Below are 54477 nucleotides of genomic sequence, written 5' to 3' on the forward strand. Positions count from 1 at the left end.
CGCGCCGCGTTCGAGCGGCTCCCGATCGTCGCGGACGGGACGGTCGTCGTCGACCTCCGCGAGGTCACCTTCCTCGACTCCTCGGGGCTGGGGGCGATCATCGGGCTCTACCACCGCGCCGACGCGAGCCGGGCACGGTTGCAGCTGGTCTGCGGCGAGGTGACCCTGCGCCTCGTCCAGCTGATGCACCTCGACCAGGTCATGGACGTCGTCAGCGAGCCTGGAGACGCGTCCGCGGACACGCAGCCGTCGGCTCTCGGCTGATCCTCGGCCAGATTCTCAGGACGCGAGGGTGAGATGCACGCACACGCGCGTACGCGTGGGGCGGCTCTCGATGACCAGCTGGTCGCTGAGCCGCTGGGCGATCCAGAGCCCGCGCCCGGACGTGGCCTCGCTGCCGGTCGCGCGGACCTGGGGCACCGAGCCCGTGCCGTCCGCGTCCTCCACCGTGAAGACGATGGAGTCGGAGGTCTCGTCGATGAGCAGGACCCCGCGCCCACCCCCGTGGACGATGCTGTTGACCGCCACCTCGTGCACGGCGAGCACCGCGTTGTCCGCCCGGTCGGGGATGCGCTCGCCCGCGATCGTGCGCACCACCTCTCGCACGTGGCGCAGGTCATCCGGACCGAACTCGACCCTGCCGAGCTCCCTCCCTGCGGCGACCGATGGACCTGTCACCCCTGCATGCTCCCACTTATGCGCCATCCGTGGGCGATATGACGCCCCGGCTGTAAAGATGACCCCATGAACGCGCCGTGGCAGAGCCCCGAGGCGAGCCGGTCCGCGGTCCCGCCCCGGTTGGCCGCCCTCGCACGCATCGCAGCCGAGGTCGCCGCGGCCACGACCGTGGAGCAGCTCACCGAGACCATCACCGAAGAGGCGTCGAAGGTGATGGGGGCATCGCGCGCCGTGCTTGCCGTCCGCGAGGGATCGGACCGTCTCCGCACCATCGCCACCCACGGCCTCAGCGCCTCCGAGGCTCGGCAGTGGGCCAACCTCGGGATCGAGGAGCGGTCACCCCTCACCGATGCCGTCCGGACCGGCAAGGTCGTCACCGTGGCCAGCCGCGCGAACCTGCTGGAGAAGTACCCGGACCTCGACGACGGCACCGAGCGCTCGTCCGTGACCCTGCCCCTCATCTCGAGGACCGACGGCTCGGCCATCGGGGCCCTGGGCTTCCGCTTCGACGGACGTGTCGGTCCGGTCGACCCCGAGCTGCTGTGGGTGCTGGGCGTCCTCAGCGACATGTGCGCCCAGACGATGCTGCGCCTGCGGGCGGAGGCCCTGAGCGCTGACCGTGCTGCGCAGCTCGAGTTCCTCGCCTATGCCTCACAGGCTCTCGCGGCCTCGCTCGACTACCGCGAGACCCTGCGGCAGGTCGCCTCGCTGGCCGTCCCGGCCCACGCCGACTGGTGCTCCGTGCAGATGGTCGACGACGGCGTCCTGCGCACGCTCGCGGTGGCCCACGTCGACCCGAACAAGGTGCAGCTCGCCCGGGAGCTCGAGACCCGCTGGCCACCCGACCCCGACCGCCCGGGGGGCGCGGCCCAGGTCGCCCGGACCGGTCAGAGCATGCTCGTCGAGGCGGTCACCGAGGAGATGCTCGTCGCGGCGGCGCAGGACGAGGAGCACCTTCGGGTGGCGCGCGAGCTGGGGCTGCGGAGCGCCATGTCGGTCCCGCTCATCGCCAAGGAGCGGGTGCTCGGGGTCCTCACCTTCGTCTCGGCCGAGTCCGGCCGTCGCTACACCGCCGAGGACGTCGCCTTCGCGGAGGACCTCGCCAGACGAGCCGGCCTCGCCATCGACAACGCCGACCTCTACTCCCAGACCCGACGGGTCGCGTCGGTGCTCCAGTCGACCCTCCTGCCGCAGGACCTCCCCGAGCTGCCCGGCTGGCAGGTCGGCACCGTCTACCGTCAGGCGGGACGCACCGACGTGGGCGGCGACTACTACGACGTCAGCGGCCTCGACGACGGCAGGGTCATCGCCGTCCTCGGCGACGTCATGGGCAGGGGAGTGGACGCCGCGGTCTCCGGCTCGCTCATGCGCTCCGCCGCCCGCGTGCTCTCGACCCAGGACCCCGAACCGGACTCCCTGGCCCGAGCCATGGACCGGTTCATGGCCATCGAGCCTCCGACGCAGATGGCCTCCGCCGTCTACGCCCTCTTCAACCCGCAGGAGGACGTCGTCGAGCTCGTCGTCGCCGGACACCCGCCGCCGCTGCTCGTCCGAGGGGGAGAGACGCGTTTCATCACCGAGGACGGCTCGCCCGTGCACGGGCTCGGGGCGGTGCCCCGGACCGCCGTGCGGAGTCCCTTCGGGCCGGGCGACGTGCTGCTCCTCTACACCGACGGCCTCGTCGAGCGTCGCGGCGAGTCCATCGACCTCGGGCTCAAACGCCTGCAGGTCGCCGCCGAGGAGCTGCTCACCACCGTCGACGACGAGACAGATCTCGACGACGTGCTGGACGAGCTGTCCGAGGCGGTCTCCGACCCGGACCGTCAGGACGACGTCGCCGTGCTGGCCTTCCGCCGCACCGTCTGAGGCAACGCGGAGGATGCCGTCCCCGGAGGCGCCGGGGGCGCCGAGGCGGCGGACGGCATACGGCCCCTATGCTGGTGCGCGGATGAGTCGGCCAGACGGTCGCGTCAGGGCCTTGGTCCTGCCGAGGAACGTCCGGGCTCCACAGGGCAGGGTGGTGGCCAACAGCCACCCGGGGTGACCCGCGGGACAGTGCCACAGAAAACAGACCGCCGGCCGCTTCGGCAGCCGGTAAGGGTGAAACGGTGGTGTAAGAGACCACCAGCGCTCCAGGTGACTGGAGCGGCTCGGTAAACCCCACCCGGAGCAAGTCCAGACAGCGTGTGCACGACGCCCTCGGGCGTCGAGGAGACCGGCCCGGTCGAGCGCGCGGGTAGGACGCTAGAGCCGGTCAGCAATGGCCGGCCCAGATGGATGGCCGTCGCCGCGCCACCGGTAACGGGGACGCGGAACAGAACCCGGCGTATCGGCCGACTCATCCACTTTTAGGCCTCTGACCTGCGGTGATGTGTTTCGGGACCGCCGTTGGTCTGCATATAGTCCGCAAAATTTCCGAGGACTCCGTCGACCGCGGCCCTCGTGCGCTCGTCGTCGTCGGGCCAAGGTGGCTGTAGGTGTCGAGCGTCTCGCTCGCGCGCTCGCGCAGCGGCTCCTCTAGGACGGCGAAGACGTCGTAGACGTCCCGGCGAAGCTCGCCGCCCGGGTCCGGCTGTTCGACACCGGCCACAACCACAAGACCGATGCCCATGACGCGCACTCGAACGCGATGGTGGCCGTGCGCGCCCAAGGGTTGCGGGTGCTGCGCCCCGACGGCGAGCTCGAGGCGTTGCGGATGCTGGTCGACCGGCGTGAATCGCTCAGTGGGCGGCAAGTCCAAACCGTCGACCGGCTCCAGGCGCTGCTGGGGGAACTGCTTCCGGGACAAGCGAAGAAGGACATCACTCCTGGCCAGGCCAAGCGGATGCTCGCGTCAGTCCGCCCGCGCGACATCGCGGGCAGGACCGGCGCCGGAACGTGGCCGAGGAGCTCCCCCTGCTTAGCGAGCTGGTCGCGGTCGAGGCCAAGATGAAGAAGGCCAACGCCGAGCTCAAGGCGATCGTCCTCGCCCGCGGCTCACACCTGATGGACCTGCACGGCGTGGGCCCGCTCGTCGTGGCGCGGGTGTTGGCTGACGTCGGGGAGGTGTCCCGTCAAACGACCTCTGGAGGCGATCCGCTGTTCGAAGCGCAGCATCTCCGACGCCATCTATCGCCAACTTCTCGCCGACGCCGCATCCACCCACGCCAAGGTCGTCGAGGGAGACGCGGGTCCGGGAGGGCACTACGGGGCGTCTCAGTTATCCAGCGCGGCCGGCTCTAACCCGCTCACCAGCGCTTCGGATCAGCCACTTCCCGGACCCGCATCAACGACGGTACGCCGCACTGCCACCACGCGAAAGACCCAACTCATGCGCCTTCCGGGCCAGTTTGTGAGGCTTCCGGCTGGCGACCCATGCGTCCTCTGTGCCAGGCAACTTGAGGGACTCCGGGTCCGTCTGCGCGACCGGGCCGATCGTGCGTTGTAGCCACACACTCGATCCGTGGGGATCGCGTCCCTCGCGGCCCTCGGCCCGCTGGCGTACGCTTCATGGAAAGTAGCCCCGGACCCGGCCGCTGACGACGCATCGAAAGTGGTCGAATGCCAAACCGGGACCATCTCGAGAGCCACGAGGCTCCCTTCGTGCCAACCGTGAGCCTGAGTTGGCTGGAAGGAAGCTCAGGCACGTCAGCGGGGGGGGGACGCCCTCATCCGAGATGGACGCCGTGGCGTCGTGCCGCGGCGGCGTCATGGAGATGGGCCGCCCGGTTGAGCCGTGGAACCAACCCGACCCCGATCGGTTGGTGATTCACACCGGGCAGCGGCAGGCACTGTGGGAGCGGCTGGTCTTGGGCGTCTTCATTGCCGTGCCATTGCCCTCGTCTGCGCGCTGCCGGTCGCATGGATGTTCGGCTGGGTGACGTGGCTGGACATCGCGCTAGCGACGGGAATGTATGTGGTCTGCATGCACGGAGTGACCATCGGGTACCACCGCTGCTTCACGCACGGCTCGTTCAAGCCGACCCGGTCGCTGAAAATCGCGCTGGCGATCGCCGGCAGCTTGGCCATCGAGGGCGCCGTCAACACGATGAGGGCAGTTCGGGACTCCCCGTGAACGACCTGAGCATGGGCATCCCAGGGGTGGGCCACATCCGTCCGGGCGCGCACGTGTGCGCGCTCTACTCGGGACCCGACGAGCGAGACCGCCTGCTGGTGCCGTTCATGCAGGAGGGTCTGCGCCACGGCGACCAATGTGTGTACCTCATCGACGACCTCGCGCCCGTGACCACGGGGGGACGGGCGTGCGAGCCGAGGGGTCCTCGCGCCGATCGCCGACCGGAGCCCGTCGGCCGGTACCCAGCCCCCGACGTCTACCTCCGGGCCGGGCACTTCTCCGTCGAGCGGATGATCTCCGCTCTCGTCGCCGGCCCCGCCGCGTCCGGCCATGACGACATCCCCCTGCTCCGCGCCGCGGGGGAGATGTCCCGGGCGTCACCTGAGCCCGGCGCGATGGAGTTGTCCGTCTACGAGTCAGCCGTCGCCCAGATCCTCGTGGAGCTGCCCACCCTGTTCCTGTGCCTGTACGACCTGCAGCGACTCGAGGTGGGCATGGTCGTCAGCGTCCTCAGGATCCACTCCAAGGTGCTGGTTGACGGGGCGGTGCTCCACAACCCCAGTTGCCTGGAGTCGACCGATGACGCAGAGCTCAGGGCCGACGCCGGCCCGCCTTATCCCTTGGCCAGAATTCGCACCGACGTGGACGCGGAGGACCGATGGCTGTCCCTCACCGGCGCCGAGGTTCGAGTTGCTGAGCTCGTGGCGAGCGGCATGACGAACCGCGCGACGGCCGAGGAACTGATCGTGTCACCGCACACCGTGGACGCGCACCTCAAGCACATGTACGTGAAACTCGGCATCCACTCCCGGGTCGAGCTCACCGTCCTCGCACTTCAGCACGCCAGGCCGACCGCCTGAGGCGGGGCACCTGGCCGAAACGGCCACGGCTGGCAGTTCTACCTGTTCACGGGATGCCCCGGACCTTGCACGACGAAAGCATTGCTGGGTCCGGCAATCCAGCGAACGGAGCGCGTCATGGGTAGGGCTGTAGGTATCGACCTGGGAACCACGAACTCGGTGATCGCGGCGATGGAAGGTAGCCAGCCGGCGGTCGTCCCCAACACGGAGGGAAACCGAACCACTCCGTCGGTCGTCGCGTTCCTCGAGAGCGGGGAACGGCTGGTGGGCCAGATGGCCCGGCGACAGGCCATCCTGAATCCCAAGGGCACGATCTACTCGGCCAAGCGCTTCGTCGGCCGGAAGCACGACGAGGTGGAGAGCGAGATCCACACGGTCTCCTACGACGTCGTGGCCGGACCGGACGGGGCGGTCCGGTTCTCGGTGCACGGCAAGCTCTACGCGCCCGAGGAGATCTCCGCGCAGATCCTGCGCAAGCTGGCGGACGACGCCGGCAAGGCGCTCGGCGAGCGGGTCACCGAAGCTGTCATCACGGTGCCCGCGCACTTCAACGACGCGCAGCGTCAGGCCACCAAGGATGCGGGCAAGATCGCCGGGCTCGAGGTGCTCCGCATCATCAACGAGCCCACCGCCGCGGCACTCGCGTACGGGATGGACAAACTCGAGAACGAGACCATCCTCGTCTTCGACCTCGGCGGAGGCACCTTCGACGTGAGCATCCTGACCGTCGGTGAAGGCGTCGTCGAGGTGCGTTCCACCGCAGGCGACACCCACTTGGGAGGGGACGACTTCGACCGGCGCATCGTGGACTACCTCGCGGACGAGTTCAAGAAGGAGAACGGCATTGACCTGCGGCAGGACCCGCAAGCCCTTCAGCGCCTGTTCGAGGCCGGCGAGAAGGCCAAGGTCGAGCTGTCGTCCGTCACCCAGACAGGCGTGAACCTTCCGTTCGTGACCGCGGACGCCTCCGGCCCCAAGCATCTCAACGTCAACTTGATGCGCTCCACGTTCGATCAGCTCACTGCGGACCTCGTGGAACGTTGCATGGGTCCGGTCAAGCAGGCCATAGGTGACGCGAAGGTCACTGCGGACGACATCGACGAGGTCATTCTCGTCGGGGGTTCCACGCGCATCCCCGCGGTGCAGAACCTGGTCCGCCGGATGACGGGTGGCCAGGAGCCCAACATGACCGTCAACCCGGACGAGGTCGTCGCACTCGGCGCGGCCGTCCAGGCGGCGATCATCAAGGGCGATGTCAAGGACGTCCTGCTCCTGGACGTCACTCCGCTCTCGCTGGGACTGGAGACGCAGGGCGGGGTGATGACGAGAGTCATCGAGCGCAACACCACGATCCCGGCGCGTCGCACCGAGGTCTTCAGCACAGCCGCGGACAACCAGGAGGCGGTGGACGTGGTGGTTCTCCAAGGCGAGCGGGAGCGGGCCAGCGACAACCGGGTGCTCGCGCGGTTCCGGCTGGAGAACATCCGTCCGGCGCCTCGAGGGGAGCCTCAGGTCGAGGTCACCTTTGACATCGACGCCAACGGCATTCTGCACGTCTCCGCCAAGGACAAGGACACCGGCGCCGAGCAGCAGGTCACCATCAGCGAGACCTCGACCCTGAGCCAGGAGGAGGTCGGGCGGATGGTCGCGGACGCCGAGGCACACCGCAGCGAGGATGCTCAGTTGCGTGAGCTCGTCGACGCGCGCAACGAGCTCGACTCCGTGACCTACCAGGTGCAACGTGAGCTCGAGCAGGGCGCGGGAGCGGTTGCCGAGCACGAGCGTGCCCGGGCGGAGATGTTGATCAACGACGCGCGCACGGCCCTCGACGAGCAGGCACCGATCGACCGTCTCCGGTCCCTCACGGGGGAGCTGCACCAGATGGCCCAGGCCCTGAGCGCGTCCGCCCGGAGCCAAGCCGGCTCCGGCTCCACCGGTGAGTCGCCCGGCTCCGGCCCGGCTGGTGCGGGGGACGACTCGGACGACGTGATCGACGCAGAGTTCACGACGCACTGAGGTCAGCGTGATGTCCGAACAGGAGAACCCCGACCCTGGTCCCGCCGACGAGGGCGTTGTGGACAGCGCCGCCGAGACCGCCAAGCAGATCGCCGAGCTCGAGGACTCGTGGCGCCGTACCGCAGCGGAGCTGGACAACTTCCGCAAGCGGTGCGCCAAGGACGTGATCCGCGCCCGGGAGCAGGAGCGGGCGGCGGTGGCCACCCGCTGGTTGCCGGTCCTGGACAACCTCGAGCGTGCGCTCGAGCACGCCGCCTCGAACCCCGACCAGATCGTGGAGGGCGTGCGCGCCGTGCACCAGCAGGCGCTCGCGATCCTCACAGACCTCGGCTATCCCCGGAGGGACGACGAGACCGGCAAGGTCTTCGACCCCGCCAAGCACGAAGCCGTCAGCACCGTCGCCGATGAGGACCTGGTTCCTGGCACGGTCGCGCACGTCGTCCGGCCCGGCTACGGGCCGGACGACGAGATCCTGCGACCGGCCTCGGTCGTAGTGGCGACCAGGGGCGAGTGATGGCGCGGGACTTCTACGAGGTCCTCGGCGTCCCCCGCGATGCCGACCAGTCGGAGATCCAACGGGCCTATCGCAAGCGCGCCCGCACGCTCCACCCCGACGTCAACAAAGAGCTTCGCGCGGAGGAAGCGTTCAAGGAGCTCTCCGAGGCGTACGACGTGCTCTCCGACCCCGACCAGCGCAAGCGATACGACGCGTTCGGGGAGGACTTCCGGCGCGTCGGTGCCGAGGTCGACCCGGACGCCTACAGTCGGGCCCGGGCCCATGCGGGGGCCGGCGCCGGCGGCGGGCGGCCGAGAGGCTGGGGCGGGGGCGGCGGTCCCTCCGACGGCTTCCGGTACTCGGGCTCCGGGGACGTGGACCTGGAGGACCTGCTCGGCGGCATCTTCGGTGGTCGCGGCGGCGGCCGCGGCGGATGGGGACCGGTCTCCGGCTCCGACCACGAGACCGAGATGGAGGTGACCGTCGAGGAGGCGTACAACGGGACCGAGCGCACCCTGTCGATCAATGGTCCCGACGGTCCGCGCACCATCGACGTGAACATTCCCGCAGGCGTCGTGGACGGTCAGCGGATCCGTCTGCGCGGCCAAGGGGGCCAGGGATCCGGCGGAGGCGAGACAGGCGACCTGTACCTCATCGTCCGCATCGCACCCCATCCTCGTTACCGACTCGACGGCCGAGACCTGCACGTCCTGCTGCCCCTGGCCCCTTGGGAGGCCGCACTTGGTGCTTCGGTGGACATCGACACCCCCGGCGGCTCCGCCACGGTCAACGTTCCCGCGGGCACCTCCAGCCATCGTCGGCTGCGGCTGAAGGGCCGCGGGCTGCCGAACAGGCGGGGCAAGCCGGGGGACTTGTACGCCGAGGCTCAGATCAAGGTGCCCAGGTCGCCCTCGGCGGACGAACGAGAGCTGCTGGAGCAGCTCGGCAAGGTATCGACCTTCAACCCGAGGAGTGCACGATGACCGAGACGACCACCGGGACGCCGACCGGGACGAGATGGCCGCTGGCCCGCCCCTATCGCCTGAGCCTGGACAGCTACGCCCGGATCACCGGGGTGCATCCCGAGCTGGTCCGCCGGCTGGTCACGCTCGGGCTGCTCGAGATCACCCGGGACGCCGGGGGCCAGCTCTTCTTCGACCCCTCACAGGTCCGGGAGATGGCCACGATCCAGCGGCTGCATCTGCGGCTGAACGTCAGCTATTCGTCGCTCGGCCTGGTGATGGACCTGCTCCGCCGGATCTCTGAGCTGGAGAGATCACAACGCCGCTCGCTGTCAGACAGGGGAGTTCGATGGACCTGAATCGACTGACGCAGAAGTCGCAGGAAGCACTGCACGACGCACAGACCAAGGCACTCCGATACGGTCAGCAGGAGGTGGACGGCGAGCACCTGTTGCTGGCATTGCTCGAGCAGAGCGATGGGTTGGTTCCGCCGCTGCTGGCTCGGGCTGGTGCGGACGTGGACAGGCTGCGTGAGGACCTGGGGGCCGAGCTCGAGAAGCGCCCGCGCGTCACCGGCTCCGGCGCCGAAGCCGGGAAGGTGTACGTCACTCAGAGGCTGAACCGCGTCCTCGAGGCCGCCGAGAAGGAAGCCGGGAGGCTCAAGGACGAGTACGTGTCCGTCGAGCACCTGGTGGTGGCCCTCCTCGAGGAGGGATCCGGCTCGGCAGCCGGCCGGATCCTCGCGCAACACGGCGTAACGCGCGACTCGTTCCTGAAGACCCTGACCGCGGTGAGGGGCTCCCAGCGGGTCACGTCTGCCACACCGGAGGGCACCTACGAGGCACTCGCCAAGTACGGTCGTGACCTCGTCGCGGATGCGGCCGCCGGCCGGCTGGAGCCGGTGATCGGCCGGGACACGGAGATCCGTCGCACTGTCCAGATCCTGTCCCGCAAGAGCAAGAACAACCCGGTGCTGATCGGCGAGCCCGGGGTGGGCAAGACCGCGATCGTCGAGGGCCTGGCGCAGCGGATCCACAACGGAGACGTGCCCGAGGGACTGCGCGACAAGACCGTCTTCGCGCTGGACATGGGCTCCCTCGTCGCCGGTGCCAAGTACCGCGGCGAGTTCGAGGAACGGCTCAAGGCCGTCCTCAACGAGGTCCTGGCCGCCGAGGGCAAGATCCTGCTGTTCGTCGACGAGCTGCACACCGTGGTCGGGGCCGGCGCGTCCGAGGGAGCGATGGACGCCGGCCAGATGCTGAAACCCATGCTGGCCCGCGGCGAGCTGCACATGATCGGGGCCACGACGCTCGACGAGTACCGCACCCACATCGAGAAGGACGCTGCTCTCGAGCGCCGATTCCAGCCAGTCGTGATCGACGAGCCGAGTGTCGAGGACGCACTGTCGATCCTCCGAGGACTACGCGAGCGCTTCGAGGTCTTCCACGGCGTGAAGATCCAGGACGGCGCCCTGGTCGTCGCGGTCACCCTGAGCCACCGCTACATCTCCGACCGGTTCCTGCCCGACAAGGCCATCGACCTGGTCGACGAGGCCTGCGCGATGCTGCGCACAGAGATCGACTCGATGCCCGCGGAGCTCGACGAGCTCACCCGCCGGGTCACCCGCCTGGAGATCGAGGAGGCTGCAGTGGCCCAGGAGACGGATCGGGCCAGCCAGCATCGTCTCGAGGAGCTGCGCAAGGAGCTGGCTGATCTGAAGGCCGAGGCGGATGCCATGCGGGCCCAGTGGGAGGCCGAGCGTCAGGCGCTCCGCGAGGTCCAGGCGCTTCGGCAGGAGATCGAGCAGGTTCGCCTGGACAGCGAACGCGCCGAGCGGGAGTACGACCTGAACCGCGCCGCGAGCCTGCGCCACGGCAAGCTGCCCGAGCTCGAGCGACGGCTCGCCGCCGCCGAGGCAAGGCTCGAGTCCAAGCAGGCCGGGAGGCGTCTGCTCCGTGAGGTCGTCACGGCCGAGGAGATCTCCGCCGTCGTGGCGCGGTGGACGGGCATTCCGGTGAGCCGGCTCCAGGAGGGTGAGCGGGAGAAGGTCCTGCGCCTCGACGAGGTGCTCCACGAGCGAGTGATCGGCCAGGACGAAGCGGTGCAGCTGGTGACCGACGCAGTCGTGCGGGCGCGTTCCGGCATCAAGAACCCGAGCCGCCCGATCGGCTCCTTCGTCTTCCTCGGCCCGACCGGCGTGGGCAAGACAGAGCTCGCCAAGGCACTCGCGGGAGCCCTCTTCGACAGCGAGGAGAACATGATTCGCATCGACATGAGCGAGTACCAGGAGCGGCACACCGTGAGCCGGCTCGTGGGCGCCCCACCCGGATACGTCGGGTTCGAGGAAGGCGGCCAGCTGACCGAGGCGGTTCGGCGCAAGCACTACTCGGTGATCCTGCTCGACGAGATCGAGAAGGCCCACGTCGACGTCTTCAACATCCTGCTCCAGGTGCTGGACGACGGACGCCTCACCGACTCCCACGGTCGCACGGTCGACTTCCGCAACACCGTCATCATCATGACTTCCAACATCGGGTCGGAGTACCTGCTTGAGGGGGTCACGCCGGACGGCGAGGTGAAGCCGGAGGCCCGCGCCATGGTCATGAGCTCCCTGCGATCCCACTTCCGGCCGGAGTTCCTGAACCGGATCGACGAGATCGTGGTGTTCAAGCCGCTGACGTTCACCGAGATCACGCGCATCGTCGACCTCCAGCTCGACGAGCTGCGGGCGCGCCTGGCGGAACAGCGGATCACGCTCGAAGCCACGGAACAGGCCGAGCGCTTCATGGCGGAGCAGGGCTTCGATCCGGCATACGGCGCTCGTCCCCTGCGGCGGTTCATCTCACGCGAGGTCGAGACCCGCGTGGCCCGGGCGCTGCTGCGTGGTGACCTGCCCGAGGACTCGACCATCGTGGTCGACGTCGTCGACGGGGAGCTCGCCGTCGTGCCGAAGCCTCCTGACAAGCAGACGAAGGCAGTGGCATGAGCGCAACAGTGAAGAGCCCGAGCAAGGTCGTCATGTGCCCGAACTGCGGCACGAAGAACCGAGTGCCCGCCGCCGCCGCAGGGGCGCCCCGCTGCGGAAGCTGCCACAAGCCACTGCCATGGGTGGTCGACACGTCCGATGCCGATTTCACGGGCGTGGCGGACGAGTCGACCATCCCGGTGCTCGTCGACCTGTGGGCGCCGTGGTGCGGTCCCTGTCGCATGGTCAGCCCGGCGCTCGAGCAGCTGGCGACGGAGCTCGCGGGCACGATGAAGCTGGTCAAGGTCAACGCCGACGAGGCGCCGGAGCTCAGCCGCCGCTTCGAGGTCCAGGCGATCCCGACGCTCGTCCTCATGCACCACGGAAAGGTGGTCGACAAGCAGGTCGGCGCCGCTCCCGCCCCCGCCCTGCGGTCGTGGCTCAGCAAGCACCTGCCCAAGGAAGAGGCAGAGTCCCCGCGGGCGAGCGCCCCGTCGACCACGGACGACCCGCAATGACCACCTTCCCCGGTCGGTTGGTCCGAGATCCCCACCTGGCCCTGGTCCGGCCGGTGGGGCCGCCCGCTACGCCAGGCTGTGAGGAATGCCTACGCCTGGGCACACCTTGGGTTCATCTGCGGCAGTGCCTCACCTGCGGTGAGGTCTGCTGCTGCGACTCCTCCCCGGGGCGCCACGCCCGCGCTCACGCGGCCACGACGGGCCACGTGATCGTGCGTTCGATCGAGCCGGGGGAGAACTGGAGGTGGTGCTATGTCGACGAGCAGTATGTCTGATCCCGGGCTGACGGACCTGCCCGAGACCCCCGACACCGTCGGCGCCTATCCCCGGCTCACCGACGAGCACATCTTGCTGCTTTGGCGGTACGGCGACCGGAGACGGCTGACCAAGGGCTCCACGCTGTTCTGCGAGGGGGACCGCGACTGCGGCCTGTTCGTCGTGCTGGACGGCCGGGTCCGGGTTGTCCAGGAGGATGGCCCTGAGGGAGCGTTGCGCGTCATAGCCGTCCACGGGCCTCGTCGCTTCGTGGGCGATCTGTCGATGCTGACCGGTCAGGCGGTCTATGTCACGGCCCTCGCCCAGACCGATGTCGAGGTCCTGGAGGTTCCTTACGGCCGCCTCAAGGAGGCGGTTACTCAGGATCAGGCGCTGGGGGACCTCATCCTGCGGGCCTTCATCCTCCGACGCAACATCCACGCCGACCTCGGCGCGGGCCTGCGGATTGTCGGCTCCCGCTTCTCAGCCGACACCCGCCTGCTGAGGGACTTCGCGAGCCGCAACCGGGTCCCGTACCGCTGGGAGGACCTGGAGGAGGATGCCGCGGCAGAGGACACCCTGCGGGCGTTCGGCATCGCGCCCGACCAGACCCCCGTCGTGATCTGGAAGGGGCAGACGGTCCTGCGCAACCCCAGCATCACCGAGCTCGCCGAGCTGCTCGGCCTGCGGGAGGATGCGACGCCCCGCCATGCTCACGACGTGCTGGTGGTCGGCGCCGGACCGGCAGGGCTCGCCGCTGCGGTGGCCACGGCCTCCGAAGGGCTGTCCACGGTCGTGCTCGACGCGATCGCGACGGGCGGACAGGCTGGGACGTCGTCCCAGATCGAGAACTACCTCGGCTTCCCGGCGGGTATCTCGGGCGCCGAGCTCGCAGACCGAGCGGTGGTCCAAGCCCGCAAGTTCGGCGCCACCTTCACGATTCCGGGCGAGGCGCAGTCGCTCGACCGCGTCGACGGCCACTTCGTCGTGCGACTGACCGATGGAACACAGGTGGAGGCGCACACGGTGGTGCTCGCGACCGGCGTCCGCTACCGCCGCCTCGAGGTGGCCGGCATGGACCGGCTCGAGGGCCCCAGCGTCTACTACGCCGCGACGGAGTTCGAGGCACGTCTTTGCGGCGGCGATCCGGTCACGGTCGTCGGCGGCGGGAACTCCGCCGGGCAGGCCGCCTTGTTCCTGGCCCGGAGCGCCGCTGCCGTCAACCTCGTGATTCGCCACGACGACCTGAACCGAGACATGTCCCGCTACCTCGCAGAGCGGATAACTTCAGCCCCTCGCGTACGCGTGTGGCGCAACTGCGAGGTCTGCGAGCTGCTGGGAGACCTTGCCCTCGACGAGGTCGTCCTCCACGACCTGACGACGGACGAGCGCAAGCCCCTCAGCTCTACGGCTCTTTTCGTGCTGATCGGGTCCGTGCCACACACCCGGTGGCTCAAGGGGGCGATCTCGCTCGATGACAAGGGGTTCGTGGTGACCGGTACCGGCGTGGGAGGCACTCCCATGTTCGAGACCGAGAGCGCGGGTGTCTTTGCGGTCGGGGACGTGCGCAGCAACTCGGTCAAGCGAGTGGCATCCGCCGTCGGTGACGGGGCGATCGTGGCGCGTTTGGTCTATGAGTTTCTCGTGAGGGCTGGCAGAAGGTGAGGGCGTTGGAGTCGGACCGACGGGTCAGACGGACTCTCACCGAAGGCCCCTGGTGGCGGTGGCGGAGCGGCCCCAGCGCAGGACGACACGCTCGCCAGCCCCGCCCCGACGAAGCAGAGGCGCCGTCAGGACTCCCGGTCCCGGCGGCGCCTCACCCTGCCTCTTGACAAGCAGCAACTACATGTCAGCTCCGCTCGCGTGCGAGCCTGTCGCGGCGCTGCTCCTCGCGCTTCGAGTACGCGGCCGCGCGGATTGCTTCGTCCGACTCCAGCCCGCTGCCGAGGGCACCTCCGACGGTCGCTGCCGACGCGACGAACCAGGCCAGTAGGAACAGGTCGCGGTAGCCGAGTGATGCGTTGACGGAGGAGCCCATGACGGCCAGATCGATGACGAACAGCGCCCAGAGCAGGTTCACGATGTAGAGCGCCAGGTAGCAGATGAGGACCCCAGTGGTCAGGGTCACCAGCGTTGAGGTGTTGTAGAGACGGGATCTCTCCTTTGCCTCGGCGGAGTTGTCGTTGGGGCGGTCCCACAGCTCCCCGTCGATCACGAGCCAGCCAACGACGAGCGCGACGGAGGAGATCGTCGCGACCGTGAGGTGCCACCACGACAAGGAGTGGGCCAGTTGCCAAATCGTCGGGTCGACCGTGGCGATGGCCCCGGTCGCAAGTGCCGCGACGAGCGCGGACTTGAGCCCCGGCACGAGGAGCCACGGACGGTTGGCCAGGACCATGCCCGTCAGCAACTTCCACCGGCCCCTGCGGCGCGGAAGTGGCACGCGGTGCCCGTCCCCCGAAGAGGCGTCGGCCATGCCGCTGACGAGCGCGCGCACTGCGTGACGGGTACGGGCTTGCATACTGAGCCCGCCGAGGGCGGGTAGCGACAGCACGGCAGTGCGACGCTGCGGGTCGGTCGCGACCAGCAGATACCGGCCGTCGTCGTCGCGAAGCGGAAGCTCGGTCAAGCCGACGACGAGGTCCCAGGCGTACCGGCGAGCCTGGTCCTGAAGCCGCGCCACCGCGGTGTCGAGATCCTCGGAACCCATGGTGAAGGGCTCGCTCACGACCTCGATGTCCCAGGTGTCGCGATCCTCGCCACCGGGCGAGTCGAGATCGCTCATCCGGCGCGCGATCTCGGTTGGCGAGGCCGGGTCGGCCACGAGGCCGACCTTGACTACCTTCATCCGGTCAGGCTACTCACGCGTTCACAACAAGGGGACCGACCACCAGGGGAGCGTGCTATCGATGCGTCGCCACCCCATGGCCCATGCCTGTCGAGAGGTTGTCTGGACCGTCGAGCTATCTGTGCCCGTCTGCACCTCGCGGTGCCGTGACCCTCAACGGCATGACTGGATCTTCGTCCGACGAGCGGCTACTTGAAGGTGACCATTGCCGTTCCTCTCCACCTAGCGCTACCGTGCGGAACGGCGGGTGTCCCACGAAGCAGGCGGAGAGAAGGTGTCTGCGCGAAGGGTGCGCACCTGTTCCCGGACGTCGGAATCCTGCCGGCTTGCTGCCGACCGGCCGCAGCCGTGCGATCGCGCAGGCTAAGGAGCCCGACCCATGCTGACCAAAGCTCTCCTCGTGCGTCTCGAGGCCCTGCCGGGCAAAGAGACTGAACTCGCAGACTTCCTCACCGGCGCTCGGTCCATCGTGATGGAAGAGCCAGGAACCATCGCCTGGTTCGCCGTCCAGTTCGGGCCGTCGACCTTCGGCGTCTACGACGTGTTCCCTGACGACGAGGCCCGAGACGCGCACCTCGCCGGCGGTGTGGGCCGGGCACTCGGGCCAAACACCGGCGTGCTCTTCTCCGAGCCGCAGATCGAAAAGATTGACATACTCGCCGACAAAGTCCCGACCTGAGCCGCACCCCCCGGGTGCTGCGTAACACGGTATGCGCGGTGACGGGATCCGAATGGGGCATCGAGGCTGCCGGAGGCCAGCAGATCGTCACGGCGATCAGCTGCCCGATCCTGGGCAGCTGATGATTGGCGGCTCCTAGGGTGTCCTGCGGGATAGCGGCGGCGCCCGGGGGCGCTGACCGCCCCGCCAGGACCCTTGCGTGCCCGTCCTCGGGTCGGGTACGTCCCGTCCGAGGACAGGGACGTCACGCCGTAGGTGAGCGGCTCGCGCAGCACTGCACCGAGGCTGCCCGTGAGATGCCCGTTCGTTCTGGCCAACGGAGCGGAGGTCAGTGGACCTTGCCCGCAAGGCGCCGATGATGCCCCCGCCGAGCGCGTCCGCCACGTGCGGGATGTGCGCGTGCACGGCGCCTCGTAGCCGGCCAGAGCCGGGGGAGGGTGTTGGCCGGGGCGAGAAAGTCGGGATGTCATTGACCGTTGGCATACCAACGGTTATTGGCGCTGGAGAACGCGGCAGTGTTGCCCGCCTTGGCGGCTCGCAGGATCTCGACGGCGGGGGCGACGGCGACGGCGATGTCGTCGTGGAGCAGCGCCGTGAGTGTGTTGTCGGGCGGCGTCCCTGAAGAGAGGCTTGCTGAACGAAGAGCAGGCGGCTCGCAGCGCCTGGCCAGTCGGCTCGCCGGTGGGGTTGTCGCCTTGCCCGACAGGCAGGCGCACACTGGTTCGATGGCGCCAGCGCAGCGGCCCGGCCGGCGGACCAACCTGGCACTCATGGTGCTCCTTGTTGGCTCCTTCGCCACAGGTTGCATCGCGTTCGGAGTTGGGCAGCCGCCCGAGGCCCGAGTCGTCACCGTGGCCCACGGGGTCCTGGGCTTGGGGCTTGTCCTCTTGGCGCCGTGGAAGACCGTGATCGTCGGGCGGGGTCTGCGGCGGCGACGCGGCCACGCGGTGGCGATCGCGTTCGCCGTGGTCGTCGTCGTCAGCCTGCTCGCCGGCATCGCTCACGCGACCGTCGGGCCCCTTCGGCTCGGCGACTTCACCGTGCTCACGGTGCATGTCGCTGCTGCGGTCGTCGCCGTGCCTTTGGCTCTGAGTCACGTGGCCCGCCGTCGGCAGCGGCGTCTGTCGACCGATCTCTCCCGCAGGGTGGTGCTGCGGGCTGCCGGACTGGGAGCCGTGGCGGCGCTGGCATACGCGACGCAGGACGCCGTCACGGCCATCACCGGGCTGCCGGGCGCGGTGCGTCGCGCCACGGGTTCCTACGAGCTCGGATCAGGGCGACCCGCGGAGATGCCGGTCACCCAGTGGTTCACCGACGGCGTGCCTCGTGTCGACCGAGGGGCGTACCTGCTGAAGGTGCGCACATCCGACGGGCGGGCGTGGTCCCTCACGTCCGGCCAGCTCGCGGCGATGGGGAGCGTGATCGAATCAGCGGTGCTTGACTGCACCGGCGGCTGGTGGGCCGAACAGACCTGGCGCGGAGTGCGACTCGACACCTTGGTCGGGACGCCGCGACAGGGCTCCATCACCGTGCACTCAGTCACCGGCTACACCAGGCGCTTCCCGCCCGGTGAGGCGAGCACCCTGCTGCTGGCCACCCACGCCGGTGACTCGCCGCTCTCCGCCGGCCATGGTGGGCCGGTCAGGTTGGTTGCCCCAGGGCGCCGCGGCTTCTGGTGGGTCAAGTGGGTCGACGAGGTTCGCGTGGAGGCCGTCCCGTCGTGGGTGCAGCCGCCCTTCCCCCTCCAGTGAGCCGCCGCCCACTGATGGGTGGGCGAGCCTTTTCTCGACTCCGAGGTCTTCGCCCGGATGAGCGTCGGTCCACGCCGAACCTGCTACTGATCGGCCGGCTTCAGCACCGACTGCTCGGGCGAGGAGGTGGCCTTGGGCGTCGGCCAACGGGCCGGGAGAACTAGGCGGCCGCGTTCTCGAGAGGCCTCTGACCTGCGGTGATGTGTGTGGTGCCACCGTTGGTCCGCACATAGTCCGCAAACTTCCGAGGACTCCGTCGACCGCGGCCGTCATGCGCTCGTCGACGTCGGGCAAGAGGTGGTGTAAGTGTCGACGCGACGGGGCTGCCCACCGACTCCTGGGTTCTTCTGGTGTCGCGTAGGGCGCCTGGGATCAGCGCATTGTGGGACGAAGCGGGCGGGGCTCTGTTAGGTTCCGATGATGGTCGACGTCGGTGATGTGATTGAGAACCCGGTCACCGGGGAGCGCATCACGTTCGTGCGGACGAGCGAACAGACCGGCGGTGCGCTCGCCGAGCTGGACCTCGAGCTGAGCCCCACCGCGTTCTTGGCGGCCGAGCACATTCATCGCTCCCAGGAGGAGAAGTTCCAGGTCCTCGAAGGCCGCATCCTGCTGCGATGCCGGGGCGAGGAGTCGATGTGCGGCCCGGGTGAGACCGTGGTCGTGCCTCGGGACGGCCTCCACGCGAACCTCGTCGACCCACGTCGTGGGTGCAGCCGCCCTTCCCCCTCCAGTGAGCCGCCGCCCACTGATGGGTGGGCGAGCCTTTTCTCGACTCCGAGGTCTTCGCCCGGATGAGCGTCGGTCCACGCCGAACCTGCTACTGATCGGCCGGCTTCAGCACCGACTGCTCGGGCGAGGAGGTGGCCTTGGGCGTCGGCCAACGGGCCGGGAGAACTAGGCGGCCGCGTTCTCGAGAGGCCTCTGACCTGCGGTGATGTGTGTGGTGCCACCGTTGGTCCGCACATAGTCCGCAAACTTCCGAGGACTCCGTCGACCGCGGCCGTCATGCGCTCGTCGACGTCGGGCAAGAGGTGGTGTAAGTGTCGACGCGACGGGGCTGCCCACCGACTCCTGGGTTCTTCTGGTGTCGCGTAGGGCGCCTGGGATCAGCGCATTGTGGGACGAAGCGGGCGGGGCTCTGTTAGGTTCCGATGATGGTCGACGTCGGTGATGTGATTGAGAACCCGGTCACCGGGGAGCGCATCACGTTCGTGCGGACGAGCGAACAGACCGGCGGTGCGCTCGCCGAGCTGGACCTCGAGCTGAGCCCCACCGCGTTCTTGGCGGCCGAGCACATTCATCGCTCCCAGGAGGAGAAGTTCCAGGTCCTCGAAGGCCGCATCCTGCTGCGATGCCGGGGCGAGGAGTCGATGTGCGGCCCGGGTGAGACCGTGGTCGTGCCTGCCGGCAACCCGCACGCGTGGGCTCCGCACGGTGGCGCTGCCGCCAGAGTGCGCATCACCTTCACGCCGGGTGCCGGCATCGAGCAGTTCTTCGACGAGTTCTTCCGTCTCGCCCGCGAAGGTCGCGTGAACTCCAAGGGCATGCCCTCGCTGCCGGTAACGGCCCGCCTCGGTCTCGCTCACGACATGTACCTGGCGGGGCCGCCCGTGCCCCTGCAACGTGCTGCCTTCCGGGTGTTGGCCACGACCGACCGACTGCTCCACCGCTCTGACACCTAGGGCCGGCTCGCAGCAGGTAGACGCGCTCGTCAAGGCCCTGACGGTCTCGCTCGTACGAAGCAGCAATGGCCCCCGCGCCTTCAGTCCCGCGAAACCCAGCCGCCTCATGGAGGCGTTGAGCCGGACGGTCGTCCTCGCTGGGGTGCCCAGATACGGATCTGTTTCGCCACGTCGTGGGCGAGCGGCACGTCGCTGTCGGAGTAGACGAGGACTCGACCGAAGACCAGGACCGAGTTGCGTGGTGAGGAGATTCGCGTCGTCCCGCTGGGCAGCCGTCCTGCCCATCTTGGTCCGGTGATGAGGTAGTCGCCCGCTTGGTTGCCAGTGGTGCGGGTGCCGACGTAGGCGAAGTTCGTGTTCGTGAACGGATCGGTGAGCTGGACGCTGTAGTAGCGGTCTCCCGCGGCCGGCACGTGCAGCAGCTGAGGCCCCTTTCGCAGATCCAGCCAGCCGGCGCTCATGAGCGTGTCCCGGTTCACGCCCGTCGTGGCCAACGTGGAACCCCCGATGGCCCCGACAGGGTCAGCGAAGGACCGCTCGGACTGCACGTACAGCGTGTTCACCGGGACAGGGCCGTCGCCGAATCCCTTGGCGAGGATGGCCCTCTTGAACACGGACAGCAGCACACGCGGCCAGAAGTACAGGGCAAGGAACCATGCCGTGACCATGACCGACCCGAAGACGATGAGGTGTTCGAGCTTCATGGCGGGGTCACAGCCTCGGTGACAGGTGGCACGGCATACCTGCCGTCGAGGATGACCCTGCCGGGGAGGTAGACCCGGAGCCAGAGGGTGAACCTGCCCGAGGGCGCGGGGAGCCAGTTGGACTCATGGCCCACGGGAGCGGTGGTCTGGATGTGGACGTCCACCGACCCGTCTGCGTTCGGCGCAAGCCCCGACCGGTCGCTCACGCTGTATCGGCGAAGCGGGTTGGGGACGAAGCGGTTGCTGGCGTCGCCCATCGTCAGCGACCAGAACGCCTCGTTGGGTGGCAGCCCCTCCGCCGGGAAGTGCATGACGTAGCTCCGTTGACCGCTCAGCAGCCGGCCCGCCGCGTCGACGTGCGATCTCCAGTACGTCGCCTCGTCCGGCACGTTGACCGGTCCGGGGAACATCCACGTGCACGCGGCGCGGGTCAGGAAGCCGTTGCCGGGGACGCCGCAGCCGGGCAGGGTCACCCAGCCGTTCACCTTGATGGCTCTGACCCTGGAGAGGACCTCGACGGTGACGACTGCCAGACCCACGCCTACCAGTGCGCCCTGCACGACATCGGTACGAGCAGGCCGGTCCGGACCGGTCACCAGCCTGAGGATGGCATAGACACAAACGGCCCCGACGAGCGAAGCCAAGAGCGCGGACCGTCGCCTGGTCACGCCGCCGGCCCCACCGGGAGCGTCAGGGCGTACCACGAGGGGAGCTCGGGAGGCAGCTCGCTCAGGGCGTGCTTCTCCTCCGGCGCCCCTGACCCCGTCAGCCACCGGCACCTCTCTCGCCGTGCTTCGCTCGAGTACCCGACACTGCGCACGGCCCCACTCTGCTCCTGGCTGTGGTGAAACGTCCCGCAACGCCGGTATCTGCAGGCTTGACGTTGTTCGACTGGCGGCGGATGGACGGGGGATTCCGGGAGTTCGCCCTCGTCCGCCGCTGTGCGTTGGCGAAGGGCTCACGTCTCCAGGAGCAGCTGGAACTCGAGTTCGTGGTCGATCCGCACGCCGGCGGCGTCGCGCACGGGGATCGTCGGTTTGAGCTGCCTCGACATTCGCAGGGCGTACCGATGCAGCGCGCACCGATCCATGCCCAAGCGCTGGTGGAAGGCGATGGCGGCGATGTTGTTGTTCGTGGTCACGAGCCACACCCGTCGGCACCCTGTAGCTCGCGCCTGGGCGAAGCAGCGCTCCATCAGCACCCGCCCGATGCCACGCCGCCGCGCGCTGGTGCTGATGGCGACGACCTCATAGGCGCGCTCCTGGACCTGGACCTGGACCAGTACCAGCCCGACGCGCCGACCATCGACAGTGGCCAGCTCAATCCGGCTCGTGGTGCCGGTCTCTCTGAGCAGGTTGGAGACGTGGACGCTGAGCGCCTGCTCCCCAGGCGGCCGGCCGGTGCCCCTCTGGCTCTGAAGGCCGTCGGGGGAAGGCTGACTCGGCCCCTGGGAGGCCGGCCGCTGCGGAACTGCTGGTCATGCGCGTCGCACCGTCGATTGTCGGGGCCAGCCGCACTTGAGGTTTGCCGTGCTGGATCTCGTCGAGGTCGTAGCTCGCGCAGAGGTAGTCGAGCAGTTCGATGGTGCTGGAGAACTCGCGCGTCGGACCGTCGGGCGTTCGTACGCGGTAGATGTGTGCGCCGAGAGCCGCTGCCGCACCGTCGCTGGTGGCATAGCCCACTTCCACACGGACTCCGTCGGACAGGGTCCTCAGCCCCAGCCACATCACCATGAGGATCCCGCTCGGAGTGAAGACCTCACCGGACACGCGCCGTCAACGTCAGGACCGCTGCCAGCGCGGGCCGACACGGGGTGGGCTTCGCCATGGCGCGGTTGGGCAGCGCACTCGGCTGAAAGGGAGGCAGTGGGCATTCGCGACTCCGTCGGTTCCCGGAGCGATGAGCGGATCACGTCTGGCCGCTCAGGCGTTTGTCCACACCTGCTAACAGGATAGGCATGGTTCGCGAACCGGACAATGGGTGCGGAGACCTCGTCCGAGATGAGGTGGTGCCCGGGGATCTGCGGATGTCCGCTGCGGGTCTCATCTCGGCCGCATGACCTGTGGGCCCAGAACGGCTGACGCGTGGGGCGCGGTGTCAGGAGACTGCGCGAGCGGCCTGTTCGATGATCTTGGTGACGGCTGCGGGGTGGGACACCATGACGTCGTGTGCCGAGACGACCGTGGTGACGTGGGCGCCGGCGCGCGCGGCCATGGCCTGCTGGGCTGCTGGGGGGATGGCGTTGTCGGCCGTGGTCACCAGGTCCCAGCTCGGGATGGTCTTCCATGCGGGCTCTCCGGACGGCTCGAAGTTCGCCGTCGCCGTGAGCGGGCGCTGGGTCCGGGCCATGGCGTCGGCACGCTGCGCTGAGACATCCGCGGCAAAGACCTGCCGGAACTTCTCGAGGGAGATGTAGATGTCGACGTCCTGCCCGTCGGGCGCTGCGGGGTTGGCGACGGGGCGCACGACGGTCGTGTCCGGGCCGAGCAGTGATCCGGGGAAGCGGACCGGGTCGGCGGCCGTGGCGATGCTCTCGCCGGCGTCGGGGACGAACGCGCCGACGTACACCAGGGCGCGTACGTTCGACACGCCTCGGGCGGCGTTGGTGATGACGGCGCCGCCGTAGGAGTGGCCGACGAGCACGATGGGCCCCGGGACGGTCTGCAGGAACGAGCGGACGTAGTTGGCGTCGGCGGTGAGGCCGCGCAGCGGGTTGGCGACGGCGACGACGGGGTAGCCGTCGTCGGTGAGCTGCCCGACGGTCTGGCTCCAGCCGCTGGAGTCGGCGAACGCCCCGTGGACGAGGACGACGGTCGGCCTGGTGCTGCCGGCGCCGGTGCCGCGCGTCGTACCCGCGTCGGTGGCGGACGGGCGCCCGATGGCGTCCCACCCGGTACCGGTGGCCGCCCGGTCCGTTCGGGCCGCCGCGCTGGCGACCCCGGCCGCGCGTGAGGAGCTCTGGGCCACGCCCGCCAGCAGCGCCGCCAGCAGCAGCACCAGTGTCAGGATCGTCTGTCTGCGCCGCCTCGGCTCGTCGGTCGGCAGCACGGTCGATGGTCGCGTCATGGTGTCCTCCAAAGGGTGTCGGGCGGGTCGGGTCGCCCGCTGGCAGCGAACGTAGGCCCGGGTCGGACGCGACGGCTTGAGTCATCTGACTGCGGAGCGGCGCAACGTCGTACCTATGGCGAATTGCCCTGCCCGCATGAGTGATCCGGTCGCCCACCTCGGCGACATCGGGAGCTCGGGGCAGTCAGGTGACCCAAGCGCCCGTCGTCGTCCCCTGCCTAACGTCGGGACGAGCGGCCAGGAGCGGGCACACCAGAAGCCGGCACGGGGTCTGGCCGCTGCACGACACAAGCCACGACCATCAGGAGGTCATCGTGAGTCTCGTCTCGCGGGACAGTCGAAGAAGAGTCGCACGCTGGCTGGACCACCGGCGCACAACCTCAGCAGGCACGTCGAACACACGCCATCGGGTGGTGGTCATCGGATCCGGATTCGGAGGACTCACGGCCACTCGGGCGATGGACCACGACGGCGTGTCCGTCACGCTCATCGACCGGACGCCTCACCACCTCTTCCAGCCACTGCTCTACCAGGTGGCGACCGGGATCCTCTCGGAGGGAGAGATCACACCCCCGACGCGAGAGGTGCTGCGACGCCAGCAGAACGCGCGAGTCATTCTCGGCGAGGTCACCGACGTCGACCTCGACGCCCGGCTGGTCACCTCCCGCAGCGGAGAGCAGACGACAGTGACGCCCTGGGACAGCCTCGTCATGGCGGCCGGGTCGACGCACTCCTACTTCGGCAGCCCGCAGTTCGCCGAGTACGCGCCGGGGATGAAGTCGATCGACGACGCGCTGGCCATCCGCGGTGCCATCTACGGCGCGTTCGAGACGGCCGAGCTCCTCGAAGATCCAGCCGAGCGTATGCCGTGGCTGACCTTCGTCGTCGTGGGCGCCGGGCCCACAGGGGTGGAGATGGCCGGCCAGCTCATCGAGCTCTCCCGTCGCAGCCTCCACCTCAACTTCCGCAGCTTCGACCCGGCGAGTGCCCGGGTCGTGCTCATCGAGGCCGGACCGAAGGTCCTGTCCACGTTCGGGCCGACCCTGTCACGGCGGACCCTTGGCGACCTCGAACGTCTGGGGGTGGAGGTCCGGCTCAACACGCCCGTCGTGGATGTCGACGAGCTGGGCGTGACCGTGCGCAGCGCCACTGGCACCGAACGTATCGAGGCGAGGACCAAGGTCTGGGCCGCGGGGGTGCGGGCCTCACCGCTCGGAGGCCTCCTGGCCGAGGCGACCGGCACTCCGCGCAACCGTGCGGGTCAGCTCGACGTGCTGGCCGACTGCACCCTGCGCGGACATCCGGAGGTCTTCGTCATCGGCGACATGATGCATCTACCCGTCCCCGCGGTGGCGCAGGTCGCCATCCAGTCAGGGCGTTTCGCCGCCCGGCAGATCATCGCCAAGGTCGAGGGACGTCCCACCGAGCCCGCCTTCCGCTACCGGGACAAGGGCAACCTCGCGACCATCTCGCGCTTCCGCGCAGTGGCGAGCATCGGGCCGCTGCGCCTGTCCGGGACGCTCGCCTGGCTCCTCTGGCTCAGCGTGCACCTGCTCTATCTCGTCTGCTTCAAGAACCGCCTGCTCGTCCTCTTCCACTGGGGCATCAGCTTCCTCGGACGGGGCCGCCAGGAACGCACCGCGCCTGCGGCGACGCGAGCGACCACACCAGCCCAACCGGCACTCCTGCGAAAGGCAGCATCATGAGCGTCAAGCCCAACCCTGTCGTCTTCATCCACGGACTGTGGCTCCACGCCACGTCCTGGAACCCGTGGGTCGAGCACTTCCAGCGCGCCGGCTACGAGGCCTCGGCTCCCGGCTGGCCCGGCGTTCCCGACACCGTCCTCGAGGCGCGCGCCCACCCCGAGACGATCGCCGACCACGGCATCGACGACGTGATCGAGCACTACACCGCGGCCCTCGCATCCCTCCCGGCCGCGCCCATCCTCGTCGGTCACTCCTTCGGCGGCATGATCGCCGAGAAGCTCCTCGGGCTGGACCTGGCAGCAGCGGCGGTGGCGATCGACGCGGCCCAGATCAAGGGTGTGCTTCCGCTTCCGCTGTCTGCGCTGCACTCCACCCTGCCCGTGTTCCGGAACCCCGCCAACAAGCACCGCGCGGTCTCGCTGACGCCCGAGCAGTTCCGGTACGGGTTCGGCAACGCCGTCACACCGGGGGAGTCGGACCAGCTCCACGACCAGTGGGCGATCCCCGCACCCGGCCGGCCCCTGTTCGAGGCCGCCGCCGCCAACTTCTCCCTCCACTCGCCCGCGGCGGTCAACACCCACAATGACCACCGGGGGCCGCTGCTGCTCGTCATGGGGGGCCAGGACCGCACTGTTCCCGAGGCGATCACCACGGCGACCCTCAAGCAGTACCGCCACTCCAGCGCGGTGACCGAGCTGCTCGAGTTCGAGGACCGCGGCCACTCCCTGACCATCGACCACGGCTGGACCGAGGTCGCGGATGCCGTCCTGGTCTGGCTCGACAAGCACGGCCTCTGACAAACGCCCACCCCACCGACCACCACCCCCGAAAGGCAGCCCCGCCATGAACCGAGTACCGGACTCCGAGCTCACCCTCGTGCCTGGAGGCACGCTCATCACCGCGACCGCCGAGGAGGGCCGAGCGCTCGCCCTTGCCATCGCGCGGCACACCATCCACAACATCCAACCCGACCTCGACGTCCTCGTCGCCGGTCGCCCGCAGTACGCGACGGACCCCCAAGCCCTGATGCGCGCGGGACACGTCGTCGCCGTCGAGTTCGCGACCATCGCGGCAGCCAACAACTACTGGCGGGCGTGAGCACGCCGGTCGGACCGGTCCGGCCAGGGCGAGGAGGACGCCATGCTCTCCCTCACCTCGGCCGCGCTGGTCGCGGCAGTGGCAGTGCTGGTGCCGGTCGCCGCGCGGCTGTGCCGGGTGACCGTGCCCGAGTCCGTCCTCGAGATCGTCATCGGGATCGTGGTGGGTCCACAGGTGCTGGGATGGGCTCGGACGGACCCGGCGGTGCAGGTCCTGTCCATCATCGGGCTTGGCTTCGTCCTGCTCCTCGCAGGCCTCGACATCGACCTTGGCAGGCTGCCGCGACGACTTCTTGCCGTCACGGTGACCGGCTGGGCGGCCTCGTTCATCCTGGCCCTCGGTGTCGGATTCGCCCTGGCCGCAGTGGGTCTCGTCCGTTCGCCGGTCTTTGTGGCGGTCGTCCTGTCCGCGACCAGCCTCGGTATCCTCCTTCCGGTCCTGGCCGATGCCGGCGAGGCGGACTCGGACTTCGGGCAGCTCATCGTGACCGGCGCATCGGTGGCCGAACTGGCACCCATCGTCCTGCTGTCGCTGCTCTTCTCGGAGTCCGAGCACGACGTCGGCTCCCGAGCGGCGATGCTGGTCCTCTTCGTCGTCTTCGCGCTGGCCGCTCTGGTTGCCCTGCTCGGCATCGAGCGGTGGAAGCGCCTGAGCCAGACACTGCGGGAGCTGCAGGAGACTACGTCGCAGATCCGCGTTCGTGCAGCCTTCGCGCTGCTCGTCGCCTACGCCGCCATCGCAGCACGGTTCGGCCTTGAGGTCATCCTCGGGGCCTTCTTGGCCGGCGCCACCGTGAGGGCCGTGGACCACGACCCGGTGGGGACCCATCACCTCTTCCGAGTCAAGCTGGAAGGGGCGGGTTACGGGGTCTTCGTCCCCTTCTTCTTCGTGTCGACCGGGATGGCGCTGGACGTGCACGCCCTGGTCTCCAGTCCGGCCACGGTTGCCAAGGTGCCGCTGTTCCTCGGCGGTCTGGTGCTGGCTCGAGGCCTACCGGCCATGGTCCTGCGGCCGTGGGCCTCGCACCTGACCCAGGTCGTCGCGGCTGGTCTGCTGCACGCGACCTCGCTCAGCATCCCGGTCGTCGCCGGTCTCCTGGGCGTGCACCTGGGCCTCATCCCGCCGGAGAACTATGCGGCGCTGGTGGCGGCAGGCCTTGTCTCCGTCACCGTGTTCCCCGTGGTGTCGCTGCGCCTGCTCCGCCGAGGTCAACCGTGACTGAGGAGGTTGGACACGTCGTTGACATCGGTCGCCCCGGTGGAAGACTCGGACCGCATGACCGCACTGCGGTCAGGGGCGGTGACGGGTCAGCGCCAAGAAGCGAGGGCGGTGAACCTTGTGGACGGCACGACTGCTTCATCCCTGATCGGGCGCGACGACGAGCTGCGGGCCATCACGCGCCTGCTGGAGGGATTCGTCCCTGCCGACAGGACATCCACCTCGGACCGGGACGCCCGCGTGGGCGGCGGCGGCACGCTGATCCTGATGGGCGACCCGGGCATCGGGAAGACCGCGCTCCTGCAGGCGGGTGTTGCCGCAGCCCACGACCGCGGGCTGCAAGTGCTCCAGGGAAGAGGCTCCGAGGCCGAACGCCATCTCTCTTTCGCCGTCCTCTTCGACCTGGTGCATCCGATCCTCGCCGCCGCCGACGGGCTTGCGCAGGCCCATCGCGAGGCGCTGTCACGGGCCTTCGGGCTGGTCCGGTCCCGCGATCCCGTCGAGCCGTTCTTCGTCGCGCTGGCCGGCCTGGAGCTGGTGATGGAGGCAGCAGCCCGTCAACCACTCCTCCTGGCGGTCGACGACGCGCACGCCGTGGACCAGCCCAGCCGCGACGTCATCGCGTTCATCGCCCGGCGGTTGCGCACCGAGCGGGCTGCTCTGCTGCTGAGCACGCGCCCCAACGCTGCGATCGAGGCGGCGGCAGCGGTCCCCGACACCGGTATCGCGCTGCGACACCTCCGCACGCTCGACCGGGACGAGGCCCGCCGGCTGGTGCACCTCCACCAGCCAGGTCTGCCCCGCACCGTCGAGGAGGCGGTCCTGCGGCAGGCGGAGGGAAACCCGTTGGCGCTGCTCGAGCTTCCACGAGCCCTGCACACCGACCGTGTCACCGACGGCCACCAGATGCGGGATCGCGTCCCGCTCACTCAGCGGCTCGAGATGAGCTTCGCCGCCCGTCTCGACCACCTCAGCACCCCGGCACGCACGCTGCTGAGCATCGTTGCCGTCAACGACAGCAACCTGCTGTCCGAGGCTGCCGCAGCGGTGACCCTGAGGACAGGAGACACCGTGTCGCACGGCGACGTCGCTCCCGCTGTCGACGCGGGGCTCGTGACCAGCGACGGCAGCGTCATCGCCTTCCGGCACCCGCTGGTGCGCTCGGCAGTCTGGCTGGCGACCCCGGTCGCCGACCGCGCTGCTGCGCACGCAGCGCTGGCGAAGGTGGTGGCGGCCGACCCGGACAGGTCGGTGTGGCACCGGGCCTGCGCGGCGTCTCGTCCCGACGAACAGATCGCGCAGGCCCTGGACGCAGCCGCCTCGCGCGCCATCGCACGGGGTGCGCCCGGGACGGGAGCGCAGTGGCTCGAGCGCGCCGCGGAACTCTCGGTGGACGACGTCCTTCGTTCCCAACGCCTGCTCCGGGCAGCGGAGGTCGCCTTCGAGCTCGGCCGACCCACCACGGTGCGCCGCCTCATGGACGAGGCGCAGTCGCTCGAGCTCGGCGCGGAGGAGCGGGCCCGGCTCAGCTGGCTCGAGGGCGCGTTCGACGACGGCACTCCCGGCGACGCCGACGGCGTCCGGCGCCTCGTCACATCCGCAGCCTCGGCGCGGGACCGCTCGGACCCGGACCTCGCCATCCACCTGCTCCACGGGGCGGCCACCCGGTGCTGGTGGGGCGACCCCGGCTCGGCGGTCCGGGACCTGCTGGTCAGCACCGCGGACAGCCTGCCCCTCGACCCCCGAGATCCGCGCCACCTCGCCACCATCGCGGTCGCCGGGGACTTCGACCGGCACGGCCAGGTCCTCGAGGCCGTGGCATGGTGGGCCGGCCAGCAGGCGGTGAGCGCCGTCCAGCTGGGCAGCCTCGCCCGGGCCGCATTCGTCACCGCCGACTTCGACCGGGTGCTGGCCTTCTGTGCCCCGGCGCTCACCGAGCTGCGACGGCAGGGTCGCCTCGGCTCCCTGGCGCAGGTCCTCGTCTTCCAGACCTTCGCCGCGATGTACACCGGCCGCTGGGACGTCACCCGCATCGCCGCAGACGAGGCCCGTCGCCTCGCGGAGGAGACCGAGCAGCCCGTGTGGTTCGCCTGCGCAGTCCTCGGTCAGGCCAACCTCGCTGCGCTGTGCGGCGACTCGGAGCAGGCGCACACCGTGCTCGAGGACGCCGAACGTGTCGCCGTCCTCACCGGGAACGGGGCGCTGCTCAACGGTGTGCTGCTCTCCCGCGGCCTCGCCGAGCTCGGCCGCGAGCGGCCCGCAGAGGCCTACGCCCACCTGCGCCGGATGATGGTGCGCAGCGACCCGGCCTTCCACCGGACGCAACGGGCCTGGGCGGTGGACTACCTCGCCGAAGCGGCGCTCGCCAGCGGCCAGACCGACGACGCCCGCGGCATACTCCACGCTTTGGAGGGCGAGCTGTCGGACGTCCCGTCACCCAGCGTGGTGCGCGCGGTGCGTTACGCGCGAGCCCTGCTCGCGAACGACGAGGACGCAGAGGGGAACTTCGCCCAGGCGTACGCCCTCGGTACGACCTCATCGCCGTGGTACCGAGCCCGGCTCGATCTGGCCCGCGGCAGCTGGTTGCGGCGTCGTCGGCAGGTGGCGGCATCGCGACCCCACCTGCAGTCCGCCCTGTACACCTTCCAGGCCTTGAACGCTCGGGGGTGGGCCGACCGGGCTGCGCGCGAGCTGCGCGCAGGCGGGGTCCGGAGGGCGCTGGACATGCCCGAACCACAGGCTGAGCTCTCGCCGCAGGAGTGGCAGATCGCCCAGCTCGCCGCGACCGGCCTGTCCAACCGTGACATCGGCCAGCAGCTCTACCTCTCGCACCGGACCGTCGCCTCGCACCTCTACCGCATCTTCCCCAAGCTCGGCATCACGTCGCGCAACCAGCTCCACGGGTATCTCCAGACGCGGGAAGAGGCTTGAACACGCGTCCTTCTCACGCGGGCGGGGCAATCCGGTAGTGGCTGGTGATGGCGATCCGGTTGAACGCGTTGATCACGATGGCAACCCACGCGACAGCGCTCGCCTGGGCCGGCGACAGTACCGATACCGGCTCCAGCTGCTCGGCCTGCGGCGAGCCGCTGATGGCCGTCACTCGCTCGGCCAAGGCCAGCGAATCACGCTCGAGGTCGTCGAAGTACTCAGTCTCGCGCCATGCCGGCAGCACCGCGATCCGCTCGAAGGTCTCACCCTTCGCCAGGGCGTCGTGGGTATGCATGCGCAGGCAGAAGCCGCACCCATTGAGCTGGGAGACCCTGATCCGCAACATCTCCACGAACGCCGGGGCCAGCCCGCTGTCGACGGCAGCCGCCCCCGCCTGCTCACTCATGGAAATGGTCGTCTGGTAGAGCTGCGGCTGAAGCTTGCCGATGTTCGTCGCGCTCTGATGCATGAGATCTCCCTAGGGGTGTAGGCCGAAGTTCTCGGTGCCGTGTCGCTGGATCGGCTCCCGATAGCTGAAACGTAGGAGGAAGGCCCAGCCACCGGCTTGGGTCAAGCAACTGCCATGAGGTCCGAAAAGGTGGCAAGGGGCAGCCAGCGGACCGTGGACAGCCGGGGGGGCCAGCTACGGATCAGGGCGCGCTGGCGGCTGGAAGAGGTCCGGTGCGGTAGCGCTCAAGAACGGCGTATTCGGTATAGCTCCAGTCGGCGAAGCTGCCCGGTCGGAGGCAGAAGGCGTCTCCGTCCCCCACGAGGGACAGCTCCGGGTTCATCAGCGCTCTGCGCACGCTCTCGACGAGGACTTCGGCGATCTCGGCCTCCACCCCGGACCCGTCAGCGGTGAATCCGGCCCCGCGAGTGTGGTGGCGTGCGGCTTCAGCGGCTCGCCGCAGCAACAGTGCGACGGTCGTGTCATCGCTGGCTGACTCGCGGTTGAGCAGTCCCAGGACGACGCTCGGTGGAGGAAGCGGCTGCATACAGGAGAGGTTCCGCCGAATGGGTGAAGCGCGCTTCAGTCAAACGACTCCGGGGCCCACTGCCAAACGATGCGTCCGGGAGCGGCGCCGGCATACGGTCCACCGCCATGTGACGCTTTGGCGAAGGTCACTGCCGTCAGAGGCCCACTCCCCACACCCGTTGCGCGCTGGACGATCTCGCGCAGCGGCCGGCCGGGCTACTTCTCGTCGAGCGCGCTACTTCTTGCCCCAGATGCGTTCCTGCAAGGCGGTGTCACCCGCTACCTGGAACTTGATGAGTTTGCCGTCGGATCCGAACGTCGCCACGTCGACCTGGTCCGCAGACTGTCCGTCCGCCGTCACCCGGGTCAGGACGACAACATGGTCGCCCTCGGCGATGAAGTGCTGAGGCTCCGTCCTGAAGGACTTGCTGGCCAGCGTCGTGAAGTAGCGCCCCACCTCGTCCTTGCCTCGGTAGACGCCGCTGATCGCGCTGTCCCCGGGCACGACCCACTCGATGTCCTCCGCCATGTTCCGCATGGCGCCTTCCATGTCCCCTGCACCGAAAGCCGCATACCCGGCTTGGGCCTCTGCCTTGTTCTCCGAAGCGGTCATCTCTCCTCCTCAGGGTCGGGTTTCCATCCATCAAGCGCACCGCGCACGCATCCCGTCAAGGGCCCCCGGGCACTTCGAGGCATTCCTCCAGACTGTCGCCCCGACATGCCGCGGAATGCCGAAACCCAAACCGCTCAGGCGCGGCAAGGTGGACGATCGAGTATGCGCTTGAGGAACTTCCCGTGCTGGGTCTTGGGCCACATGTACCGCCACAAGCCCGGGGACAAACACATGCTCGTCTGCCAGCGCTGTGGCCATCAGGAGCTGATGGCGACCTGGCAGATGCGACAAGGAGGCGCTCCGCTCGGCCCTCGCTCCTGGAAGGAATGACGGACAGAAAGGTCGAGTTCGCGAGTCGTCGGCCGTCACGGGTGTGGTCCGCGAAGCAAGTCATGAGTGATGGCGTCTGCTGGCCCGCTGTCACGCGAGACGTTCAGGTCCCCCCGACGATCCCTCGGACGGGCGCAGCCGTCCTCGGCGCGCCAGATGTGGACCTGCGTCGGTGGCGTCAGGGACAACCTGTGGCGTGAAGGCCGAGCATGCCAAGCGGGTTGCGTCGGCGCTGCGCCTGATGCAGCCACATCTGGGCGGGATGTCGAATCCGCCTGCCGCCATTCGACGTGGTGACGGAAGCGCCAACACCAACTGTGAAGGAGAACGTCAATGCGCACCCTGATCTCCACCTCATTCGTCTCGCTCGACGGGAAGCTCGACCCCATCGGCGGCGACCCAGGTCTGCGCGACACCCAGTGGACCTTCAAGACCGTCGACTTCCTGCCCGAGGCCTACGAGCTCAAGGGCCGCGAGCAAGAGGAGGCGGCCGCCCTGCTGCTGGGGCGCCGCAGCTACCAGCTGTTCGCGCCGGTGTGGCCCGGCATGGCGGAGTTCGCCCGCTACAAGACCCTGCGCAAGTACGTCGTCTCCACCACCCTCGGAAACGACGACCTCGTCGATGACTGGGGGGACACGACTGTCCTCCGCTCGCTCGACGAGGTAGCCAAGCTCAAGGAGACCGACGGCGACCCGCTGCTCGTGCACGGGAGCGCCACGCTCAACCGGGCGCTGCAGGAGGCTGGCCTGATCGACCGGTACCACCTGCTGGTGTTCCCGGTACTGCTTGGCGCTGGCAAGTCACTGTTCAGCGACGCGGACATCGCCGCCCAACGACTACGCCTCCTCGAGCACCAGGTCTACGCCAACGGCATTCAGATGCAGGTCCTGGATGTTCTCCGCTGAGCTTTGCAGAGCGGTGCGCTCGTGCACGGGTGTACGTCTGTCGCTCACCGGGATCACTGCGCGTCGGCGACCCGGCGACCGCATTCGCGCCGCCTCGCCGCTGGTTTGAAGCGCCTACCTGGACTCCTCGTCGCTGCCAAGGCGAGACCTGGGTCGGGCAGGAAGGCCCAAGAAGGGATCGCTCTGCTCGAAGTAGCGGTGCCCTCTACGCCCAACCGTCACCAGGGTCGAGGGCACGGAGGACGCGGGGAACGGAGATGTTTCGCGGGTCGTCATCGGCCCGCCGCAGACTCCCAGGCCCGCATCCTGAGCGCGGCCTGGCCGGACGTCCCGTCCTCAACGCGGCGTAGCGGTCAACGTCTCCTCAGCGAATGGCATTCTGCGCTGGGGCGAGGCGTGTCGTTCCCGGAGTGCCGGCTCGCTAGTGCTGGGACACGTGGTAGCAGGCGACGTCGTACTGTGATCGCTCGCTGTAGTGCTGACCGCCGATTCCCCCGTTCTGTGAGTTGATTCCGGGTTCGTTGAAGGGCGAGCCTGGTGACCTGGCGGCGTTCCCGGGTGTCGTCCCGCCGGCGGCCTCGATGTCCTGACACGACTGGCTGGGCGGGCCGGTGCCGCTCGGGTTGCCGCTCGCCAGTGCCGGCGCTGCGCCGCTGATGGCCATGATGACAAGGGCGGCTCCGGTGGCCGCGATGAGGCGGTTGTGCATGACTCTTCCTCCTTCGGGCCCCGTGCGGGCCTCTGAGATGGAGACGCCCGCTGACAGCGGCGCGTTCACGGAGTGACGGCGTGTCGCGGCATCGGTGGGACACCCGCGCTATGGGACGAGCAGGATCTACCACTGAGATGGACGCCAGGACGCCGGCCGCGCACGGGTATCCCGCGATGGCGCTGGCCTACTTCCATGAGGCCGGCCTGCCCGTGGCCCTTCACAGGATCCCCCTGGACTACTTCGCTGCCGGGGTCATCGCGCCCAGCGGAGCGCCCAACCAGTCCAGCACCGCGCTATGACCGAGCCTGTCTCGAAGACAGTCGAGTCCTACCTCGTGCGAGATGACGTCGAGCGCCAGTTCTTGGATCATCTTGATGGCAAGGCCCGGCAACTCCGCTCACTCAGTGGGCACTCGAAGTAGGGAAGGATGCGCTGCATGACACGACCTTTGGCCTGTCCCTCGTGCGGTCATACCGATCTCACCTCGGGCGTTATCGTTGGGCGGTCACCTGGGGTGAAGTTCAAAGGCAGCAAGGGTGTGACGGGTGATTTGACGGGGATTCTGCTGACCGACGGATTCTTCAATCACGACGCACCAGCTCTGCGTTGCGACGAGTGCGGGACGGTCGTCGTTCTACCTCGACACTGAGGCCCAGGCGGCGGACATGGCCTTCCCCCTCGAACACGGCAACGTGCAGGTGTTCCTGAAGCCGCGCGTGCTGGACGGCGGTGGACTTGAGTTGAGTTCGCCGCCAGGCCCGTTCGGAAGGAACGGCGCGTACGTGGTGGTCGACGAGGCTGGGACCCATGCAGCGCGTGTACCGATCCACGAGACGTTCACGGTCTACGTCGACGACGAGGGAACGCTGCGCACCGACCACCACCTGAAGCTGTGGTCCGCGTCGGTTCTGCGACTGCACTACAAGCTCGTGCTGGTCCGCGACTGACGAACCTGCGACGACACGACCGTGGGCGATGACGACCTACGGCGACATCGAGGTTGCTCCAACCGCGGCTACCACGTCATGGGGGCTGCGTGCCAGCCTCAACGGCAACGTGCCCGGCAGCGTTTGAGCGTGGAGGCATACACAGGCACGCCGGCTCGCGTGCCAGCGGCTACGTGACGGCTCAGACGGCGAAGACGTCCCCGAGGTGCACCGGCTGGAGGGCGCGGGCCCGGATGATCTCGACGAGCTGCCCGTAGACCTTTGTCACGGGCAGGTGGTTCGCGTGTCCGATGACGATGTGACCAGGCAACATCCACTGCTTGGCGCTCGCGACGATGGCCGCCGGCTTCTGCACCGTCGAGTCACCCAGGCTACCGAGCCACATGGTCACCGCGGGATAGCCCAGGTCTGCCAGCTGTGCGTCGAGCGCATGGTCGTGAGACCCGTAGGGCGGCCGCATGAAAGGTCGCCCGAGCGTCCCGTACGTCTTCTGGAGGAAGGCCTCGTTGCGACGCACCTGGTCGGCGACCTCGGCCGGGGACAGCCGCAGCAGGTCGTGGTGCGACCAGGTGTGGTTCGCGATGAAGATCTGGTTCTCGTCGTGGAGCGGGCGCAGCAGGTCCGCGTGGCTCGTCCAGCCCGAGTTGACCCCGTTGCAGAAGAACGTCAGCCGCAGCCCCGTGTCGCGGGCCAGCTTCGCGTAGCCCTCGATCACGGTTTCGTTGGTGCCGTCGTCGATCGTGAGGGCGACGGTCTTCGTGTCGCCGGGAAGCCGGAAGAGCGTTCCGTACGGAACGGGGGCCTTGGCCAGTGGCTTGGGGGGCGTGAACCGCGGCGCGCCCGACAGGGGCGCGCCGGCGCCGCCAGGAGACCGCCCCGGCGTCGCGTCGGCGCCGCACGCGGCGAGGCCGGTGGCGACGGCTGCCGCGATGGAGGTGAGGAAGGTCCGACGATCCATCTTCTCGACGGTAGGCCGTCTGCCCGAGGATGCACGGTGACGCGCCGGGGTCCGGCCTACTTCACGCCACCACTGGACTGAAGGCACTCGTCGGCGGCGTGGTCGGACCTCCCGTCCTCAACGCGGCGGACGAGGACGTTCCCTCGACCGGACATGTGCGGGAGGCCGACCCCTGTCTGCAGTCCGCTCAGGCGCAGCTGCAGTAGCTGATGACGTAGAGCAGCCACACGGCTGTCACGAGCAAGGCGCCGGAAGCGATGATGGCAACCCGCCGACCCTGCCCACGCTCACGCGACCGTCGTGCCCGTGGCAAGAGGCTCCAGGCGCCGTAGCCGAGTAGGCAGGCCATCGCCGCACCAGCGATGACCGTCGCCACCGGGTGGCGATTCCACCCCCAGATGAAGCCCGCGATCACGACCCCAGCGACTGAGCACGCAAGAACCGCGAAGAGGCCTTCTACAACCGCCTCACCCACCAGCTCCGCAACCTTCGAGCCGATCCGCCGGGGTAGCGATGCCCGCGGCCGGCTCAGCTCCTGCGTCACGCCGTGATGCTCTCATGTTCACGCGCGACTCTCGGGCCGGCGCGATGCACGCCTGGGGGCATGAGCGGACTGGGGTGCTACCCGTCGAGCCGGTCGGCGGTGCTGCGCCAGGCCGGGGGTATCTCGTCGGTAACCCATGACGCGGCGCAGAGCTCCACGGGGATCGCCAGCGGCTCGAGCTCTTCGACGAAGATCCTGGTCATCGTCTCGAGCATGGGCGGGTTGAAGCCGAAGCCGTCGGTGTCCAGGCTCAGAAGCAACCCGCCGTCGTGAGCCGCTGGACCCATGACCCCCTCCACGATGCCGCTCGCGTCAGGGTCTTCCGTCCCGTCCGGCATGACGCCGAACAGCCGATCGGCCACCCGCCGCAGAGCCAGACCCAAGACGTCCGGGACATCAGCGTCGGTGAGCACCGGGGTGCTCATGCGAACCTGGAACCGAGGTTCCCCGACGTGGCTGATGACGTCGGCGCCCGGCTCCGCGAGCTGCCCCGGAAGCAGCTCGAGCGCCTGACCATCGGGCGTCACCACGAACTTGAGGCCCATCCGTCCGAAGAGGTCCTCGTCCACCCGCACGTACGTCGTCATCCGATCACCCCTCCGTCGGGATGCCGCGCCGCGGCACCTGAGCCGTCACACGGTACGACGAGCGAGGCCGGCCGCTGCGGAACCGGTGGTCATGCGCGTCGGACCGTCGATCGTCCGGGCCAGCCGCAGTTCGGCGTCACGGCCTGCTCGATCTCGTCAAGGCAGTAGCGCGCGTCGAGGTGCTCGAGGAGTTCGATGGTGCTGGAGAACTCGCGCGTCCGACCCTCCGGTGTTCGTACGCGATAGAGGATTGCGCCCAGAGCCGCCGCAGCCGCGTCGCTGGTGGCGTAACCCACCTCCACATGGACTCCGTCGGACAGGGACCTCAGCCCCAGCCAGATCACCGTGGGACCCCCGTTCGGAGAGGGGGCCTCGCCGGGCACGACGGGTGAATGTCACGATCAGTGTCGGCGCGGGCGGACACGGGCTGGGCTGCGCGATGGAGCTTTGGGTCGTGCATTCGGCTGAAAGGGATGCGGTAGGGCATTTGCGACTCCGTTGGTTCCGGAGTGATGAGCGGCGGTTGCTGCTGCCCGCTCAGGCGTTTGTCCACACCTGCTGACAGGGTAGGCATGGTTTCGCGAACTCGGTAACGGTTGGGTCAGTGGTCGGGGCGCCTCGGACGGATGTCCCGTGATCTTCGTGAGGAGCTCGAGGCATGGCGCTGGCCGTGCGGTTGCGGCTCTGAGACGCAGGACGGCATGTCGGGCGTGGCGCACCAGGATGGTCAACGCGGTGCTGGCCTGGGTCGTGAACGCCCGGGCGCGCAGGACATCGGCGTCGGCGAAAGCGTGGCTGACCGCTGGGAAGGTCGAGTGCGGCATTCTGACTGGAGGAGTTGGCCTCCGTTCCTGCCGGTCAACCCGGGGGAACGGCATGGTGCGAATCGGACCAGAGAGTGAGGAGCGGCGTGGACTTCAACGAGGCGGTCGAGCTGGCCGGCAAGAGCATCGACGCGGCCGGTGTGGCTGTGCTGGTCGTCGGCGCAGTGGTGGCAGCCGCGCGCGCTGCTCAGAGCGCCAGGACGCACCAGCCCAATGTCTACCGGCGGTTCCGACGGCAGCTGGGTCGGTCCATCCTGCTCGGCCTCGAGCTGCTCGTGGCTGCCGACATCATCCGCACTGTCGCGGTGACACCGACCCTGGACAGCGTGCTGGTCCTCGCTCTCATCGTGGCGATCCGGACCTTTCTCAGCTTCTCCCTCGAGCTCGAGATCACCGGCCGGTGGCCGTGGCAGAAGGCAGTGGAGGCTCCTGGCACGGACTAGCCGTACAAGGTCATGCCTTCGCCAGCTGACCGTCCTACGGGGGATGGGCGCGCATGGGGCCGCCGCTCAGATCGGTCGACGGTGCACCTGATAGCGCAGGTTAAGCACTCGATTGCCCTGGATCACCACGTCGGGATCCTCCAACAGGTGCTGTGCCTGGACCGACCCGAAGTGGCGCTTGCCGGACCCGAACACGACGGGCACGACGTCCATGCGCACCTCGTCGACCAGGCCCGCAGCAAGCACCTGACCACCGACGTCGCCAGCGGCGACCTCGACTGTGCGGTCACCCGCGAGCTCCGCTGTGAGTCCGGCAGCAAGGGCTTGTCGTCGCCGGGCGGCGGTGTCTCTCATCGTCATCCCCCGTCCATCAAGTCGGTGTTCACGGAGGCTATCGACCAAGGTTTCGAGCCGCCCGGCGACTCACCAGCCGGTGCGACCGAACCGGAGCCGTGTCAGAGGCGGCACAGCTCGACACAGAGCGCGTCGGCGGATGGACTGACTCCCGGTCCTTACCAGCGGCAGGTGAACGCCCAGTCGACGCCATCCTCGCCCTGGTCGTCGAAGGCGGGGTCTCGTCGCAGGCCGATCTTTGTGGCGACCCTCTGACTGGCTGGATTCGTCGGGCGGATGCGGGCGACGACAAGCTCGGCAGGAAGCGACTCCTGCGCCCACTGCAACAAGCCGGCCGCGGCTTCCGTGGCGTAGCCCTGTCCCCAGGTCGAGGGATGAAAGCGGTACATGAGATTGAGTACGCGGTTTCCGCGGATCGTCATCCACCGGACACCGCAGTTGCCGACCAGTCGACCAGTCTTCTCTTCGAAGACGCAACCGTTTCCGAACCCGTGTTGCTCCCAGTGCCCCAGCCAGTGCCTCACCAGTGCCTCGACGTCCTCGAGCTCCGTCACCAGATCCGACGGGTTGTGCTCGACGACCGACGGATGCGACAGGATCCCGAGGATCGCTTCGGCATCAGCCTGCGCCGGTTGCCGTAGTGACAACCGTGCTGTCAACAGGCGAACGGGCTGCCGGGGCATCTTGGCAATGTACCCATGACATTCGCTTCAGCACTTCGCACGAGCGGACGTTCGACCGCTCGAGAGCGTTTGACCTCAGGCGAGACAGCCCCAGGCCTGTGCAGATTGGCGGCGGAGAGTCCTGCCCTGCGGCTGGGCACGTAGTCCATGGTTCTCGCAGCGGCTCCCGTCGGTTCACTCGAAGGATCACGCGGTGACCCCACCCGCATCTGCACGACACGCTCACCGGTGCGTCGGACACCGACGCTGTGGACTCCGGGCCTGCCACGCTGCTGCGGCACACTCCGCACGCCTCGGTATCTCCCGGTCGCGGCGACAGACTTCAGTGGGGAGGTGGGTTGCCGGGGAAGACCAGGCCTTGCCAGTGAGCAGGACCAGAGTCGACGGTGGCCCTGGGCACGACCAGCCACATGTAGAAGGTCAACCCCTTGTAACCGCCGGAGCCCTGGCACCACCGAGTGATCATGTCCCCGGTTTCCGACGTGTAGATGCCCGAGTACGGACCGGTCCACGTGCCGCCGGCGTTCGTGAGCCGGGCCGTACCCCACTGGGTCAGCGTCTCGGTGAAGGTGCCGTGCCGGCCGTGGGAACTGACTCCGTCCGGGTCTTGGGTGTGGGTGCCCTCGGACACCGTGAAGGTCAACGTGCCACTGACCAACGTCGCCGGACCGTAGGTCACCGGCGGCGAAAGGGAGGACGTCGTGGATGACGTCCCGCTGGATGAGGGCACCGCAGACGGCGTTGTCACACGGTCGGCTGTCGAGCACCCAACGAGGATCATCGCCAATGCGGGGAACCACCTGTACCGGCGACTCACGGTGACCACCTCCTCGCCCACCACTCGCAGCGTCACATGCGGCTCAGGCCTGTCGGGAGGGGCGTAGGTCCCGGCCCGTGGGGCGCAGGTCCCGGCCCATGGGGCGCAGGTCCCGGCCGACCGGGGCGGCCTTTGAAGGGCGACGTTGGGTCGATGTTCAGAGCCAGGTGGCGAAGCGGGTTGCTGTGCCACACGAGCCGCAGGGGACCTGGATGAGGTTGCACACCTGGTCGGCCACAGGACGGGCCCCGCCCGTGCTGATGGAGACGCGGCAGACGGCGTCGGGGTATCGACCAACGGAGCGCTCGGCGCGCGCCGCAGGTCGATGGCGGTTGACGCGTTTCCGGAGCGGCGCGACACTCGATCTTGGGGTGAAAGGGGGTAGCACGATGTCGTGGAATCTCGAGGGCGACTACGTCGAGACGTGCTCCTGTGAGCTGATGTGCCCGTGCAACCTGTCCCTCGATCACGGGGCGACGTACGACTTCTGCAGGGTGACACTGGTCTTCGACGTCCGCCAGGGAGCCGTGGAGGGGACGGATGTGTCCGGCTGCACGGTCGCGATGATCGCGGACACGCCGAAGGTCATGACCGAGGGCAACTGGCGAGTGGGCGTGTTCGTCGACGAGCATGCCAGTGATGCCCAGTTCGACCGGCTGGTGCAGGTGTTCGGCGGTCAGCTGGGCGGCCCGATGGCGGCGCTTGCGCCCTTGATCGGCGAGATGCTGGGCGTCGAGCGGGCGGACATCACCGTGGACCATGACGGGCTGCGCCACCGTGTGCGGGTCGGCAGCGTCATCGACTTCGAGGTCGAGGACGTCGTGCCGTTCGGGGTGGACACCGGTGAGCCGGTGCGGTTCTCGGGGATGTTCCATCCTGTGGGTTCGGACCTGACGATGGCCGAGGCGAAGCGGTCGAGCATCGACGCCTTCGGGATCCGTTACGAGGGGAAGACGGGGCTGTCGAAGTCCGGCTTCTCATGGGCCGCCTGACGGGAGCGACTCGGGTGGGGGCAGCCCACCCGGTGGAGGCCGGGCTGCGTCCGGCCTACGCCGCCGTGCGGGGCCAGGTGGTGCTGGTGGCGGTTCTCGTCGCACTCGCCGCGGTCGGGTGGTGGTGGGCCATCGAGCAGATGCGCGGCATGGATGATGGGCCGTGGACCGGGCTCGGGACCTTCGGCTGGTTCACCACCGTGTGGGTGGTCATGATGGCAGCGATGATGTTCCCGTCGGTGGCGCCCACGGTGGCGTTGTACTCGCGGATGAGTCGCGGGCGGTGGACACCCGTGGCCTTCGTCACGGGCTACCTGGCGACGTGGACCGCAGCCGGGGTCGTCGCCTTCGTGATGGGCGTGATCGCGGGCCGCATCACGCCTCGGCCGCTTTGGGACGATGCCGGTCGGTTGCTCACGGGGGCGACGCTGCTGCTGGCGGCGGCATACGAGCTGACACCTCTGAAGCGAGCCTGTCTGGCCAAGTGCCGCAGCCCGCTCGGGCTGCTCCTCGGGTCGTGGCGCGACGGATGGGCGGGGGCGCTTCGGATGGGAGTGCGGAACGGTGCCTGGTGCGTGGGCTGCTGCTGGGCACTAATGGCGTCGCTGTTCGCGCTGGGCGTGATGAGTCCCGTCTGGATGGCCGTCGTCGCCGTGCTCATCACGGTGGAGAAGATCCTCCCCTGGCGACGGACCGCCACGTACGGGGTAGCGCTCACGCTCCTCGTCCTCGGCGTGCTGGTGCTCGCCGCGCCGCAGACCGTGCCGGGCCTGAACGTCCCGACGCCGGGTCTGATGCCGATGGCCCTCCCTCACTGACCCGATCAGGTCCGCCGCATGGATACAGCCGCGTTGCCGCCGACCGGGACGTGCGAGCTGAGCACCGTCGGGCGGCGCAGCGGCCGGGTGCGCCGGGTCGAGATCTGGTACGTCGTCGTCGGGGGTCAGATCGTTCTGACCGGCACGCCCAGCCCGAGGAGCTGGCTGGCCAACCTGCGCGAGCACCCCGAGGCGGTGCTGCACCTGCGGGAGCCGACGGTCGATCTCGATGTCGTCGCGGAGGAGGTCGTGGAGCCGGCAACCCGGCGCCGGATCGTCGAGCAGGCGTGGCGCCTACAGCCCTGGTATGCCGCGCAGCCCCACTCCCTCGACGACTGGGTGAGTCACTCACCGCTGGTCACGCTCACGCCCGTAACGGCGCCTGCCTGACGGTGGACCACGGCGAGGAGTGGGCAAGGCCCACACGAGCATCGCCGCAGCCAGCTCGCCGGCATGGACCGTCGGCGGTTGCGCCCTGGCACCTTCTCTTCGCGGCGGGCTCATCGATCACGCCGTCCATGCTGTTGACTGTGCCTGTCACGTCGCACGCTCTGACCGAGTCTGAGTGGAGGGCTTCATGAGTAAGTTGATCTACGCGGCCAACATCTCGCTCGACGGCTTCCTCGAGGACGAGACTGGTTCGTTCGACTGGTCCGTGCCAGACGAGGAAGTGCACGCGTTCTGGAACGAGCACGAGCGGCACATCGGCACGTCGCTCTACGGGCGACGCATGTACGAGGCGATGCGCGTGTGGGAGGACGACGACTGGTTGACGAACGAGCCCGAGGTGGTTCGCGAGTACGCCGGGATCTGGCGTGACGCCGACAAGGTCGTCTACTCCACCTCACTGACCGACGTGTCGACCGCGCGCACGAGGATCGAGCGGCAGTTCGAGCCCGAGGCGGTACGGCGGCTCAAGGAGACCTCCGGCTCGGACCTGAGCATCGGGGGCGCGGGGATCGCGGCCGAGGCCTTCCGGCACGGCCTGGTCGACGAGTGCGTTCTGCTGCTGTGCCCGGTCCTCGTCGGCGGCGGCAAGCCGGCACTCCCTCGTGGCGTACGACTCGACCTCGAGCTGCTTGACCACAGACGATTCGCCAACGGCGTGGTCTACGTCCGCTACGCGGTCCGACACCCCGCCTGACCCTTGCGCCGGACAGCGACACGGAAAGGCGTTCTGCTCGCCCTGACGCCGTGATCGATGTCGCCCCGCAGGGAGGGGCGCTGGTGGGTGGACACGTTGTCGACTCACCTTCTCTGCCGGCCGGGGCAACCCTGGACCGGTTTGATCCGTGATGAGGGTGTGAGACCAGCTGTGTCGGGAGACAAGGACGCCGAGTTCCTCGCGTTCGTGACGGTGTCGCGGCGCGAGCTGCGCCAGGTGGCGTTCCTGATGTGCCGTGACTGGCATCAGGCCGAGGACCTGACGCAGGATGCCCTCGTCAGCCTCTATGCGGCGTGGGACCGCATCGAGGTCCGCTCTCGGCTCATGCCGTACGCGCGACGCGTCCTGGTCCGCAAGCTTCTTGACCAACGAAGGAGACCGTGGCGGCGCGAGGTCGCCACGACCGTGCCTGACCGTGAGGACGTGTGCGCGGGAACGCATGACCTCGGCGAGCGGCGAATTCTGTTGGACCTGCTGGCGACTCTGGCGCCCCGGCGACGAGCCTGCCTGGTGCTGCGGTACTTCGAGGAGCTGTCGGTGGCCGAGACCGCCGAGGCCCTCGATTGCAGCGAGGGCACGGTCAAGAGCCAGACGTCCAGAGCCTTGGCCGAGCTGCGCGTTCTCGTCGACGACGCCGGTCTCGCCCTTGACGATCTTCTTCAAGGAGTGTCCTGATGAGCACCCTGCTACGCGACGCCCTTCGAGGGGCCGCAGATGACGGCGAGCGTACATTCGCCCGGACGCCGGAGGACGTGCTGCTCGCGGCCCGACGGCATCAGCTTCGTCGCAGGGTTCGCGTCTGGCGCGCGCCGTCAGGAGCCATTCTGGCAGTCGCTGCGGCCGCGGCCGGTGTGCTCGTCGCTCCCGGACTTCTCAGCGGTGACGCGGCCCGCAGGTCCGAACCGCTGCCGGGTTCCGTCTCCCGGCCCGCGATCTCGACGCATACGTCGCTGCGTCCCCCGGTCTCGGCTCCGGGGACGACCCCCTCTCCGAACTACGTGCCGGACATCCTGACGAAAGCCGAAGCCGTGGAGCGGTGCCGAGGGCAGGCTGACGTGGACTTCGGTGTGGGACAGTCGTTCTCACTTGTCGACCCCCCGCGTGAGCTGGTGGCAGGACGGGGGGTACAGACCACTGACGCGAAGGGTCACCAGGGGCTGTGCAAGATCCCGTATGCCACGCCAGGGCGGCTGGTGCGCGGCCCTTTCGCGTCAGTCGATGACCGGTCCGGCATCGCGTCACAGTGCAGCCAGGTCGCCGGGTACGACCTGACCGAATGGAGCGTGCGTACCGCGTTCGCAGCGAACGGCGTCCTCACCGCCGTGCTCTCGTCCAGCAACGGCTGGGATGCGGCGTGCGAGCTCACCCCGCAGGCGTGGGAGCCGCACGGCGTCCCGCTTCAAGAGGTGAGGATCTACGAGTCGGGACTGCCATGGACGGGAACATCCGCCTATGTCGTCGCTCTGGGCGGCGGCCACCGCCGCACGGCAACGCCCGGGACGAAGGCAGGGAGCATCTTCTTCGGAGCGGCGACGCTTCGTGACGAAGGCGGCCTGGCGACACGAGCCGCACGGGTGAAAGTGACGCTGAGCACCGGCGAGAAGGCCAGCTTTCCGGTCGTCGACGGCCGCTACGCCATCGTCGTCAGTGGACCTCCGTCAGCTGGTGGACTGCAGGGCGGCACCTACGTCGTGACGGCCTCAGACGGGACTGTCCTGCGCCGCGGCAGCCTGCAGGGTTGACAGCGACTGAAGCGATCGAGTTCGGCAAGATTCAGGAAGGTCAATCGTCCGCAGCTCCGAGCAGCCGCGCACCGAGCTTCAGGTGTCTCTGTCGTCCAGCGCACAGACACCCACCCGCGCGCCTCGCACTCTGAAGGCATGAACACGAGGAAGAACATGAGCTGCAGGATCGGCCGGCACCACTGGGAGATCACGACCGTGACCGGGATGCGCGAACGGATCTGCGTCCAGTGCGGCCGCAGCCGCTTCGACGCCTCAGTCCACCCGGACTTCAATGCACGCAAGGATCATGGATCCATCTTCGTCCTCGGCCTCTAGTCGCCCACTTCATCGAGCTCGGCAGTGACGCGGACCTGCACGGCGAAGTCATTCAGGCGCTCGTCCTTCCGGAGGCATCGGGCACCACGACCTCGTGGGGGGTGTCTGCCAAGATCACCCCATGAACGGCAAGGTCGCTCGCGTTGTCGACGAGGTGATCGCCCGGTTGCTTCCCGAACTCCGTAGCCAGGTGGACGACGAGCACGCGAGGTACGCAGCGACAGCGCTGCCTGGCGGCGATGATGCAGACGTCTTGGACGTCCTCGTGCAGACGGCCGAGTCACGCACCATGTTCGCGCTCTGGCACCGCGAAGGTCTTCCGACGTCGTGTGACGACCCTGGGTTTGCCGCCGTGGCGACGTGCACGCGCGCGCCCGACGGCAGCATCGTCGCCCGGTTCGAGGAGGTGCGATCCGATGAGAATGAGGAGCCGTACGAGCTGGTTCGAATCCTCGTGGCCTTCCGCTCTGATGGACTCGTCGTCACCATCAACAGGTACGCCGAGCCTGGGCCAGAAGCCCCGGCAGAGCCATGGGCGTTCGAGACGCTGCTGACGGTCGCCCTGGCTCCCGCATGGCTCCCTTCAGCGTGATGCAGACGCGGCGCAGGTGGATCGGCTCCATGGCTTCTTCTCATGCGCAAGCTTCTTCATCGTCACTGCGGCAGGACCATCCGAACGTGAAGCGCTCGACGCGACAGTTCCGGATGTTCGTGCTGCACCTCGTTGCCCGACCTCGGATGCAGACAGCGGCGACGGTGCCGTCCTACCGTCGGTCCATGGTGGTCAAGCGCATCAAGCCCAACATCTTGTCCAACGACTTCGACTCGAGTCGGACGTTCTACACGGACGTCATCGGTCTCGATGACAGGGGAGGACTGGATTGGATCCTCTTCTTCGGCACCGACAAGCGCGAGGTCCAGCTCAGCGTGATGGCCTTGGATGTCAAGGCGCATCAGCATCCGGTTGTCTCCATCGAGGTCGATGACGTTGACCAGGTGTACGCGCGAGCCGTTGCTGCGGGTGCCGAAATCACCTACCCGCTCACCGACGAGGACTGGGGGCTACGACGGTTCTTCGTCCGCGACCCGAACGGAGCGGTCATCAACGCCACGCAACATGATGGATAGTGGGGAGCCTGGGCTGACGGCCTCGTATGCCGCATCCGCCATCAGGCGCGATCGCTCGGATTGCGGCTGATGACCGGGCATCCCGTCCCGTCGCGGCAGATCCGGTCGGGTGTGTGCGGTGTCTCCTAGCCTGTCAGCATGCGACGCTTTGACGACGAGGACCTGACCGGGGCGGAGTTCCGCGAATGCGACCTGAGCGGGGCGCGGTTGGTTGGTGTCGTCATGCAGAACGTCGAGATCGACGGTCTGGTCAGCAACCTCACCGTCAACGGGGTCGAGGTGATGCCCTACGTCGAGGCAGAGCTCGACCGCCGCCACCCGGTGCGGGTGCTCATCCGCTCCGATCAGCCCGGTGACCTTCGAAGGGCGTGGCGACAGTTGGGGGATGACTGGGTCACGACGATCGAGCGCGTCCGGTGTCTGCCCGAGGGCAGCGAGCATCAGCGTGTCGACGGCGAGTGGTCGATGGTCGAGACCCTGCGACACCTCGTCTTCGTGCACGACTCGTGGTTCCGGCGCTGCGTGCTTGGGCTGACCGAGCCGTTCACGGCGATGGGGCTGGCATCACCGTTCGTGCCCCATCAGGAGGAACTGGGCCTGGACCGGTCGGCACGGCCACGTCTCGACGAGGTGCTCGTCGTGCGCGCCCGGCAGGCGTCGGAGATCGAGGCGTGGCTGGCCGAAGTCACCCCCGAGCAACTCTCACAGTCCGCCCCGGTGCCGGACGACGACAGGTGGCCGCCGTATGCCAAAGGCCGGTCCGTGCAGCAGTGTCTCGTCACCGTGTTCAACGAGGAATGGGAACACCACCGCTTCTGCCTGCGCGACCTGGACAAGCTGATGCGGAAGTGAGCCTTCGAGAACATCTCGAACCAGCACCGCACGCTCACCGGCACGGGCACCCAGTCCGCACGGCATGAGTGCGCGCTATTCATGCTGGCTGGTTGCCACGGACACGCGTAGAGGACCGGACGTGGGCCGGGCGTCGCGCTGCCCCAGATCCAGCCGACTCCGTAGGCGTCATTTGGGCGAAAAAGGGCTAAGTTCCAAAGCATGGTCGATCAAGGGGTAGCAGCCGGGCGGCCGACTGGAAGTTCCGACGTCGTCATCGTCATGGGTGTGTCCGGGAGCGGGAAGACGACTGTCGCCAAAGGCATCTCCACCGTCATGGGGTGGGAGTTCGCTGAAGGCGACGCGTTCCACTCGGAGGCCAACGTCGCGAAGATGCGCAGTGGTGAGGCGCTCTCGGACGAGGACCGTTGGCCGTGGCTGGAGTCGATCGGCAGCTGGATCAGCGCGAAGGAGTCTGCGGGCGAGTCAGCGGTCGTGACCTGCTCGGCCCTGCGCCGTGCCTACCGCGATCTGCTTCGTCGTAACCGTCCCCACGTCCGGTTCCTCCACATCACTGCCCCGGCCGACGTGATCCGCGACCGCATGGAGCACCGGCCGGGCCACTACATGCCCGCGTCGCTCCTACCGAGCCAGATAGCCACGCTGGAACCGTTGGGCGACGACGAACCGGGTATCCCCGTAACGAACGAGGGCACCGCCGCCCAGGTGCTCGATCGCGCACTATCCGCGCTCGGTCTGCGAAAGGACAACCAGCCATGATCTCGCATCCAACCATCGCGACGCTGATGGTTCCCTCGATCTTCACGGCGGACCCCCCGAAGGTGCCGTATGCCGGCAACGGCCAGCTCGTCGCCGCGTGCATCCTCGGCATCCTCGCCGTCGTGGTGCTCATCACCGTCGCCAAGGTCCACCCGTTCCTGTCGCTGATGCTCGGCTCGGCCGTCCTCGGTGCCGTGGCGACGATGCCGCCGGGCGACATCGTGGCAAGCTTCCTCGCCGGGTTCGGCAGCACAGCTGGGTCCGTCGGCGTCCTCATCGCCCTCGGCGCCATGATCGGCAAGCTCCTCGAGGACTCTGGCGGCGCCAACCGCATCGTGTCGACCATGGTCGGGCGCGTCGGGGCCGGAGGACTTCCGTGGGCCATGGCGGCGATCGCGGCCATCCTCGGACTCCCGTTGTTCTTCGAGGTCGGCGTCGTGCTCCTGGTCCCGGTCATCGTCCTCGTGGCCCGACGCACCGGCCTGTCCCTGATGAAGCTGGGAATCCCGGCCCTGGCAGGCCTGTCGGTCCTACACGGCCTGGTGCCACCGCACCCGGGACCGCTGACCGCGATCGGCCTGTTGAACGCCGACCTCGGACGAACCCTGCTGTACGGGATCATCATCGCGATCCCCACCGTCATCGTGGCGGGACCGGTGCTCGCCAAGTTCGTCGACCGCTGGGTCCCCAAGTACGTCGACGCCGAGACCCGCGTTCCCGCGATGGTCGGCAGCGGCAGCGGCAGCGGCAGTGGAGGCGGCGGTGTGGGCGCGCCGGACAACAGCCAGCGCACCGGTATGCGCGGCGCGCCGGGCAACGAGGACGCCACCCGGACGGGACGCAGGTCCTCCGGGCCCGTGGCCTCCGTCGAAGACCTCGAGGAACCCCTGGCGCCCGGACGACGCCGGGTGTCCTTCGCCGCCGCCATCGTCGGGATCACCCTGCCGGTGGTGCTCATGCTCATCGACGCCATCACCAAGCTCCTGATCACCGACAAGGAGGACAGCACCCGCAAGGTCATCGACTTCTTCGGCACCCCCACGGTCGCCCTGCTCATCGCAGTCCTCTACTGCTACGTCGTGCTCGGCCTGCGCTCCGGCATGAACAAGGAGGAGGTCAGCGGATCGGTCGGCGCCAGCCTGCCTCCCATCGCCGGCATCATCCTCATCGTCGCTGCCGGCGGCGGTTTCAAGCAGACGCTCATCGACGCCGGCGTCGGCAACGTCATCAAGGACTGGGCCACCGGCGTCAACATCTCGGTGCTGCTGCTCGGCTGGCTCGTCGCCGTGCTGATCCGGCTCGGCACCGGCTCGGCGACCGTCGCCACGATCACCGCAGCAGGCATCGTCGGGCCTCTCGCGTCCACGCTCACCGCCAGCCACCTGGCCTTGCTCGTCCTCGCGATCGGCTGCGGCTCCCTGTTCTTCAGCCACGTCAATGACGCCGGGTTCTGGCTCGTCAAGGAGTACTTCCGCCTCACGGTGGGGGAGACCATCAAGTCCTGGTCGGTGATGGAGACCGTCATCTCGGTCTTCGGCTTCCTCCTCGTCATGCTGTTGAGCACGGTCGTCTAGTGGTGATGCCCGGCGCGAGCAGACATCGCCGGCGGCCGGATCGTGGAGGTGGTGAGCGTTCGCGGTCAGCGCGCGTGTGCGGACTCGACTCGGTCTGGTGAGTCCACGCTGTCGCCGAGGTAGGCGAGGGCCACGGTGGCCGCGACCCACGCGGCGAGAGCCCAGACCCACAACGCGCGTCCGGTCCACACGCACACCGCGAGGGCCAGGATCTGTACGGCCGTGAAGACGTAACGGAAGTCGCGGTACCGGCGGTGCAGCCCGACGGCCAGGCCGACGTACACGGCTGCGACGGCGACGGCGATTCCCGCGAACAAGAGCGCCAGGGCCGACCCGAGCCCTGCGAGCCCGTTCGTGCTGCCGGTGTTCGCGTTCGGGCCAAGCAGAACCGCGGCGATGACACCTCCCGCCAGGAGCGCGACAGCCCCTTGAATCGCGGCGACCACGACGACCGCTCGCCCCGCCGCCGGGGAGCCATGGCTGGTACCCGGGGCCGACGTCGTGGGTCCCGCGGGCCGGTGAAGCCGGAAGAGCGCCCGGACCAGCGCGACGAGGGCAAGGACGAAGGGCAGGGCGAACAGCGACATCGGCCCCGTGAACCGGGACGGTGCCGCGAGAACGCCGCAGGCGACCAGAACGGCCGCCGGGACTGCCCACCCTGCCCATGGCTTGGCCCACGGCAGGACCGACGGCACCAGCAGGTAGGCGAACGGGACGACGAGGACGCCCAGCAGCCCGAGGCCACCCCAGTCAGGCCCCACCAGTGCGGCGACGGTGACGACGGGGCCGGTGAGCAGCAGCGCCACCTGGCGTGCGCGGGGGCGCCACACCGCAGCTGTCATGACCAGCGCGAGCGCGCCGGTGGCTGCGATGTAGGGCCACGCGTAGGTCACTTCGCTCGTCCTCCGGATCTCCGGTCGTGTGCCACGTCCGGCGTTGCTGCGCCGTCGCGCCATGGTTGAGCGTCCCTCAACGGTGCCATGAGCGGACGTCCGGGGGTCGGCGATGTACTCGGCCGGCTCTTCACCGATCATGAACCTCATGGAGAACCAGCACACGCCGCAGCCAGCCGAGGGTGAGGCGAAGGTCATCACGCTCTGCGGATCGACCACGTTCGAGGCTGAGTTCGCGGAGGTCAACCAGCGGCTCACGATGGAAGGTTGCGTCGTGATCAGCCTCGGGATGTTCAGCCTCCCCGATCTGCCGGGCTACGACTGGACAGCCGACAGCTCGAACCTGAAGGGGCGGCTCGGCGGCGTGCACTTCCAGAAGATTCGCATGGCTGACGAGGTGTACATCGTGGATCCGGGCGGCTACGTAGGTGAGTCAACCCGACGCGAGATTGCCTACGCGGAGTCGCTCGGCAAGCCGATTCGGTATCTGAGTCGTGAGCGCCTGGCCCGAACGGGAGACGTCCCCCAAGAGTGAGTCCGATCGCGTGGTCGGCTCATCGGCAGTTCGCCCGCTGACAGCGGCAGACGAAAGATGTTGCTCCGCGAGCGGCTCTCCTGCCGAGGTGCTGTCCTGGACCTGGGGCGATGATCTCGGCGTGGGTGCTGCCCCGAAGACAGCGCGCACGCGGTGAGCTACATCCCGAACGTGTGCCACTCGCCTTCGGACACCACCTCGACAGAGTCGCCGATGACCTTGATGGCGGTCTGCTCGTCGATGGCATAGGCCGGACCGGCGATCTCGGCGGCCCACCGCTCAGCGTCCACAAGGGTGTTCGTCGGGAAAGCGTTCAGGTGAGGGAAGATCGCAAAGTCCACGAGCCCCAGAGTCCGGTCGTCACTGGCCGCCGGCCAGTTGACGAAGTCCGAACCGATTCGGGGTGCCATGACCATGCTCCCGGCGCTCACTCCGACCCAGGTCGTGTCGGTCAGGGAGGACAGGTGGTCGACCAGGCCGGACTGCCGCAGCCAGTGACACAGGTACGTGGCGTCGCCGCCGTCGACGAGCAGGACGTCGGCCTCACGGATCCATTCGACCCATCGCTCCGTGCCGATGGTGGGTAGGGCGGTGAGCTCGAGGACACCCACTGACTTCCACGGAAGCGAGGTCATGGCGTCTCCTGGGTCCCCGCCTTCGACGAACCTGCGCACCGATTGCGGCCCGCACATGGGGTGCCCCCACTGCGCGGTCGGGATGCAGAGCGCGGCAGACTCGGAGATCGGCTTGCCCAACATGCCGACGAGCGCGTCGCGGATGCTGGTGTTCCTGACGCCTCCGGAAGTGAGAAGCATCTTCATCGCTGGGGCTCCTTGGCCTTGCTGGACTTGGGGCAACGGACGGCCCGCCGGGGACCCCGGATGCCGACGGGTGTCGACACCGTACACACAGACCACCCCGCCTCGGTGCGGAGGCGGTGAGCGCGCCGGAGAATATGGTTGTCGCATGACGAGATTCCGCGCCGTGCTCGAGCCCACCGGCGGCAACAACGTCGGCATCGTCGTGCCCGAGCCGACGGTGCTCGCCTTCAATCGCGGGAAGCGCGTGCCGGTCATCGTCACGATCGATGGTGTCTACACCTACAGGACGACCATCGGAGTCATGGGAGGTCGCTACCTGGTCTCGTTCAACGCAGAGACTCGGAAGCAGACGGGCCGCGGCGCGGGCGATGAGGTCGACGTGGAGCTGCTGGAGGATCCCGAGCGCTGACGGTGGAACCGGGTTGCGTACGCGTCCCTGGATCCGCGCGCACACCTCGGCTGCTCCGGCTGAGAGCCGTGCGTCACGCACGCGTGCCGCGACAGGCGTCCAGCCCTCCCCACAGTCCTGAGCCGGCAGGGCGACGACCGCGTACGGTGTGGCGCATGGATCCGCGTGCCGGCAGACACTCGACGGGGTGGTTCGACCTCTCGGCCGGCGTCGCGGGGGACATGCTCCTGGCCGCGCTGGTCGACGCCGGCGGATCGTTGGAGCGGATGCAGGCTGCGGTCGACGCCGTGATCCCGGGTACGGTGCGCCTCGTCGCCCATGAGGTGGTGCGTGCCGGGATGCGCGCGCTCAAGGTCGACGTCGAGCTGCTCGTCGAGGACCAGCCGCACCGACGGTGGTCCGAGATCCGCGATCGGGTGACGGGGGCTGAGCTGGACGACCCCGTCCGGAGCCTGGTCCTGGCGGCGTTCGGATCGCTGGCGCAGGCCGAGGCGCGGGTCCACGGGGTCGGTGTCGACGACGTGCACTTCCACGAGGTGGGAGCGTGGGACTCCATCGCCGATGTCGTCGGGGTCTGCGCTGGTGTGGTCGAACTGGATCTCACCGACATCTCCACCTCGCGGATCTCTCTGGGATCTGGGGCAGTTCGTGCCGCGCACGGCACGATGCCGGTCCCCGTCCCCGCGGTGCTGGAGCTCTGTCGTGGGTGGCAGGTCACCTCGGGCGGTGACGGTGAGCTCGCCACCCCGACCGGACTGGCGCTGGTGACCGCCCTGGCCGCCAGGCAGGAGCCACTCCCTGCGCTGCGGGTGCACACGACGGGGGTGGGCGCGGGCAGCAAGGACATCTCTGGCCGTCCCAACGTCGTGCGTCTCGTGGTCGGCGATACGGAGGCAGTGGCGACCGAGACAGGCATGGCTGCCCCGGGCGACGGCTCGCTTGAGCGCCGCGACATGGTCGTGCTGGAGGCGAACGTCGACGATCTCGACCCCCGAGTGTGGCCGTCGGTCGTCGATGACCTCCTCGCTGCGGGCGCGGCCGACGCCTGGCTCACGCCGATGGTGATGAAGCGGGGCCGTCCGGCCCAGCTGCTGTCGGTGCTCGCCGATCCGCAGCAGGCAACGCAGCTGCTCGACCTCGTGTTCAGGTCGACGAGCACCATCGGCGTCCGCGAGACGTCCGTGACCCGCTGGGCGCTCGCGCGCGGCTGGCACGCTGTGCTGCTCGATGGCCACCGGATCGGCGTCAAGGTCGCCCACCGGGAGGGCCGCATCGTGCACGCCACCCCGGAGTTCCGCGACGTGGAGGCGGCAGCGCTGGCGCTGTCCCGACCCGTGCGTGACGTGCTCGAGGCGGCGGTGGCCGCGGCCGCCGCCGCGCACCTGACGCCCGGCGCAGACGTGCCCGCTGCGCTGGACGACCACGCCTGACAGCAACCGTGACGTCAGAGGTCAGCGGGCCGCGATCTGGGCGGCGAGGTGACCGGCGCCGTAGCCGTTGTCGATGTTGACGACACCCACCCCGGGCGCGCACGCGTTGAGCATCGAGAGGAGGGGTGCGAGCCCCTCGAACGCTGCGCCGTAGCCGACGGAGGTCGGGACCGCGACGACCGGAGCACGGGCCAGCCCGGCGATGACACTGGCCAGAGCCCCGTCCATCCCCGCGACGACCACGATGACGCCGGCTCGCTCGATAAGGCCCCGCCGAGCCAGCACGCGATGCAGCCCCGCCACCCCGACATCGACGACGAGCTCGGTCTCGCGGCCGAGGTAGCGGGCCGTGAGCATGGCCTCACGGGCGACAGGCAGATCGCTTGTGCCGGCGCAGAACACCGCCACGAGCGTGCCGGTCGGGAGTGGTGGCTCGGGCGGCCAGGCGAGGAGCCGGGAGGCCTCGTCGTGCGCGGCGTCCGGCAGGACGTCGAGCACCGCGCGGGCATGCTCGGGTGCCGCACGGGTGAAGAGCACGACCCCGGTCGTCGTGCCGTCATCGGCCGCCTCGCGCAGGCGCTCGGCGATGGCTCGCACCTGCTCCGGGGTCTTGCCCTCGCAGTAGATCGCCTCGGGGTAGCCCCGGCGCTCTGCACGGCCCAGGTCCAGCTCCGCGACCTCGAGCACGTCCCCGACGTTCGGCGCAGGATGCCCTCCGCGTGTGGCGCTGTCAGGCACCGGTCACCTCGACGAGGGGAAGCGTGAAGGCGCCCGACTGTATGCCGGCCACGTCCACCGCGACGAACGTGAAGCCCGCGTCGACGCCGGCCTGCCGCAACGCCCCGCGCACCGGGGCT

General features: G+C 68.8%; 62 protein-coding genes, 1 other RNA gene and 1 pseudogene (2 of these 64 running past the window's edge). 42 read left to right on the top strand and 22 right to left on the bottom strand.

The window, feature by feature from the left end:
• On the top strand, positions 1–264 hold the 3' portion of the coding sequence (locus ABD831_RS09195) for an STAS domain-containing protein (RefSeq protein ID WP_142177583.1). 84 nt of this gene lie to the left of the window's left edge; only the last 264 of its 348 coding nucleotides appear in the window; its start codon lies beyond the left edge, outside the window; its stop codon occupies positions 262–264.
• A gap of 15 nt (positions 265–279) precedes the next feature.
• Here the strand turns inward: ABD831_RS09195 and ABD831_RS09200 are convergent, their stop codons facing one another.
• Positions 280–678 (bottom strand): ATP-binding protein, encoded by a 399-nt coding sequence (locus ABD831_RS09200; RefSeq protein ID WP_344944742.1) that lies wholly within the window; start codon positions 676–678, stop codon positions 280–282.
• Positions 679–744: 66 nt separating this feature from the next.
• Here ABD831_RS09200 and ABD831_RS09205 point away from each other — a divergent pair, with 66 nt between their 5' ends.
• Positions 745–2544 (top strand): PP2C family protein-serine/threonine phosphatase, encoded by a 1800-nt coding sequence (locus tag ABD831_RS09205; RefSeq protein ID WP_344944745.1) that lies wholly within the window; start codon positions 745–747, stop codon positions 2542–2544.
• 83 nt (positions 2545–2627) lie between these two features.
• Positions 2628–3023: RNase P RNA component class A (gene rnpB / locus ABD831_RS09210), an RNA gene on the top strand.
• Here the strand turns inward: rnpB and ABD831_RS09215 are convergent.
• A complete protein-coding gene (locus ABD831_RS09215; RefSeq protein WP_344944748.1) occupies positions 3017–3289 on the bottom strand; it encodes a hypothetical protein in 273 nt (90 codons plus the stop codon). The genes rnpB and ABD831_RS09215 overlap by 7 nt on opposite strands.
• Between ABD831_RS09215 and ABD831_RS09220 the strand changes: the two genes are divergently transcribed.
• The 11 genes from ABD831_RS09220 (at position 3251) to ABD831_RS09270 (ending at position 14469) form a co-directional block, all read left to right on the top strand.
• A complete protein-coding gene (locus ABD831_RS09220; protein WP_344945393.1) occupies positions 3251–3610 on the top strand; it encodes an IS110 family transposase in 360 nt (119 codons plus the stop codon). The genes ABD831_RS09215 and ABD831_RS09220 overlap by 39 nt on opposite strands.
• Before the next feature lie 924 nt (positions 3611–4534).
• Positions 4535–4732: a hypothetical protein gene (locus ABD831_RS09225; protein WP_344944751.1), complete on the top strand. Its 198-nt coding sequence runs from the start codon at positions 4535–4537 to the stop codon at positions 4730–4732.
• An 11-nt stretch (positions 4733–4743) separates the two neighbouring features.
• Positions 4744–5592 carry an MEDS domain-containing protein gene (locus ABD831_RS09230; protein WP_344944754.1) on the top strand — a complete coding sequence of 283 codons (849 nt, stop codon included), beginning with the start codon at positions 4744–4746 and terminating at the stop codon, positions 5590–5592.
• A 117-nt stretch (positions 5593–5709) separates the two neighbouring features.
• Positions 5710–7608 carry a molecular chaperone DnaK gene (dnaK, locus tag ABD831_RS09235; protein WP_142177587.1) on the top strand — a complete coding sequence of 633 codons (1899 nt, stop codon included), beginning with the start codon at positions 5710–5712 and terminating at the stop codon, positions 7606–7608.
• 10 nt (positions 7609–7618) lie between these two features.
• Positions 7619–8122 carry a nucleotide exchange factor GrpE gene (locus ABD831_RS09240; protein ID WP_142177588.1) on the top strand — a complete coding sequence of 168 codons (504 nt, stop codon included), beginning with the start codon at positions 7619–7621 and terminating at the stop codon, positions 8120–8122.
• Positions 8122–9087, top strand: a complete 966-nt coding sequence (locus ABD831_RS09245) for a DnaJ C-terminal domain-containing protein (protein ID WP_344944759.1) — start codon at positions 8122–8124, stop codon at positions 9085–9087. Before ABD831_RS09240 ends, ABD831_RS09245 begins: the two co-directional genes overlap by 1 nt.
• Positions 9084–9425 (top strand): chaperone modulator CbpM, encoded by a 342-nt coding sequence (locus ABD831_RS09250; protein ID WP_142177590.1) that lies wholly within the window; start codon positions 9084–9086, stop codon positions 9423–9425. The genes ABD831_RS09245 and ABD831_RS09250 overlap by 4 nt, the downstream gene beginning before the upstream one ends.
• Entirely contained in the window at positions 9416–12052 is a 2637-nt protein-coding gene (gene clpB, locus ABD831_RS09255) for an ATP-dependent chaperone ClpB (protein ID WP_344944764.1), read from the top strand. Before ABD831_RS09250 ends, clpB begins: the two co-directional genes overlap by 10 nt.
• Positions 12049–12549, top strand: a complete 501-nt coding sequence (gene trxA, locus ABD831_RS09260) for a thioredoxin (protein ID WP_142177592.1) — start codon at positions 12049–12051, stop codon at positions 12547–12549. The genes clpB and trxA overlap by 4 nt, the downstream gene beginning before the upstream one ends.
• Complete coding sequence (locus ABD831_RS09265) at positions 12546–12824, top strand: UBP-type zinc finger domain-containing protein (RefSeq protein ID WP_344944767.1); 279 nt, start codon at positions 12546–12548, stop codon at positions 12822–12824. The genes trxA and ABD831_RS09265 overlap by 4 nt, the downstream gene beginning before the upstream one ends.
• A complete protein-coding gene (locus ABD831_RS09270; RefSeq protein ID WP_344944770.1) occupies positions 12802–14469 on the top strand; it encodes an FAD-dependent oxidoreductase in 1668 nt (555 codons plus the stop codon). The genes ABD831_RS09265 and ABD831_RS09270 overlap by 23 nt, the downstream gene beginning before the upstream one ends.
• Before the next feature lie 184 nt (positions 14470–14653).
• Here the strand turns inward: ABD831_RS09270 and ABD831_RS09275 are convergent, their stop codons facing one another.
• The gene (locus tag ABD831_RS09275; protein ID WP_344944773.1) at positions 14654–15628 is read right to left on the bottom strand and encodes a hypothetical protein; all 975 of its coding nucleotides are present in this window, start codon (positions 15626–15628) and stop codon (positions 14654–14656) included.
• Between the two features lie 403 nt (positions 15629–16031).
• Between ABD831_RS09275 and ABD831_RS09280 the strand changes: the two genes are divergently transcribed.
• Positions 16032–16331 carry a putative quinol monooxygenase gene (locus ABD831_RS09280; RefSeq protein ID WP_344944776.1) on the top strand — a complete coding sequence of 100 codons (300 nt, stop codon included), beginning with the start codon at positions 16032–16034 and terminating at the stop codon, positions 16329–16331.
• 466 nt (positions 16332–16797) lie between these two features.
• Here the strand turns inward: ABD831_RS09280 and ABD831_RS09285 are convergent, their stop codons facing one another.
• Positions 16798–17103, bottom strand: a complete 306-nt coding sequence (locus ABD831_RS09285; RefSeq protein WP_344944779.1) for a hypothetical protein — start codon at positions 17101–17103, stop codon at positions 16798–16800.
• A 175-nt stretch (positions 17104–17278) separates the two neighbouring features.
• On the opposite strand from ABD831_RS09285, the gene ABD831_RS09290 reads away from it, so the two are divergent.
• The 3 genes from ABD831_RS09290 (at position 17279) to ABD831_RS09300 (ending at position 19767) form a co-directional block, all read left to right on the top strand.
• On the top strand, positions 17279–18082 hold the full coding sequence (locus ABD831_RS09290) for a molybdopterin-dependent oxidoreductase (protein WP_344944782.1): 804 nt from the start codon (positions 17279–17281) through the stop codon (positions 18080–18082).
• 417 nt (positions 18083–18499) lie between these two features.
• On the top strand, positions 18500–18880 hold the full coding sequence (locus ABD831_RS09295) for a cupin domain-containing protein (protein ID WP_344944785.1): 381 nt from the start codon (positions 18500–18502) through the stop codon (positions 18878–18880).
• A 377-nt stretch (positions 18881–19257) separates the two neighbouring features.
• Positions 19258–19767 (top strand): cupin domain-containing protein, encoded by a 510-nt coding sequence (locus ABD831_RS09300; RefSeq protein ID WP_344944788.1) that lies wholly within the window; start codon positions 19258–19260, stop codon positions 19765–19767.
• Positions 19768–19871: 104 nt separating this feature from the next.
• Here ABD831_RS09300 and ABD831_RS09305 read toward each other — a convergent pair whose 3' ends face one another.
• The 4 genes from ABD831_RS09305 to ABD831_RS09320 all read right to left on the bottom strand — a co-directional run bounded on the left by ABD831_RS09305 (position 19872) and on the right by ABD831_RS09320 (position 23537).
• Complete coding sequence (locus tag ABD831_RS09305) at positions 19872–20471, bottom strand: DUF1254 domain-containing protein (protein ID WP_344944791.1); 600 nt, start codon at positions 20469–20471, stop codon at positions 19872–19874.
• The gene (locus ABD831_RS09310) at positions 20468–21067 is read right to left on the bottom strand and encodes a DUF1214 domain-containing protein (protein ID WP_344944793.1); all 600 of its coding nucleotides are present in this window, start codon (positions 21065–21067) and stop codon (positions 20468–20470) included. Before ABD831_RS09310 ends, ABD831_RS09305 begins: the two co-directional genes overlap by 4 nt.
• A gap of 362 nt (positions 21068–21429) precedes the next feature.
• Positions 21430–21825, bottom strand: a complete 396-nt coding sequence (locus ABD831_RS09315) for a GNAT family N-acetyltransferase (protein ID WP_344945396.1) — start codon at positions 21823–21825, stop codon at positions 21430–21432.
• Positions 21826–22568: 743 nt separating this feature from the next.
• Complete coding sequence (locus ABD831_RS09320; RefSeq protein WP_344944796.1) at positions 22569–23537, bottom strand: alpha/beta hydrolase; 969 nt, start codon at positions 23535–23537, stop codon at positions 22569–22571.
• A 413-nt stretch (positions 23538–23950) separates the two neighbouring features.
• On the opposite strand from ABD831_RS09320, the gene ABD831_RS09325 reads away from it, so the two are divergent.
• The 5 genes from ABD831_RS09325 to ABD831_RS09345 all read left to right on the top strand — a co-directional run bounded on the left by ABD831_RS09325 (position 23951) and on the right by ABD831_RS09345 (position 30490).
• Positions 23951–25243, top strand: a complete 1293-nt coding sequence (locus ABD831_RS09325) for an NAD(P)/FAD-dependent oxidoreductase (protein WP_344945398.1) — start codon at positions 23951–23953, stop codon at positions 25241–25243.
• Complete coding sequence (locus ABD831_RS09330) at positions 25240–26040, top strand: alpha/beta hydrolase (protein WP_344944799.1); 801 nt, start codon at positions 25240–25242, stop codon at positions 26038–26040. The genes ABD831_RS09325 and ABD831_RS09330 overlap by 4 nt, the downstream gene beginning before the upstream one ends.
• 46 nt (positions 26041–26086) lie before the next feature.
• The gene (locus ABD831_RS09335) at positions 26087–26341 is read left to right on the top strand and encodes a hexameric tyrosine-coordinated heme protein (RefSeq protein ID WP_344944802.1); all 255 of its coding nucleotides are present in this window, start codon (positions 26087–26089) and stop codon (positions 26339–26341) included.
• A 42-nt stretch (positions 26342–26383) separates the two neighbouring features.
• Complete coding sequence (locus tag ABD831_RS09340) at positions 26384–27559, top strand: cation:proton antiporter (RefSeq protein ID WP_344944805.1); 1176 nt, start codon at positions 26384–26386, stop codon at positions 27557–27559.
• A 111-nt stretch (positions 27560–27670) separates the two neighbouring features.
• Complete coding sequence (locus ABD831_RS09345; RefSeq protein WP_344944808.1) at positions 27671–30490, top strand: LuxR C-terminal-related transcriptional regulator; 2820 nt, start codon at positions 27671–27673, stop codon at positions 30488–30490.
• A 13-nt stretch (positions 30491–30503) separates the two neighbouring features.
• On the opposite strand, the gene ABD831_RS09350 is transcribed toward ABD831_RS09345, so the two are convergent.
• The 3 genes from ABD831_RS09350 to ABD831_RS09360 all read right to left on the bottom strand — a co-directional run bounded on the left by ABD831_RS09350 (position 30504) and on the right by ABD831_RS09360 (position 32079).
• Positions 30504–30959, bottom strand: a complete 456-nt coding sequence (locus ABD831_RS09350) for a carboxymuconolactone decarboxylase family protein (RefSeq protein WP_344944811.1) — start codon at positions 30957–30959, stop codon at positions 30504–30506.
• 181 nt (positions 30960–31140) lie between these two features.
• On the bottom strand, positions 31141–31485 hold the full coding sequence (locus ABD831_RS09355; RefSeq protein ID WP_344944814.1) for a hypothetical protein: 345 nt from the start codon (positions 31483–31485) through the stop codon (positions 31141–31143).
• 216 nt (positions 31486–31701) lie between these two features.
• Positions 31702–32079, bottom strand: coding sequence for a nuclear transport factor 2 family protein (locus ABD831_RS09360; protein ID WP_344944817.1), 378 nt, complete (start codon positions 32077–32079; stop codon positions 31702–31704).
• A 663-nt stretch (positions 32080–32742) separates the two neighbouring features.
• Between ABD831_RS09360 and ABD831_RS09365 the strand changes: the two genes are divergently transcribed.
• The gene (locus ABD831_RS09365; RefSeq protein WP_344944819.1) at positions 32743–33315 is read left to right on the top strand and encodes a dihydrofolate reductase family protein; all 573 of its coding nucleotides are present in this window, start codon (positions 32743–32745) and stop codon (positions 33313–33315) included.
• 421 nt (positions 33316–33736) lie between these two features.
• On the opposite strand, the gene ABD831_RS09370 is transcribed toward ABD831_RS09365, so the two are convergent.
• Positions 33737–34024 (bottom strand): hypothetical protein, encoded by a 288-nt coding sequence (locus ABD831_RS09370; protein WP_344944823.1) that lies wholly within the window; start codon positions 34022–34024, stop codon positions 33737–33739.
• Between the two features lie 137 nt (positions 34025–34161).
• Here ABD831_RS09370 and ABD831_RS09375 point away from each other — a divergent pair, with 137 nt between their 5' ends.
• Entirely contained in the window at positions 34162–34326 is a 165-nt protein-coding gene (locus ABD831_RS09375) for a hypothetical protein (protein WP_344944825.1), read from the top strand.
• 366 nt (positions 34327–34692) lie between these two features.
• On the top strand, positions 34693–34974 hold the full coding sequence (locus ABD831_RS09380; RefSeq protein WP_344944828.1) for a hypothetical protein: 282 nt from the start codon (positions 34693–34695) through the stop codon (positions 34972–34974).
• A 181-nt stretch (positions 34975–35155) separates the two neighbouring features.
• Here the strand turns inward: ABD831_RS09380 and ABD831_RS09385 are convergent, their stop codons facing one another.
• The 4 genes from ABD831_RS09385 to ABD831_RS09400 all read right to left on the bottom strand — a co-directional run bounded on the left by ABD831_RS09385 (position 35156) and on the right by ABD831_RS09400 (position 37359).
• Positions 35156–35932, bottom strand: coding sequence for a polysaccharide deacetylase family protein (locus ABD831_RS09385; protein WP_344944831.1), 777 nt, complete (start codon positions 35930–35932; stop codon positions 35156–35158).
• Between the two features lie 187 nt (positions 35933–36119).
• Positions 36120–36476 carry a hypothetical protein gene (locus ABD831_RS09390; RefSeq protein WP_344944834.1) on the bottom strand — a complete coding sequence of 119 codons (357 nt, stop codon included), beginning with the start codon at positions 36474–36476 and terminating at the stop codon, positions 36120–36122.
• 77 nt (positions 36477–36553) lie between these two features.
• Entirely contained in the window at positions 36554–37063 is a 510-nt protein-coding gene (locus ABD831_RS09395; RefSeq protein ID WP_344944837.1) for a hypothetical protein, read from the bottom strand.
• An 89-nt stretch (positions 37064–37152) separates the two neighbouring features.
• Positions 37153–37359: a hypothetical protein gene (locus ABD831_RS09400; protein WP_344944840.1), complete on the bottom strand. Its 207-nt coding sequence runs from the start codon at positions 37357–37359 to the stop codon at positions 37153–37155.
• Between the two features lie 614 nt (positions 37360–37973).
• Here ABD831_RS09400 and ABD831_RS09405 point away from each other — a divergent pair.
• On the top strand, positions 37974–38330 hold the full coding sequence (locus tag ABD831_RS09405; RefSeq protein ID WP_344944843.1) for a DUF1622 domain-containing protein: 357 nt from the start codon (positions 37974–37976) through the stop codon (positions 38328–38330).
• A 66-nt stretch (positions 38331–38396) separates the two neighbouring features.
• Here the strand turns inward: ABD831_RS09405 and ABD831_RS09410 are convergent.
• Positions 38397–38633 (bottom strand): annotated as a pseudogene (locus tag ABD831_RS09410) (dihydrofolate reductase family protein); the annotation flags it as partial.
• Positions 38634–38842: 209 nt separating this feature from the next.
• Positions 38843–39367, bottom strand: coding sequence for a GNAT family N-acetyltransferase (locus tag ABD831_RS09415; protein ID WP_344944846.1), 525 nt, complete (start codon positions 39365–39367; stop codon positions 38843–38845).
• Positions 39368–40396: 1029 nt separating this feature from the next.
• On the opposite strand from ABD831_RS09415, the gene ABD831_RS09420 reads away from it, so the two are divergent.
• The 12 genes from ABD831_RS09420 (at position 40397) to ABD831_RS09475 (ending at position 49532) form a co-directional block, all read left to right on the top strand.
• Positions 40397–41176 (top strand): DUF1326 domain-containing protein, encoded by a 780-nt coding sequence (locus ABD831_RS09420; protein ID WP_344944850.1) that lies wholly within the window; start codon positions 40397–40399, stop codon positions 41174–41176.
• Between the two features lie 14 nt (positions 41177–41190).
• Entirely contained in the window at positions 41191–41994 is an 804-nt protein-coding gene (locus ABD831_RS09425) for a DUF2182 domain-containing protein (RefSeq protein WP_344944854.1), read from the top strand.
• Between the two features lie 18 nt (positions 41995–42012).
• Positions 42013–42384: a nitroreductase/quinone reductase family protein gene (locus ABD831_RS09430; protein WP_344944857.1), complete on the top strand. Its 372-nt coding sequence runs from the start codon at positions 42013–42015 to the stop codon at positions 42382–42384.
• A gap of 187 nt (positions 42385–42571) precedes the next feature.
• A complete protein-coding gene (locus ABD831_RS09435; protein ID WP_344944861.1) occupies positions 42572–43138 on the top strand; it encodes a dihydrofolate reductase family protein in 567 nt (188 codons plus the stop codon).
• A gap of 87 nt (positions 43139–43225) precedes the next feature.
• On the top strand, positions 43226–43834 hold the full coding sequence (locus ABD831_RS09440) for a SigE family RNA polymerase sigma factor (protein WP_344944864.1): 609 nt from the start codon (positions 43226–43228) through the stop codon (positions 43832–43834).
• Positions 43835–44157: 323 nt separating this feature from the next.
• Positions 44158–44901, top strand: coding sequence for a hypothetical protein (locus tag ABD831_RS09445; RefSeq protein WP_344944867.1), 744 nt, complete (start codon positions 44158–44160; stop codon positions 44899–44901).
• A 138-nt stretch (positions 44902–45039) separates the two neighbouring features.
• Positions 45040–45219: a hypothetical protein gene (locus tag ABD831_RS09450; protein ID WP_344944870.1), complete on the top strand. Its 180-nt coding sequence runs from the start codon at positions 45040–45042 to the stop codon at positions 45217–45219.
• Positions 45220–45340: 121 nt separating this feature from the next.
• A complete protein-coding gene (locus tag ABD831_RS09455; protein WP_344944873.1) occupies positions 45341–45811 on the top strand; it encodes a hypothetical protein in 471 nt (156 codons plus the stop codon).
• Positions 45793–46347 (top strand): VOC family protein, encoded by a 555-nt coding sequence (locus tag ABD831_RS09460; RefSeq protein ID WP_344944875.1) that lies wholly within the window; start codon positions 45793–45795, stop codon positions 46345–46347. Before ABD831_RS09455 ends, ABD831_RS09460 begins: the two co-directional genes overlap by 19 nt.
• 138 nt (positions 46348–46485) lie before the next feature.
• A complete protein-coding gene (locus ABD831_RS09465) occupies positions 46486–47199 on the top strand; it encodes a DinB family protein (RefSeq protein ID WP_344944878.1) in 714 nt (237 codons plus the stop codon).
• 201 nt (positions 47200–47400) lie between these two features.
• Positions 47401–47958 carry a gluconokinase gene (locus tag ABD831_RS09470; protein ID WP_344944881.1) on the top strand — a complete coding sequence of 186 codons (558 nt, stop codon included), beginning with the start codon at positions 47401–47403 and terminating at the stop codon, positions 47956–47958.
• Positions 47955–49532 carry a GntP family permease gene (locus ABD831_RS09475; RefSeq protein ID WP_425582800.1) on the top strand — a complete coding sequence of 526 codons (1578 nt, stop codon included), beginning with the start codon at positions 47955–47957 and terminating at the stop codon, positions 49530–49532. The genes ABD831_RS09470 and ABD831_RS09475 overlap by 4 nt, the downstream gene beginning before the upstream one ends.
• A 65-nt stretch (positions 49533–49597) precedes the next feature.
• Here the strand turns inward: ABD831_RS09475 and ABD831_RS09480 are convergent, their stop codons facing one another.
• On the bottom strand, positions 49598–50425 hold the full coding sequence (locus ABD831_RS09480) for a hypothetical protein (RefSeq protein ID WP_344944883.1): 828 nt from the start codon (positions 50423–50425) through the stop codon (positions 49598–49600).
• 148 nt (positions 50426–50573) lie between these two features.
• On the opposite strand from ABD831_RS09480, the gene ABD831_RS09485 reads away from it, so the two are divergent.
• Complete coding sequence (locus ABD831_RS09485; protein WP_344944886.1) at positions 50574–50960, top strand: hypothetical protein; 387 nt, start codon at positions 50574–50576, stop codon at positions 50958–50960.
• A 158-nt stretch (positions 50961–51118) separates the two neighbouring features.
• Here ABD831_RS09485 and ABD831_RS09490 read toward each other — a convergent pair whose 3' ends face one another.
• A complete protein-coding gene (locus tag ABD831_RS09490) occupies positions 51119–51781 on the bottom strand; it encodes a Type 1 glutamine amidotransferase-like domain-containing protein (protein WP_344945403.1) in 663 nt (220 codons plus the stop codon).
• Positions 51782–51926: 145 nt separating this feature from the next.
• On the opposite strand from ABD831_RS09490, the gene ABD831_RS09495 reads away from it, so the two are divergent.
• Complete coding sequence (locus ABD831_RS09495) at positions 51927–52190, top strand: DUF1905 domain-containing protein (protein WP_344944889.1); 264 nt, start codon at positions 51927–51929, stop codon at positions 52188–52190.
• Positions 52191–52345: 155 nt separating this feature from the next.
• Positions 52346–53620 (top strand): nickel pincer cofactor biosynthesis protein LarC, encoded by a 1275-nt coding sequence (larC, locus tag ABD831_RS09500; protein ID WP_344944892.1) that lies wholly within the window; start codon positions 52346–52348, stop codon positions 53618–53620.
• A gap of 21 nt (positions 53621–53641) precedes the next feature.
• Here larC and larB read toward each other — a convergent pair whose 3' ends face one another.
• Positions 53642–54307: a nickel pincer cofactor biosynthesis protein LarB gene (gene larB / locus ABD831_RS09505; protein WP_344944895.1), complete on the bottom strand. Its 666-nt coding sequence runs from the start codon at positions 54305–54307 to the stop codon at positions 53642–53644.
• 43 nt (positions 54308–54350) lie between these two features.
• Positions 54351–54477, bottom strand: the end of a protein-coding gene (gene larE / locus ABD831_RS09510) for an ATP-dependent sacrificial sulfur transferase LarE (RefSeq protein ID WP_344944898.1). The gene runs 776 nt beyond the window's last position; 127 of the gene's 903 nt are visible here — the last part of the coding sequence; its start codon lies off the right edge, out of view; the stop codon is at positions 54351–54353.

It is taken from the genome of Terrabacter ginsenosidimutans, from assembly GCF_039539425.1.
Lineage (GTDB): Bacteria > Actinomycetota > Actinomycetes > Actinomycetales > Dermatophilaceae > Terrabacter > Terrabacter ginsenosidimutans.

What these genes read in the sequence shown, in the direction of transcription:
- ABD831_RS09205 (WP_344944745.1), top strand. Translation starts at nt 745, where the DNA reads ATGAACGCGCCGTGGCAGAGCCCCGAGGCGAGCCGGTCCGCGGTCCCG.
- ABD831_RS09215 (WP_344944748.1), bottom strand. Translation starts at nt 3,289, where the DNA reads ATGGGCATCGGTCTTGTGGTTGTGGCCGGTGTCGAACAGCCGGACCCG.
- ABD831_RS09230 (WP_344944754.1), top strand. Translation starts at nt 4,744, where the DNA reads ATGGGCATCCCAGGGGTGGGCCACATCCGTCCGGGCGCGCACGTGTGC.
- dnaK (WP_142177587.1), top strand. Translation starts at nt 5,710, where the DNA reads ATGGGTAGGGCTGTAGGTATCGACCTGGGAACCACGAACTCGGTGATC.
- ABD831_RS09240 (WP_142177588.1), top strand. Translation starts at nt 7,619, where the DNA reads ATGTCCGAACAGGAGAACCCCGACCCTGGTCCCGCCGACGAGGGCGTT.
- ABD831_RS09245 (WP_344944759.1), top strand. Translation starts at nt 8,122, where the DNA reads ATGGCGCGGGACTTCTACGAGGTCCTCGGCGTCCCCCGCGATGCCGAC.
- ABD831_RS09250 (WP_142177590.1), top strand. Translation starts at nt 9,084, where the DNA reads ATGACCGAGACGACCACCGGGACGCCGACCGGGACGAGATGGCCGCTG.
- clpB (WP_344944764.1), top strand. Translation starts at nt 9,416, where the DNA reads ATGGACCTGAATCGACTGACGCAGAAGTCGCAGGAAGCACTGCACGAC.
- trxA (WP_142177592.1), top strand. Translation starts at nt 12,049, where the DNA reads ATGAGCGCAACAGTGAAGAGCCCGAGCAAGGTCGTCATGTGCCCGAAC.
- ABD831_RS09265 (WP_344944767.1), top strand. Translation starts at nt 12,546, where the DNA reads ATGACCACCTTCCCCGGTCGGTTGGTCCGAGATCCCCACCTGGCCCTG.
- ABD831_RS09270 (WP_344944770.1), top strand. Translation starts at nt 12,802, where the DNA reads ATGTCGACGAGCAGTATGTCTGATCCCGGGCTGACGGACCTGCCCGAG.
- ABD831_RS09280 (WP_344944776.1), top strand. Translation starts at nt 16,032, where the DNA reads ATGCTGACCAAAGCTCTCCTCGTGCGTCTCGAGGCCCTGCCGGGCAAA.
- ABD831_RS09285 (WP_344944779.1), bottom strand. Translation starts at nt 17,103, where the DNA reads ATGAGTGCCAGGTTGGTCCGCCGGCCGGGCCGCTGCGCTGGCGCCATC.
- ABD831_RS09295 (WP_344944785.1), top strand. Translation starts at nt 18,500, where the DNA reads ATGATGGTCGACGTCGGTGATGTGATTGAGAACCCGGTCACCGGGGAG.
- ABD831_RS09305 (WP_344944791.1), bottom strand. Translation starts at nt 20,471, where the DNA reads ATGAAGCTCGAACACCTCATCGTCTTCGGGTCGGTCATGGTCACGGCA.
- ABD831_RS09320 (WP_344944796.1), bottom strand. Translation starts at nt 23,537, where the DNA reads ATGACGCGACCATCGACCGTGCTGCCGACCGACGAGCCGAGGCGGCGC.
- ABD831_RS09330 (WP_344944799.1), top strand. Translation starts at nt 25,240, where the DNA reads ATGAGCGTCAAGCCCAACCCTGTCGTCTTCATCCACGGACTGTGGCTC.
- ABD831_RS09335 (WP_344944802.1), top strand. Translation starts at nt 26,087, where the DNA reads ATGAACCGAGTACCGGACTCCGAGCTCACCCTCGTGCCTGGAGGCACG.
- ABD831_RS09340 (WP_344944805.1), top strand. Translation starts at nt 26,384, where the DNA reads ATGCTCTCCCTCACCTCGGCCGCGCTGGTCGCGGCAGTGGCAGTGCTG.
- ABD831_RS09350 (WP_344944811.1), bottom strand. Translation starts at nt 30,959, where the DNA reads ATGCATCAGAGCGCGACGAACATCGGCAAGCTTCAGCCGCAGCTCTAC.
- ABD831_RS09355 (WP_344944814.1), bottom strand. Translation starts at nt 31,485, where the DNA reads ATGCAGCCGCTTCCTCCACCGAGCGTCGTCCTGGGACTGCTCAACCGC.
- ABD831_RS09360 (WP_344944817.1), bottom strand. Translation starts at nt 32,079, where the DNA reads ATGACCGCTTCGGAGAACAAGGCAGAGGCCCAAGCCGGGTATGCGGCT.
- ABD831_RS09365 (WP_344944819.1), top strand. Translation starts at nt 32,743, where the DNA reads ATGCGCACCCTGATCTCCACCTCATTCGTCTCGCTCGACGGGAAGCTC.
- ABD831_RS09370 (WP_344944823.1), bottom strand. Translation starts at nt 34,024, where the DNA reads ATGCACAACCGCCTCATCGCGGCCACCGGAGCCGCCCTTGTCATCATG.
- ABD831_RS09375 (WP_344944825.1), top strand. Translation starts at nt 34,162, where the DNA reads ATGGACGCCAGGACGCCGGCCGCGCACGGGTATCCCGCGATGGCGCTG.
- ABD831_RS09380 (WP_344944828.1), top strand. Translation starts at nt 34,693, where the DNA reads ATGGCCTTCCCCCTCGAACACGGCAACGTGCAGGTGTTCCTGAAGCCG.
- ABD831_RS09385 (WP_344944831.1), bottom strand. Translation starts at nt 35,932, where the DNA reads ATGGATCGTCGGACCTTCCTCACCTCCATCGCGGCAGCCGTCGCCACC.
- ABD831_RS09395 (WP_344944837.1), bottom strand. Translation starts at nt 37,063, where the DNA reads ATGACGACGTACGTGCGGGTGGACGAGGACCTCTTCGGACGGATGGGC.
- ABD831_RS09415 (WP_344944846.1), bottom strand. Translation starts at nt 39,367, where the DNA reads ATGCCCCGGCAGCCCGTTCGCCTGTTGACAGCACGGTTGTCACTACGG.
- ABD831_RS09420 (WP_344944850.1), top strand. Translation starts at nt 40,397, where the DNA reads ATGAGGTTGCACACCTGGTCGGCCACAGGACGGGCCCCGCCCGTGCTG.
- ABD831_RS09430 (WP_344944857.1), top strand. Translation starts at nt 42,013, where the DNA reads ATGGATACAGCCGCGTTGCCGCCGACCGGGACGTGCGAGCTGAGCACC.
- ABD831_RS09435 (WP_344944861.1), top strand. Translation starts at nt 42,572, where the DNA reads ATGAGTAAGTTGATCTACGCGGCCAACATCTCGCTCGACGGCTTCCTC.
- ABD831_RS09450 (WP_344944870.1), top strand. Translation starts at nt 45,040, where the DNA reads ATGAACACGAGGAAGAACATGAGCTGCAGGATCGGCCGGCACCACTGG.
- ABD831_RS09455 (WP_344944873.1), top strand. Translation starts at nt 45,341, where the DNA reads ATGAACGGCAAGGTCGCTCGCGTTGTCGACGAGGTGATCGCCCGGTTG.
- ABD831_RS09460 (WP_344944875.1), top strand. Translation starts at nt 45,793, where the DNA reads ATGGCTCCCTTCAGCGTGATGCAGACGCGGCGCAGGTGGATCGGCTCC.
- ABD831_RS09465 (WP_344944878.1), top strand. Translation starts at nt 46,486, where the DNA reads ATGCGACGCTTTGACGACGAGGACCTGACCGGGGCGGAGTTCCGCGAA.
- ABD831_RS09470 (WP_344944881.1), top strand. Translation starts at nt 47,401, where the DNA reads ATGGTCGATCAAGGGGTAGCAGCCGGGCGGCCGACTGGAAGTTCCGAC.
- ABD831_RS09475 (WP_425582800.1), top strand. Translation starts at nt 47,955, where the DNA reads ATGATCTCGCATCCAACCATCGCGACGCTGATGGTTCCCTCGATCTTC.
- ABD831_RS09485 (WP_344944886.1), top strand. Translation starts at nt 50,574, where the DNA reads ATGGAGAACCAGCACACGCCGCAGCCAGCCGAGGGTGAGGCGAAGGTC.
- ABD831_RS09490 (WP_344945403.1), bottom strand. Translation starts at nt 51,781, where the DNA reads ATGAAGATGCTTCTCACTTCCGGAGGCGTCAGGAACACCAGCATCCGC.
- ABD831_RS09495 (WP_344944889.1), top strand. Translation starts at nt 51,927, where the DNA reads ATGACGAGATTCCGCGCCGTGCTCGAGCCCACCGGCGGCAACAACGTC.
- larC (WP_344944892.1), top strand. Translation starts at nt 52,346, where the DNA reads ATGGATCCGCGTGCCGGCAGACACTCGACGGGGTGGTTCGACCTCTCG.